Raw genomic sequence first — 54,001 nt, 5'->3', positions numbered from 1 at the left:
TATTTGCCTGCGAACGAAGATAAGCGCTGTGGTTATACTGCAGGGAGGCGGCCTGCATCGCCGCCAAACCCAGAAGTGAAGTTGAGAGGATCAGCACAGTAACCATCACTTCGATCAGGCCCGCGCCACGCTGTTGTTTGAGCAATGTCATATCGGCCTCCCCCTTAAGAGCAGTCGCCATGGGCGACGTTCAACAGCCCGGCGATTCCCACGGTAATATTACGCGCGGCGTTACCCGTGCAACCGGATACACTGGCATTGACAGTGACCTCCCCGCTATCGGCACGACCGAGGATGCCCAACCGATTGAACCGGACAAAGCCGGTCGCGCCGCCATTCTGCTGGACATTTATCGCGGCGTTCGCGCTCGGTGCCTCCCACCTGCGCAGGACCTCCCCCACAGTCACGGCGTTGGCAGTATCCGAAGTCGCGTTGTCAACCACAACGATCCAGCCGTCGCTCCAGGAATTGCTGCAGGTCGCGCCGTCAGCACTGGCACAGAGTGACACGCGGGTACCACGGCGCACCGCCTCTGACCGCGCAACATTCAGCGCACTGGTCAGCTCCTCACCCAGTGCCACAGAGCGGTTATTACTGATCTGGTTGTTGAAACTGGGGGCGGCCATAGCAGCCACTATCGCGATAATCGCCACAGTAATCATCAACTCAAGGAGCGTGAAGCCCCGTTGGTGCTGTCTCATACCTGATCCGGCCTCTCCGGTATTATTTTTTACCGACTTGCATCGTGTTGCCCTATCCCGCTCAATTTCCCCAGATCTCTTGACCAATGTGCCGGGGATACAGTCACATTACTGATGATGCAGCAGGGGAGTCTATTTTGCCCAAAGCGTACCAATGGGCAGAGGATCACGGGAAGATTCGCCCGATGAACGGTGAGGAATGGCCGATCGGCGGCAGGGATGCTGGACATCCAGCACAGTGACCCGAGGCGCCACGCCGGAGCTCAAAGTATTTCCAGGGAGGAATGCCAATGCAGCAGCAGGGAATGACGCTGATGGAACTGATACTGACCGTCGCCATTATGGCGCTACTGGCAGCGATCGCCATCCCCAATTTTGCCCGCCAGGTCGAGCAGCATCGCACCAGAAGTACCACGGAGGAAATCATGGCGGCGATCCAGCTGGCGCGCACCAGTGCGGTGACACAAAACCAGCGGGCAACATTGCGCAACCGGGGAAGCTGGCAAGCCGGCTGGCAGGCGTTCACCGACTCCAACAATAATGGCCAGCTCGACGCCGGCGAGCGCGAGCTGTTCAGCAGCGGCCCGGTGAGCGGTGTCCGGGTGAACGCCAACCAGCCATTGAGAAACTACATCTCATTTATCGGTACCGGCGAAGCCCGATATGCTGGCTCAGCAGGTGGTGCTTTTCAGGCCGGGACCATGGAGATCTGCAGCGAATCACTGGATAGCGGTTTCAGCCTGGTGCTGGCCCGTAGCGGCCGGGTAAGGATTTCCCGGCTGACTGCAGCCGAATGCAGCGATTGAGCCGATCGCAAACTGCCTGCTCCGTAACGGAAATCAGTCCTGGCCGCGCAATTCTCGCGGCAGGGAAAAACTGATGTTTTCCTCGCGCCCGCTCATCTCCTGCGGCAACTCGGCCCCGAGTTCCTGCAGGCGATCGACGACCCCCTGCACCAATACTTCCGGGGCAGAAGCTCCCGCGGTCAGGCCGATACGCTGCTTGCCCTCAAGCCAGGCCGGATCGATATCGCCGGCACCGTCGATCAGCTTGGCCGTCGCGCCACAGCGCTCGGCCAGCTCTCGCAGGCGATTCGAATTGGAGCTGTTGGGGCTACCCACTACCAGCACCAGGTCACTCTCCAGCGCCAGCTGCTTGACCGCGTCCTGGCGGTTCTGGGTGGCATAGCAGATATCGTCCTTGCGCGGGCCGCGGATATTCGGGAAGCGTGCACGCAGGGCATCGATAACCCTGGCGGTATCGTCCATGGACAGTGTGGTCTGGGTGACGAAGCTCAGGTTGTTCTCATCCTGCACCTGCAGGCGGGATACATCTTCCTCGTTTTCCACCAGGTAGATAGCACCACCGCCGCTGGTGTCGTACTGGCCCATGGTGCCTTCCACCTCCGGATGGCCGGCATGGCCGATCAGGATGCACTCGCTGCCGTCGTTACTGAACTTGCTCACCTCCATGTGGACCTTGGTGACCAGCGGGCAGGTGGCATCGAAGACACGCAGGCCGCGCTCTTCCGCCTCGCGCTGCACCGCGCGGGAAACACCGTGGGCGCTGAAGATAACGATCACATCGTCGGGCACCTCGGACAGCTCATCGACGAAGACTGCCCCGCGATCACGCAGGGTATCCACCACGAACTTGTTGTGCACCACTTCATGGCGCACGTAAATGGGCGCCCCGAATACATCCAGGGCGCGGTTGACGATATCGATTGCCCGGTCCACACCGGCACAGAAGCCGCGCGGGTTGGCAAGGCGTATTTCAGTCATCAGTTCACCGAAGCCACTTCAATGATTTTCACATGGAACATCAGGGTCTGGCCGGCAAGGGGGTGATTGAAATCCACCTCCACTTCATCGTCACCCACCTCGCGGATGACACCGGGCAGCTCACCACTACCGTTGTCGAAAGAGACTACCAGCCCCGGCTCCAGTTCCATATCCGGCGAAAAGTGATCGCGCCGCACTTTCTGGATGTTGGCCGGGTTGCGCTGGCCAAAGCCGGCCTCCGGGGCAATCTCGATCTCAGCCTCGTCGCCGGCCTCGAGGCCGAACAACGCCCGCTCGAAACCCGGCAGCAGGCTGCCATCACCGACGGAAAAAGAGGCGGGCTCCCCCTTGAAGGTGGAGTCTACCTCGGTGCCGTCATCCAGCTTCAGGCTGAAGTGCATCGTTACCCGGCTGTGCTCGCCGATCACGTGGTCAGTCATGCTTTCTCTACTTCTGAATCTTTTTTGCCCGAGGCGTCATCGCTCTCGGAGAAAAACAACAGCTCGATTACCAGCATTGCGGCACCGACGCTGATGGCCATATCGGCCACATTGAAAACCGGGAAGCTCCAGGTGTTGTAGTAAACGGAAATAAAATCCCGCACATAACCCAGCACCATGCGATCCCACAGGTTGCCCAGGGCCCCACCCAGGATCAGGCCCAGGGCGCACGGCTCCCAGCGCTTTGCCGCCGGCAGGCGCCACAGCCAGATGGAAACCATAATGCTGAAGCCGACCGCCACAACACCAAAGAACCAGCGCTGCCACCCCCCGGCATCAGCCAGGAAGCTGAACGCCGCACCGTAGTTCTCCGCATAGGTGAACTGGAGCAGCCCCGGAATGATCTGGAACGGCGGCCCACTGCGAAACTCGCCCACGGCCCACACCTTGGTGGCGATATCGATCGCGATTACCAGCAGCGCCAGCCAGTACCAGCGCCAGGGATGCCCGAACAATCCGGGCCCGCGCGACTCAGGCATAGTGACGCTCCTCACCGGCGCCTTCCACGTTCTCCACGCAGCGGCCACAGATTTCCGGGTGTGCCGCGTTTGCACCCACGTCCTCGCGGTAATGCCAGCAGCGCGCGCACTTGGGATGGTCCACCTTGCGCACTTCCACTTTCAGTCCGTCCAGCTCGGTGGCATGCGCACCGGCGGCATCGCTCAGGCGCTGTACCGAAGTGGAGGAGCAGATGAGAACGAAACGCAGCTCATCCTGCAGTTCGAGCAGTTTCTCCCGCAGGTCATCGTCAGCATAGAGTGTCACTACTGCCTGCAGGGAGCCGCCGATATTGCCAGCCGCGCGCTGCTCCTCGAGCACCTTGTTCACCGCGGTTTTAACCGCGGCGATCGCCGCCCAGTAATCCGCTCCTTTGTCTGCGTCCGCATCCAGCCTTGGCAGGGCGTACCACTCCGCAACAAAGACGCTTTCGCCCTTCTCGCCCGGGATCGACTGCCACAACTCATCAGCGGTAAAGCTGAGGATCGGCGCAACCCAACGGGTGAAGGCCTGCACGATATGGTAGAGCGCAGTCTGGGCCGAGCGGCGCGGGACGCTGTCGGCCTTGGTGGTGTACTGGCGATCCTTGATGATATCCAGGTAGAAGCCACCCATTTCGACCACGCAGAAATTGTGCAGCTTCTGGTAAATCTGGTGGAACTGGTAATTGTCATAGGCCGCGACAATCTCGTCTTGCAGCCGCGCCGCCTTGTCCAGCGCCCAGCGATCCAGTGCCAGCAGCTGGCCCTCCGGCAGCAGGTCAGTGGCCGGGTCAAATCCTGCCAGGTTTGACAGGAAGAAACGGGCGGTATTGCGCAGGCGCCGGTAGGAATCCGCGGTACGCTTGAGGATCTCGTCGGACACCGCCATTTCGCCACTGAAATCGGTGGCGGCAACCCACAGGCGCAGTACGTCCGCGCCCAGTTTGTTGATGACATCCTGGGGCGCCACGGTATTGCCGATCGACTTGGACATCTTGCGGCCCTCGGCGTCGACGGTAAACCCGTGGGTAAGCACCTGCCGGTAGGGAGCACAGTCGTTGATGGCAATAGAGGTCTTCAGCGACGACTGGAACCAGCCGCGGTGCTGGTCAGAGCCTTCCAGGTACAGGTCCGCCGGGAAGCGCAGGTCATCGCGGCGCTCCAGTACGGCAAAATGCGTCACGCCGGAATCGAACCAGACATCCAGGGTATCGGTCACTTTCTGGTAGTGCTCCGCATCGCTGCCCAGCAGCTCCGCCGGGTCCAGGTCGAACCAGACATCCATACCCTCCGCGTCCACGCGTTCCGCCACCTTCTCCATCAGCGCCGGGGTATCCGGATGGATTTCGTGTGTCTCCTTGTGCACGAACAGGGCAATGGGTACGCCCCAGGTGCGCTGGCGGGAGATACACCAGTCCGGGCTGGCGTCCAGCATGGCATCGATACGGGCCTTGCCCCAGCCGGGAATCCACTGCACCTGGTCGGCGGCCTTCTGTGCATGATCCAGCAGGTCGTTCTGCTGCATGCTGATGAACCACTGCGGCGTGGCGCGATAGATCAGCGGTGTCTTGGTGCGCCAGCAGTGCGGATAGCTGTGCATCAGTTTGTCCTGGTGCAGGAGCACGCCTTTCTCTTTCAGGAGGTCAACGATCTGTTCGTCCACCTTGTAGACATGCTCACCGGCAAACAGGGGCACACTGTCGCGGTAGACACCGTTATCGTCGACGTAATTGAGGGTCTCGATACCGTAACGCTTGCCCACCAGGAAATCGTCCGGGCCATGGTCGGGGGCGGTGTGGACACAGCCGGTACCCGCATCGGTGGTGACATGGTCACCCAGCACGATGGGAAGCTCCTTGTCGTAGAAGGGATGGTGGACCTTCAGGTGCTCCAGTGCGGCACCGCGGATATGGCCCACAACCTCGCCCTCGAGGCCCGCGCGCCCCAGCACTGCATCTTTCAGGTCCTCGGCTACCAGCAGGCGGCGTTCCCCCACCTGCACCACGACGTATTCCAGCTCAGCATTGACCGATACCGCCTGGGAAGACGGCAGCGTCCAGGGGGTGGTGGTCCAGATCACCACTGACAGAGGCCCGTCACCGGCGTGGCCGCCGGCGGCATCGGCGATCGCCAGAGCGGTCTCTTCGGTTACCGGGTAGCAGACGTCGATGGAGAAGGAGGTCTTGTCCTGGTACTCCACTTCCGCCTCGGCCAGGGCCGAGCCGCCTACCACACTCCAGTAGACTGGCTTGAAACCGCGCGCCAGGTGACCATTTTTTACAATGCGGCCAAGGGCACGGATGATGTCACCCTCAAACTGGTAATCCATGGTGCGATAGGGATTGTCCCATTCGCCGAACACCCCCAGGCGGATGAAATCTTTCTTCTGCCCCTCCACCTGCTTCGCGGCGTAGTCGCGGCACTTCTGGCGGAAAGTGCGATGATCCACCTTGGCCCCTGCCTTGCCGACTTTTTTCTCGACCCGGTGCTCAATAGGCAGGCCGTGGCAGTCCCAGCCGGGCACATAGGGGGCGTCAAATCCACTCAGGGTCTTCGACTTGACGATGATGTCCTTGAGGATCTTGTTGACCGAATGACCGATATGGATGTCGCCGTTGGCGTAGGGCGGGCCGTCGTGCAGGATAAACTGCTCGCGTCCGGCACGGGCCGCACGGATTTTTTCGTACAGCTTGCCGTCCTGCCATTTCTTCAGGGTCTTGGGCTCCCGCTGCGGCAGGTTGCCGCGCATCGGGAAGTCCGTGGCGGGCAGATTGAGTGTCGCTTTGTAATCGGTCATTGGGTGTCTGCTTAAATCTAGACGGTTAAGAAATCTGCAGGGGCAAACCTTGTCGCCCCTCTCAGGTTACGTTCTGGGCAGCTGTGTTACGCCCGGACAGGGCGAGCTTGCCCCTAGGGGTGCTGCCTGAACCAGGCCTTGGCGTCCTCAATATCCTGGGCGATCCGATCGCGGAGGATCTCCAGCGAGTCGAACTTCTCTTCGTCCCGCAGTTTATGGCAGAACTCCACTGCCAGTTCACGCCCGTAGAGGTCCCCGTCAAAATCGAACAGGTTGACTTCCAGCAGTGCCTGGGCGCCCTCGCCTTCCACTGTGGGACGAAAGCCCACATTGGCCACACCATTCAGCTGCCGGCCCCCCGGGGCCAGCTCACTGCCATCAGTGGCTGTCACCCGCACGGTATATACGCCCACCAGCGGCGAGCGGTAGCGGTGCAGGCGCACATTCGCCGTGGGCGCGCCCAGCTGGCGCCCCAGCGCCCGGCCCGGCGCCACCCGCCCGGTGATCCGGTAGGGCTTGCCGAGCAGGGTTTCCGCCAGGGCAAAATCACCATCCTGCAGGGCCGCCCGAATCCGGGTGCTGCTGACCCGCTCGCCCTCGATCTCCAGGGTCGCGGTGTCCTCCACGGTAAACCCGTGCGCCGCGCCCGCCTGCTGCAGGAAGCGATAGTCGCCGCTGCGGTCACAGCCGAAGCGGAAATCATCCCCCACTACCAGGTGGTCGATTCCCAGCCCGTCGAGCAGCACCCGCTGCACAAAGGCCTCGGCCCCCAGGCTGCGCAACCGCTCGTTGAACTGCAGGCACAGGACCCGGTCCACGCCGGCGTCGAACAGGGCCAGCACCTTCTCCTTGAAACGCATCAGTCGCGCCGGGGCCTTCTCGCCGGAGAAGAACTCATGCGGCTGCGGCTCGAAGACAATCGCCACCGAGGGCAGGTTTCGCTCGCGCGCGCGCTGGCGCAGCTGCGCGATGATCGCCTGGTGGCCCCGGTGTACCCCGTCGAATGAACCGATGGTGGCCACGCAGCCCCGGTGGCGGGGGCGCAGGTTATGCAACCCGCGAATCAGTTCGCGCTCGGCGGCCAATGCTGCTTTCTCCATGGTCACAAAATCGAACGCCGCAGTATACCGGATTCCCGTGACCCGGTCAGTGGGCCCGCCCCCCCTGGGCGGGCCCGGGTTCAGTCGCTGACGGCGCGGAAATGCCGCGGCCGCAGGCCGGCAAACAACAACACCAGGCCGTAGGTACCAGCCCCGGCGGACACCAGGGCCGCCATGCGCCAGCCCCGCTGCCACCAGCTCCAGTCACCCCAGTGGGGCCAGAGGAACAGCGCCGCCACCAGTAGCGCTGCCATGGCCAGGTTGGCCAGCAACAGGCGCACCAGGTAGCCACCCCAGCCGGGCTCGGGACGATAGATGTCATCGCGACGCAGGCCGCGGTAGAGCAGCCAGGCGTTGATCGCCGCTTGCGCCGCGGTAGCCAGCGCCAGGCCCATATGCCCGAGCTGGAAGTAGTGGTGCAGCGGAACCACAAACGCGAGGCTGAGCAGCATCTTGGCGGAGATGGCAATCAGCCCGAAGCGCACCGGGGTATAGGTATCCTGGCGGGCAAAGTAACCCGGCGCCAGCACCTTGATCAGCATGAACGACACCAGCCCCAGGGCGTAGGCACGCAGCGACCAGGCCGCCATTTCCATATCGCGCGGCTCCATCCGCCCGTACTGGAACAGGGTGGTCAGCAGTGGCTCCGCCAGGATCACCAGCGCCACGGCGGCGGGGAACGAGATAAGGGTAACGCTGCGCAGGGCCCAGTCGAGGGTGTGGCGAAAAAGTCGCGGATCGCCGCCGGCGTGATGCCGCGACAGGCTGGGCAGGATAACGGTGCCCACGGCCACCCCGAACACCCCCAGTGGCAGCTCGGTCAGGCGGTCGGAGAAATACAGCCAGGAAACACTGCCCGACGGCAGGAAGGACGCGAGCACCGTATCCAGCACCAGGCTGATCTGGGTCACCGACACGCCGAACAGGGCCGGCGCCATCAGGCGCAGGATCTTACGCACCCCGGGGTAACTCCAGTCCCAGCGGGGCCGCGGCAGCAGGCCCCGGTGCATCAGGAAGGGCAGCTGGAACAGCAACTGCACCACTCCCGCTGCCAGCACCCCCCAGGCCAGCGCCATGATCGGCGGGTCGAACCAGCCGCTGGCCACCGTGGCCGCGGCGATCAACATCACGTTCAACAGCACTGGCGTCAGCGCCGGCACCGCAAACCGGTCGAAACTGTTGAGGATCGAGCCCGCGAAGCCGGTCAGGGAAATCAGCATCAGGTAGGGGAAGGTGATCCGCAGCATATCCGCGGCCAGGGAGAACTTTTCCCGTTCACTGCCATCCCACCACCAGCCGAAGGCAAAAATGCCGGTGATCAGGGGGGCGCAGAGCACCCCGAACAGGGTCACCAGCAACAGCGCCCCGCCCAGCGCACCGGCCACCCGGTCATTCAGCTCCCGGGCGGCGGCCATGCCGCCATTCTGGCGGTACTCTGCCAGCACCGGCACGAATGCCTGGGCAAAAGCACCCTCGGCAAACAGGCGGCGAAAAAAGTTGGGTATCTTGAAAGCGACGAAAAACGCATCGGCGGCATCGCCGGCGCCGGCAAAACGTGCCAGCACCATGTCCCGCGCGAGCCCCATGACACGCGACAGCATAGTCGCGCCGCCCACCACACTGCTGCCCCGCAGCAGGCGGGCGGCACCGGACTTGGGAGGCTGGCTGTCGGCAGTCGGCTGGGACAAAACTGGGCTCCTGCTGGGCTGGGTGAAGTCGCTGGGGGTCGTGGCCGGCAAGTCTACCGCAATTCGCGCTGCGCAGATGCGCGCCGAATTGAGGATCTGTTCCTACCCGTCCCGTGACGGCAAACTATACTCGAAGTGAGATTGTGGCGCGCTGCAGGGGAGTGTCGGCGCGAGGAGGTGATGGATGACATTGAATGCCTTGATTATTGCTCTTGCGCTGGCAGTTTTGCTGTATGTCGCAGTAGTGCTGGGGCCCCGCCCTCCCCGTGTGCGTGTTCGCATAGAGGCGCCGCGGGACCGTCGCTACCGCCGCCTGCATCGCTGAACCCGGCACACTGCCATAATTCGCCACGATTGCGCCGGTAATGGCCACATGAGTGCCATGGCGGCGCCGCCTTGCGGTTGTTCAATAAGTCTCGACCGGGCCGGAAACAGTTCCAGGGCCCACCTAGAGACAAGACTGCAACCACCGCAAGGAGAAAGGACAATGAAAAAGGCAATCATGGCTGTAACCCTGGGCTCACTGATCGCGACCGGCACCCAGGCGCAGGACCACGGACAGCAGACCGAGGGATCCCGACTGACCCCGGCCAAACAGGCTACGGCCTTTACCGGCGCTGCCATCGCCGGTGCCGCGGTCGGCGGGCCGGTAGGCTTTATTGCCGGTGCGCTGGGTGGCGCCTGGCTGGGCGAGCAGATCAAACAAGCAGAAGAGGCGGATATGCTGGCAACACAACTGAACGCGAGCCGCGTCAAGCTGGGCGACCTGGCACAGGAACTGGACGCGGCGCGACTGTCGGCAAATGACGCCAACAAACTCGCGGCGGACTCACTGCAGTTCCAGCTGCTGTTCACCACCGGCGAGGACCGGCTGGAAGATGCCCAGCTGGCCCAGGTGGCGGCCCTCGCCGACTTCCTGCGTCGCCATCCCGATTTACAGGTGCGCCTGGAAGGCCGCGCCGACCCCCGCGGCACCGATGGCTACAACAATGTATTGTCCGACCAGCGCGCCCTGAGTGTACAGCGCGCTCTGGAAGGCCAGGGCATCGACCCCGCCCGCATCAGCCGCCGCGCTATGGGCTCCACCTATTCCCGGGCGCCCCGGGGCGATGCCGACGCCTACGCCATGGAGCGCCGCGTCGATATCTTCTTTGACCTGCCGGACTCAGTGGCCGGCAACTTCTGACCAGCCCCCGCAGGCGGCCCGGTTTAACTGCGTCGCCTGCGGAAAGCACACTCCGCACCGAAATCCATCACCTCTCCATACCTTCGCGGGCCCACGGCCCGCTTTTTTGGCATGGGCGCCGCTTTGCGGCATGATCAACGGCCACCGAGCGGAAACAGAACAGCTGGAAATCCCATGACCGCCACTATCGCCATTGTCGAAGACGAGCGCGCAATCGCCGAGAACTATCGCGATGCCCTGCGCCGCAGCGGCTATGCCGTCAACCTGTACGAGGCCCGTGCCGAGGCCCTGGAGGCATTCCGCCAGCGATTGCCCGACCTGGCCGTGATCGACGTCGGGCTGGGCGCAGAGGTGGAGGGTGGCTTCGAGCTGTGCCGGGAACTGCGGGCCATGGCCCCGACCCTGCCGATACTGTTCCTCACTGCCCGCGATTCGGAGCTGGATATCATCTCCGGCCTGCGCCTGGGTGCCGATGATTACCTGACCAAGGACATTTCCCTGCCCCATATGCAGGCCCGCATCAACGCGCTGCTGCGCCGGGTCAGTGTCCTGCGTGACCGCTCCGAGGATGGCGAGCGGCTCGAGCAGGGGAACCTGTCCCTCGACGTGTCGCGCCTGCAGTGCCAGTGGCAGGGGCAACCGGTCGAACTCACCGTGACCGAATTCTGGATCGTGCATGCCCTGGCCAAGCGCCCCGGGCACGTGAAATCCCGCGGGCAGCTGATGGAAGCGGCACGGGTGGTGCTCGACGACAACACCATCACATCGCACGTCAAGCGGATCCGGCGCAAGTTCCAGGCCCTGGATCCGGCCTTCGATGCCATTACCACCGCCTACGGCATGGGCTATCGCTGGCAGGCGTGAGCTGCGGCAGGCCCGATGAGTAGAGAACCAATGGAGCCGGGACAGTGAAACTGCGCCGCCAACTGCTGCTGGTCAGCCTGTTCGCCCTGGCCCTGCCCTGGGCCGGCTGCCAGTATCTGCGCCAGGTGGACAGCGCCCTGGCCCAGGGCCAGATGCAGGCCCTGGAAGCCACCGCCAGCGCCGTGGCGGCGCGCCTGGCCAGCGCACCGCAGCTGATCGCACCGGACCCCGAGCGCCCCGGGCGCCCGCCCGGGGCGCAGTTCTACCTGCACCCGCTGCCGCAGCCGCCGCTGCTGGACGGCTACGGTGACGAGTGGCGCTCCTGGCAGCTGCCGCCGCGCCAGCTGCACGCCGGCGACGGATCCCCCCTGGCCCGGGTGACCATGGGGCGTCACGATGCTTACATTTACCTGCTGCTCACAGTCGCCGACGACACGCCCGCCTACCAGGACCCGCGGACGGGCCTGCTCGCCAGCGGCGATGCGGTGGAGATATACACCGGCGGCCGGCACTACACCCTCCCGGTCGCCAGCCAGGGCAGCGCCACCGCCCTGTGGCGCAACCTGCGCCGCGGCACGCGTGAGCGCGAGCTGCGCCTGCGCGGCCGCTGGACCGCCTCTGCGGACGGCTACCAGCTGGAACTGGCCCTGCCCTATTCCCTCACCGACGGGGAATTTGCCCTGGCTATCAGTGACCGCGCTGCCAGCGACGGCGCCACCCCACAGAAGCGCGCCAGTACCCTGCCCGCAGACGGGCGGCCCGGCAGGCTGGTACAGCCACTGCCGGACCTGCAGGCCGAGCTCGAACACTTTGCCCGGCCACAGCTGCAGCTGGTGGTGGTGGACAGCGAGGGATACCGGCTCGCCGCGGTGGGCGAACGGGCCGGCGGCGGGGAACTCGAGCAGCAGCACTGGCTGCGCAACTGGCTCTACCGCCAGTTGCTGTCGCGCACCGCACTGCCGGCAATGCCGGGGGGAAGCCTCCCGGGGGAGCTGGCCCGCGGACGCGACAGGGCGGAACAGTGGTACCAGGGGCCCCGGGAAACCCGCATCGGCGCCGCCGGTGTGCCGGTGATCACCCGTGCCGACAATATCGTCGAGCGACCACTCCTGGGGCGAGTCATCGCCCTGCAGTCCGGCCACGCCCTGCAGTCCCTGACCCAGTCCGCCGCCTACCAGCTGTGGCTGGTGTCCTGCATCGCTGCCGGCAGCGCCCTGCTGTTACTACTCGGCTATGCCAGCTGGCTGTCCTGGCGCATCCGGCGCCTGCACCGGGCGGCCCGCAATGCCGTGGATGCCAGCGGCCGCCTGCGCGGCGACTTCCCGCGGGCGCGCATGAACGACGAGCTGGGCGCCCTGAACCGCGCCTTTGCCAGCCTGCTGCAGGAGCTCGACCAGTACCACCAGTACCTGCGCTCCCTGGCCAGCAAGCTCTCCCACGAGCTGCGCACACCGCTGGCGGTGGTGCGGGGCTCCCTGGACAACCTCAGCGCCGGCGAGCTGGACGAGGATAGCCGGCGCTACGCCGAGCGCGCGCTGGAAGGCAGCGGCCGGCTGTCGGGCATCCTCAACAGCCTGTCGGCGGCCAGCCACCTGGAGGCGAGCATCCGCCAGGCGGAGCGCGAACCCGCCGAGCGCAATCGGGAGGAGTTCGAGCTAGACGACCTGCTGCAGGTACTCACCGACAGCTATCGCGATGCCCATCCCGGGCACCGCTTCCGCCTCGCCTGCCCCGCGGGCGCCCAGCGCTGCTACGGCGCACCGGAGCTGCTGGCCCAGCTGCTCGACAAGCTGGTGGACAACGCCACCAGCTTTGCCCCGGAAGGCAGTGAAATCCTGCTGCAGCTGGAGCGGGATGCCGACGCCTACCGTATTTCGGTGAGTAACGACGGCCCCCTGCTGCCGCCGGGCTTCGCCCACAAGCTGTTCGATTCACTGGTCTCGGTCCGCGACGACGGCAGCCGCGCCGGGCACCTGGGGCTGGGGCTGCATATCGCGCGGCTGATTGCCGACTTTCACGGCGGACGGCTGGAGGCGGCTGACCGCGGGGACTGTAGCGGTGTCATCTTCACCCTGCACCTGCCCCGCCGGGATTCGTGAAGGCGGGAGTGCCATGGTGGTTGACAAACAACCAGCCGTGGCGATAATGTCGCGTCCCGATCGGGCCCCGGCCCGTTAGTTACAGATTTATTGAGATTTCCAACAGGAGCAACCGGTGGCCAATTCACCTCAAGCGAAGAAACGCGCGCGCCAGAACGACAAGCGCCGCAACCACAACGCCAGCCTGCGCTCCATGGTGCGCACCTACATCAAGAAGGTAGTTGCGGCCATCGATGCAGGTGATGCAGAAAAAGCCAAGACTGCTTACGCGGAAGCGGTGCCGGTCATCGACCGCATGGCGGACAAGGGCATTATTCACAAGAATAAGGCCGCCCGTCACAAGAGCCGCCTGAACGCCCAGATCAAGGCCCTGGCCGCCTGATCCCGCGTTTCGCGAGCATCAAAAAGCCCCGCCCTGGCGGGGCTTTTTTGTATCTACCCGTCGGCTCTCCGGCCGCACAAGGCCGCAAGCGCGCAGGCTAGAGCAGTATCAGGTTGTCCCGGTGAATCAGCTCGTCGTCGTCACGGTAACCGAGTAACTCTGCGAAGCGTTCCGATGGCTGGCCGACGATACGCGCCGCCTCGGCGCTGTCGTAATTCACCAGGCCGCGGGCAATCTCCTCACCCCCGGCATTGCGGCAGGCAACCAGTTCACCGCGATGGAAACGCCCCTCCACACCAGTCACCCCCACGGCCAGCAGGCTCTTGCCCTGCTCCCGCAGCGCCCGCGCAGCACCCTCGTCCAGGACCAGGCTGCCGCGCACCTGTAGCTGGCCGGCCAGCCAGCGCTTGCGGGCCGTCATCGGGTCCGCCTCGGGTAGCAGCAAGGTGCCCAGCTGCTCGCCGGCGCAGACCCGCCGGATCACATCCTCCATCGCCCCGCCGGCGATCACCGTGGCGGCACCGGAACGGGCCGCCAGCTGCGCCGCGCGCACCTTGGTGCTCATGCCGCCACGCCCCAGCCCACTGCGCGAGCCGCCGGCCATGGCCACCAGGGACGGGTCGGCCGCGGACGCCTCGCGGATCAGCTCCGCATCGGGATTGTCGCGTGGGTCCTGGGTAAACAGGCCATCGGCATCGGTGAGGATCAGCAGCGTATCGGCCTCCACCAGGTTCGCCACCAGCGCCGCCAGGGTGTCGTTGTCACCAAAGCGAATCTCGTCGGTAACCACCGTGTCGTTTTCATTGATGATAGGCACCGCCCCCAGGGACAGCAGGGTACGCAGGGTACTGCGCGCATTGAGGTAGCGGGTGCGGTTGGAGAGGTCGTCGTGGTCCAGCAGGATCTGTGCGGTGCGGCAGTCGAACTGGCCGAAGGCGTGTTCGTACACCTGCACCAGGTGGCTCTGTCCCACCGCGGCCGCGGCCTGCAACTGGTGGATCGATTCCGGGCGCCGACGCCAGCCGAGGCGATCCATCCCCGCGGCCACGGCCCCGGAGGATACCAGCAGCACCTCGATACCAGCGGCACGCAGGCCGGCGATCTGGGCGACCCAGTTGGCGATGGCGACACGATTGACCCCGCGACCGTTGTCGGTCAGCAGGGCACTGCCGATCTTGATTACCCAGCGCCGGCCGGCGGCGAGCTGTTGCCGAGCTTGCACGTAGATCCCTCCCCAGGAGCGGCCCCCTCGGGCCGGGACATGCCGGGCGAGCCAGGCTCCCGGCAGCATACATGGTGGCCGGTGCGACCGGCCCCTGTGGTTATTGGCGGTATTCTATCTCGACGTCGTGGTCATCGTCGTCCCAGTCGTCATCATCGTCGTCGTCCTTCTCGGCGTGGCGACCCGCACGCTGCGCCTCGCGCACTTCCTGGATACGCTCCCGCGCCTCGCGCTGCATCTGCCGCTGGGCTTCCAGCTCGGCCCCGGCCAGCTCCGGATCTGCCTCTTCCATGGCACGACGCTCATCCAGGTAGTCCATCAGGCGCCCCGCCAGGGCATCGGTACCCTCACCACGGATGGCCGCCACACGGAATACCGGACCCTGCCAGCCCAGCGCCTGCACGATATCGTCGCAGCGCTGGTCGAGCTCGTCGGCGGGCACCAGGTCGGTCTTGTTCAGGACCAGCCAGCGCTCCCGGGCAGCCAGGGTAGGGCTGAAGGATTCCAGCTCGCGCTCGATTGCCAGGGCATTTTCCACCGGGTCGCTGCCGTCGAACGGCGCCAGGTCCACCAGGTGCAGCAGGACCCGGCAACGGGTCAGATGCTTGAGGAAGCGGATACCCAGGCCGGCCCCTTCTGCCGCCCCCTCGATCAGGCCGGGGATATCGGCAATCACGAAGCTGCGATGCCTCTCCACCTTGACCACGCCCAGGTTGGGCACCAGGGTGGTAAACGGGTAGTTGGCCACCTTGGGCTTGGCGGCAGACACCGCGCGGATAAAGGTCGACTTGCCGGCATTGGGCAGGCCCAGCATGCCCACGTCCGCCAACACTTTCAGCTCCAGCTTGAGCTGGCGCTCCTCGCCAGGTGTCCCCTTGGTGGTCTGGCGCGGCGCCCGGTTGGTGCTGGACTTGAAACGGGTATTGCCCAGGCCGTGAAAACCGCCCTGGGCCACCAGCAGGCGCTCACCGGCTGCGGTCATGTCGCCGAGGGTCTCGCCGGTCTCGGTATCGATGATGGTTGTCCCTACCGGCACCTTGAGCACCAGGTCCTCGCCCTTGGCACCGGTACAGTTGCGGCCGCGCCCCTGCTCACCGCTGCCGGCGCTATAGCGTGGCTGGTAACGGTAATCCACCAGGGTATTGAGGGACTCGTCCGCCTCCAGGTAGACAGAGCCGCCGTCTCCACCGTCACCGCCGTCCGGACCGCCCTTCTCGACGAACTTCTCCCGGCGAAAGCTCAGGCAGCCGTTGCCACCGTTGCCTGCCTTGACGTAGATGGGCGCCTCATCGACAAATTTCATGATCTCTCCACCGCCGCAGCGGTTGCTGTTCTCTAACGCAGTTTAACCTGCGCAGTGGGGTCTCGCGGCCACGCCGCACAACGAAAAAGCCCCGCTCGGGGGCGGGGCTTTCGGATCGGGTCAGGCAACCGGATTAAGCAGTTTCGATGGAAACGTACTTGCGGTTGCTGGGGCCCTTCACCTCGAACTTCACAACGCCGTCCGCGGTCGCGAACAGGGTGTGGTCCTTGCCCATGCCAACGTTGACGCCAGCGTGGAACTTGGTGCCGCGCTGACGCACGATGATGTTGCCAGCCGCTACAGACTGACCGCCAAAGCGCTTCACGCCCAGGCGTTTACTTTCGGAATCGCGACCATTGCGCGTACTACCGCCAGCTTTCTTGTGTGCCATGAGTCGTTACTCCTCTGCTTATGCCTTGATGCCAGTGATTTTAACTTCGGTGTACCACTGACGGTGGCCCTGACGGGTCATGGAGTGCTTGCGACGGCGGAATTTGATGATCCGGACCTTCTCGCCACGGGCGTGGTTGATCACTTCAGCCGTTACTTTCGCGCCATTGACCAGCGGAGCGCCGATGTTCACGTTGTCACCGTCGACAACCATCAGCACCTTGTCAAAATCGATGGATTCGCCGGTGGCGACTTCCAGCTTCTCCAGGCGAAGGACTTCGCCCTCTTCTACGCGGTGCTGCTTACCACCGCTCTCAAAAACTGCGTACATATCTCTTTATGCTCCGAGATGGACGACACGAAGCAGCGGTCGGGATGCCGGAAACCGGACAGTCACAACGCCGCATTTCGGGAGCTTGCGCCGTATATTCAATACCGAATAAACCTTGGTCCCACTGCCGGCCACGGGAGCCAGCCAAAGCGGGGCGCAGATTCTAATCAATTCGCGACATTGATACAATAGCTGCCCTCTTGCCCGCTGGCGGCCTCCCGGCCTTACCGGCCGGCGCAACCATGTGCTGAACAGCCATTCCCATAAAGCAGTATAAGGAAGCCTTGCATGTTGCCTTTCCACCGGGTCGCCGCCGATGATTTCGCCGCCGTCAACCAGCGTATCCTCGACCAGCTGCACTCCGATGTCCCGCTGGTGGAGAATATCGGCCACTACCTGGTTGAAGCCGGGGGCAAGCGCCTGCGGCCGCTGCTGGTGCTGCTGTGTGCCCGGGCCGCGGGCTATCGCGACGACCGGCATATCGACCTGGCCACCATCATCGAGTTCATCCACACCGCCACCCTGTTGCACGACGACGTGGTGGACACCTCGGAGCGGCGCCGTGGCCGCCTGACCGCCAATGCCAGGTGGGGCAATGCGCCGGCGGTACTGGTAGGCGACTTCCTCTACTCCCGCGCCTTCCAGATGATGGTGGCCCTGGAAGACATGGACATCATGGCGATCCTGTCGGAGACCACCAACACCATCGCCGAGGGCGAGGTGCAGCAGCTGGTCAATGCCGGCGATCCCGCGGTCAGCGAGGAGAACTACCTGGCGGTGATCCACAAGAAAACCGGGGCCCTGTTCGAGGCCGCCTGCGAGACGGCGGCGGTGCTGGCCGGCTGCACCCCGGAGGAGCGAAAGGCCCTGAAACTGTACGGCCGCCACCTGGGCCTGGCCTTCCAGCTGGTGGACGACGCCCTGGATTACCGCGGCGATGCCGAAGAGCTGGGCAAGAATGTCGGTGACGACCTGGCCGAGGGCAAGCCGACCCTGCCCCTGATTTACACCATGGCCCGGGGCACCGAAGCCCAGGCGGCGCTGGTACGCGGGGCCATCGAACAACGCAGCGCGGACAAACTGGGAGAAATCGTCGCGGCCATCGAGGAGTGCGGCGCGCTGGATTACACCATGGAGCGTGCACGGGCGGCGGTGGATGACGCGCGGGACCAGCTGGCCATCCTTCCCGAAAGCGAGCAGAAAACCGCGCTGCAGCAGCTCGCGAGCTTTGCCGTGGAACGCACTGTCTGACACCTGGCCCGCTGGTGCGAACCCAGTGTTAGCCCGGCACCAGGCCGGTATCGGCGAGGGGCGGGCGGAGAAAGGCCCTTAATACACCCCAAACAGAAAGGGCGAACACAAGGTTCGCCCCTACCGCTACTGCCGGATGCCGATCAACCGCGGATCAGCTGCAGCAGCTCCGCGGTCTTTTCCTTCATCAATGCCTCGTCCCCACGGGATTCGACGTTCAGGCGCACCACCGGCTCGGTATTGGACATGCGCAGGTTGAAGCGCCAGTCGGCAAACGCCACGCTCAGGCCGTCCACGTGCTCCACACTCTCCGCGCCGGGCCCGTACTGCGCCTCGGCCTTTTCCAGCAGCGCCGCCGGGTCCTCGACCTTGGAGTTGATTTCACCGGAACAGGGGAAGGCCGCCATGCGCTCGCCCACCAGCTGTGACAGCGACTTGCCGCTGCGGCTCACCAGCTCGGCCACCAGCAGCCACGGGATCATGCCGCTGTCGCAGTAGGCGAAATCGCGGAAATAGTGGTGCGCGCTCATTTCGCCACCGTAGATGGCGTCCTCCTTGCGCATGCGCTCCTTGATAAACGCATGGCCGGTCTTGCTCTGCACCGGCTCGCCGCCGGCCGCAGCGACGATATCTTCGGTGTTCCAGGTCAGGCGCGGGTCATGCACGATCCTGGTCTTCTCGCCACCGGCAGCAGTCCGGCCGTCCTTGAGCAGGAAGGCCTCTGCCAGCAGGCCCACTACGTAATAACCCTCAATGAACTCACCGTTCTCATCGAAGAAGAAACAGCGGTCGAAATCGCCATCCCAGGCAATACCGAAATCAGCGCCACTCTCCTTCACCGCGCGGGAGGTGGACTCCCGGTTCTCGGGCAGGATCGGGTTGGGAATGCCATTGGGGAAAGTCCCATCGGGCTCGTGATGGACACGTACAAATTCAAGCGGCAGGTGCGGCGCCAGTGCATCCACTACAGCACCGGCACCGCCGTTGCCGGCATTGACCACCAGCTTGAGCGGCTTCAGCTCAGCGGTGTCGACATAGCCCAGCAGGTGATTGACGAAATCGGCACGGTGATCGTAAGGCTGCAGCTCGCCACGCTTGCCCACCGGCGGGAAGTCGTTCTCTTCCGCCAGGCGCTTGATATCCTTCAGGCCGGTATCGCCACTGATGGGACGGCTGCCCGAGCGCACAAACTTCATGCCGTTGTAATCCATCGGGTTGTGGCTGGCGGTGACACAGATACCGCCATCGAAATCCCCGTGGAAGGTCGCGAAATAGATTTCCTCAGTACCGCACTCACCAATATGGAAGACGTCCGCACCGGCATCGCGCAGCCCATTGGCGAGGGCGTCGGTCAGCTCGCCACTGGTCAGCCGGATATCGTGCCCGACCACCACGCGCCGGGCGTCAAGGAATTGCGCAAAGGCGCGGCCCACCCGGTAGGCAATATCCACATTCAGTTCGTCGGGCACGCGGCCCCGCAGGTCATAGGCCTTGAAACAGGTCAGTTCGGTCATGGGTAACAGTGTTTCCTGGTTACGCTGATTGGTTGTTTTGTTCTCAGTTCCCGCCCGCCTGGCCGGGCAGGTAGATATTCTGGTAGACGTGGTTGGTGGCCTCGACAAACCCGTCGACGGAGCCACAATCGAAACGGCGCCCCCTGAAGCGGTAGGCCAGCACACAACCGCGCTGGGCCTGGGCCAGTAGCGCGTCGGTAATCTGCACCTCGCCATTTTTACCCGGGGGTGTCTCGCGCAGGAGGTCGAAGATATCCGGGGTGAGGATATAGCGGCCAATAATGGCCATATTGCTTGGGGCATCCTCGGCGGCAGGTTTTTCCACCATATCGGTGACCTGGTACAGGCCGGGCTTGATCTCATTGCCGGCGATCACACCGAACTTGTGAATCTGGTCCTGCGGCACCTCTTCCACTGCCACGATGCTGCAGCGGAACTGCTGGTAGAGCTGCACCATCTGGCCCAGCACCCCCAGCTCCTCATTCAGGCACAGGTCATCGGCCAGCACCACACCGAAGGCGGCATCGCCGATCAGTCGCTCGCCCTGCAGGATAGCGTCGCCGAGGCCGCGCATCTCACCCTGGCGGGTGTAGGAGAAACTGGCCCGGTCAATGACGTTGCGCACCGAGTCCAGATAGCGCTCCTTGCCGGTACCGGCGATCTGGGACTCAAGCTCGAAATTGGTATCGAAGTGATCCTCTATGGCCCGCTTGCCCCTGCCGGTCACGAAACCGATCTCGGTCAGGCCCGCCTCAATCGCCTCCTCCACGCCGTATTGCACCAGCGGTTTATTGACCAGCGGCAGCATCTCCTTGGGCATTGCCTTGGTGGCGGGCAGGAAGCGGGTACCGTAACCGGCTACCGGAAAGAGACATTTCTTCAGCATCTGGACCCCAACATTTTCTGGCACTTCTTGTTCTCATGGCGGGCCCCGGGGCCCGCGCGGACTGGAAAGTTACCACAGAACTGTGAAGCAGATCACCCGCACACCGCCGCTGCCGCCAACTGGTACAGGTACGACTATTGAGCGGGGCATTTGCGGCGTTTGTACCCTGTGATTTAGTCAGCAAGGCCCGTGCCAGTCACAAAAAGGCCGCTGACTGACTGGACAACATTTCCCCAGACTTTAGAATGCCCGCTCTTGCAAAAACGCCCAGTCTTTGTGGCGTGAACACCCAATAAACGGGGACAAAATGAGTAATTTCGTTCAGAAAAGCAGCTATTCCCGTGAAGAATTGCTGGCCTGCTCGCGCGGTGAGATGTTTGGCCCGGGCAACGCCCAGCTGCCTGCACCCAACATGCTGATGCTTGACCGCATCACCCATATCTCCAAGGACGGCGGCGCCTACGGCAAGGGCGAGCTGATTGCCGAGCTCGACATCCACCCGGACCTGTGGTTTTTCGACTGCCACTTCCCCGGCGACCCGGTGATGCCAGGCTGCCTCGGCCTCGACGCCATGTGGCAGCTGCTCGGCTACTTCCTGGCCTGGAAAGGCAATCCCGGCCGCGGCCGTGCACTGGGCTGCGGCGAGGTGAAGTTCACCGGCCAGATCTTACCCACCGCCAAGAAGGTCACCTATCATATCCAGCTGAGCCGCCTGGTAGAGCGCAAGCTGGTAATGGGCATCGGTGACGGCTCGGTAGCGGTCGACGGCCGCGAGATCTACACCGCCAAAGACCTGCGTGTAGGCCTGTTCACCCGTACGGACAACTTTTAGTCCGGCCGGAACCAAACTCCGGGCACAATAACAACGTAAACTGCCGGAAAGCTTTACTGGAGACCACTTATGCGACGGGTAGCCATCACCGGACTCGGTATCACTTCCTGTATCGGCACGGACCTGGAGTCCGTGTCCGCCTCACTGAAAGCGGGCCGCAGCGGCATTCGTGCCAACGAGGAGTATCGCGAACTGGGGCTGCGCAGCCAGGTTGCGGGCCCGGTGGAGATCGATTTCAGGGACCATATCGACCGCAAGCACCTGCGCTTCATGGGCGACTCCGCGGCCTATGCCTATATCGCCATGCAGGAGGCCATCCGCACCTCGGGCCTGGAGGAGAGCGATATCTCCAACCCCCGCACCGGCCTGGTGATGGGCTCTGGCGGCACCTCCACCGCAGCCATTATCGATGCCGCGCAAACCCTGAAGGAGAAAGGCGTGCGCCGCGTCGGTGCCTTCCGGGTGCCGCAGGTAATGGGCAGCACCGTGTCGGCCTGCCTGGCCACGCCGTTCAAGATCAAGGGCGTGAATTACAGCATCTCGTCCGCCTGTGCCACCAGCGCACACTGTATCGGCAACGGTGCCGAGCTTATCCAGATGGGCAAGCAGGACATTGTCTTTGCCGGCGGCGGCGAGGAACTGGCCTGGAGCCTGACGCACCTGTTCGATGCCATGGGTGCCCTGTCGAGCAAGTACAACGACACCCCCGAGCGCGCCTCACGCCCCTATGACGCCGACCGCGACGGTTTTGTAATTGCCGGCGGCGGCGGTTGCCTGGTACTGGAGGAGATGGAGCACGCGAAGGCCCGCGGCGCCACCATTTATGCTGAGCTGACCGGCTATGGCGCCACCTCAGACGGTTACGACATGGTGGCCCCCAGCGGTGAAGGCGCAGTACGCTGCATGCAACAGGCCCTGGCCGGCATGGATGGCAATGGGCTGGAGGGCAGCGTGGATTACATCAACACCCACGGCACCTCGACCCCGGTGGGCGACGTGGCCGAGCTGCGCGCTATGCGCGAGGTGTTTGGCGAGCAGGCCCCGGCTTTCTCCTCCACCAAGTCCCTGACCGGTCACTCCCTGGGCGCTGCCGGTGTGCACGAGGCAATCTACTGCCTGCTGATGATGCAGGAAGGCTTTATCACCGCCTCCGCCAACGTGGAGAACCGTGATGAGCAGGCCGAGGGCATGGACCTGGTCACCGAGCTGCGCAAGACTGAACTGCGCCGCGTGCTGTCCAACAGCTTCGGTTTTGGTGGTACCAACGCCAGCCTGGTGTTCGACAAAGTGTGAGCGATGGGCGGGCGAGAGCCCGCCAGCGCAAATAAAAAGGGCGATCCGGATGGATCGCCCTTTTTTTGTGCCATGGATAACCGGCTACCCGCCGGCCCCCGCCGCGCCCCTTCATGATTTAAGCAAGGGGGTGGCCACGCCGTGTCTCAGCGACCGCTGCCGAGCCTTTCGAGCCACAGCTCTACCTGCCGGGTAAGTCCCTGCCTCCAGCTGCGCTGCTGGATACCAAATACGTCCCGCAGGCTGCTGCAGGCGAGCACCGCGCTGCGGTTACCCACCGGTTCCGCCAGGGGCTCCGGCTCGATCGCACTGCCCTCGTCGAGGAACGACTGGGCCCGCTCGACCGCCTCGCGGGCGAATTCCAGCGCCGTGCAACTGTCGGCAGCACCATAGTGGTAGACACCGGAGCGCGGCGCGCCGCTGGCCAGCTGCTGGGCGACCGCCACCACCACCCGCACCAGGTCCGCGATCGTCACCGGGCTGCCGCGACTCTCATCGTCCACGGCGATGGTGCGGTTCTCCAGCAGCGCTTGCAGCACACGCGCCAGCAGCGCATTTTCACTGCGATCGACCATCCAGCCGAAACGCAGCACCGTGAGGTTGTCGCTACCGGCCAGGGCCTGCTCGCAGGCCAGCCACTGGCGGCCGCTGGCGGACTCGGCATTGGGCTCATCGTCCTCGTCGTAGCGTTTGCGCGCACCCCCGGCGAAAACCCGGTAAGAGGAGATATGCACCAGGTGGCTGTAGTCATCGCGTCGGGCGAGTTCACGACAGACCTGCAGGGCCGTGTCCATGAACTCACTGCCGGCACAGCAGGCAGCGTTGATCACCAGGGCGCCGGGGCGCAACTGGTCGAGTTCACCCGGCCCCAGCATCTGCACGCGAAAGCCCACCCGCTGCAGGCGTTTCTGCAGCGGGGCATCGATGTAGTTGCCGGCACCGATAACGGCGACGGTATCCGGCTGGTAACCCGTGTGATAATCAGGCACGCAGAACCCGCGAATCAGAAGGGAATATCGTCATCGAAGCTGTTGTCGAAACCACCGGCCGGCGCCTGGTTCGGCTGCTGGGACGGCTGATTGGAAGGCGGCTGGTTCGAGGGTGCCATGGGCGAGGGAGCAGAGCGTCCCTGGTTACCCTGTGCATAGGGGTCGCCGCCCTGCTGGAAACCACCCTGGTTCTGCTGGCCGTAACCGCCCTGGTTACCCATGCCCTGGCCACCCATACCCTGGCCGTAGCCGCCCTGGTCACCGCCGCGGCTGTCGAGCATCTGCATTTCGCTGGCAACGATCTCGGTGGTGTAGCGGTCCTGGCCGCTGTTCTTGTCCTGCCACTTGCGCGTGCGCAGTGAGCCCTCAATGTAGACCTTGCTGCCCTTGCGCAGGTACTCGCCGGCGATCTCCGCCAGGCGATTGAAGAACACCACACGGTGCCACTCGGTGCGCTCCTGCTGCTGGCCGGTCTGTTTGTCCTTCCAGGTCTCGGAAGTCGCCAGGTTGACGTTGGTTACCGCACCGCCGCTCGGCATATAGCGGGTCTCCGGGTCTGCGCCCAGATTGCCGATCAGGATGACTTTGTTAATACCCTTGGCCATGGCCCTCTCCTCTTTCGCCCGCGGTACGCCCCGGGCGGCAATTATCAAATGGTCTGAATAGTCTCAGGCTGTCCCTATCACCCGCCGGCGCCAACGTGGCACCAGCGGCAGGTTGCCCCCTGCAACCAGTGTATTTTTATCCAGCAGCATACAACAGTCGCTGCCGGGGTGCCCAGCTCAGCCGGGCGCCAGCTGCCGGCGCCCCTCCAGGAACCACCACAGCAGCCCCCAGGCCAACAGCACCGCGCCACCCAGCGCGGCAACCGAGGGCGCCCCGCCGGCTCCGAACAGGTATCCGCCCAGGCTGCCGCCGGCAAATGCGCCCAGGAACTGGAAAGTCGCGTACAGGCCGCTGGCCGCGCCGCGGGACTCGGCCGGGGCGGTGCGGGTCAGCTGGGCCGGCAACAGTGCCTCCAGCAGGTTGAAGGCAATGAAGAACACCGCCAGCAGGGCCAGCAATCCCGCCGGGCCAACCGGCAGTACCAGGGCGGCGCTGCCGCCCCCAAGTCCCAGCAGGGCCAGCGCCATTGCCCGGGAGACACAGCCCCGGCGCTCCGCCAGGCGCATCAGGGGCAGCATCACCACGAAGGCGCCCAGCATCAGCGGCCCGTATATTTTCCAGTGCGCGGCGCCGGGCACACCCAGCTGTTCCACCAGTACCAGTGGCAGCGGCACAAACAGGGCGGTCAGCAGCAGATGGGAAAAGAACACCCCGCTGACCAGCTGCCAGGTATTGCCGCTGGCCAGCAGCTCCCGGAAGCCGGCACGGTTCACCGCCGGCCGCGCGGCGGCTGCCGGTGTCGGTACCAGGCGCCAGAGCATCAGCATGCCCAGCAGTGCCAGCACGGCGGTCACCCAGAAAATCGCCGCCAGCCCGCCGGCCCCCGCCAGTACCGGGCCCAGCATGACCGCGAGCATAAAGGAAATGCCAATCGCAGCGCCGATCGCCGCCATCGCCTTGCCGCGGTTCTCGTCCCGCGTCAGGTCTGCCATCAGCGCCATGGTGGCGGCGGCAATGGCACCGCAGCCCTGCAGCACCCGGCCGGCGATCAGGCCGTAAACAGAGTCGGTATTGGCTGCCACCACGCTACCCAGGGCAAACACCCCCAGCCCCAGGAAAATGACCGGCTTGCGACCCCAGCGATCCGACAGGATGCCCAGCGGTACCTGCAGCAGGGCCTGGCTGAGCCCGTAGGCCCCCAGGGCGATGCCCAGCAGGAACGGCGTGCTGTGGCTGTAGTCGGCACCGTACACGGACAGCACCGGCAGCACCATAAACAGGCCGAGCATGCGGAATATGTAAAGCGAGGCGAGCCCCATCAGGGCGCGTCGTTCAGTGGCATTCATGGGCAGAGGGATTCATCCGGGGGTCCGGGCGCACAGCTTCAATGGGCGCGCATTGTAACAGCGGCGCGGCCCCGGTTGGGAACCGGAACCGTGCCGTCGAGCCTGCCGTGTTGTCAGCTACGCCCGTATTTGTCTTCGAGGCGGACGATATCGTCTTCCCCCAGGTAGCTGCCGGACTGCACCTCGATAAGCTCCAGCGGGATGGAACCCGGGTTTTCCAGCCGGTGGGTCACGCCCAGGGGGATATAGGTGGATTCATTTTCTGTGACCAGCAGCTCTTCCTCCCCACGGGTGACACGGGCGGTGCCGCGTACCACGATCCAGTGCTCCGCACGGTGGTGGTGCATCTGCAGGGACAGCTGCCGCCCCGGCTTGACCACGATGCGCTTGACCTGGAACCGGGGACCGGCGTCGATGGAGTCGTAGTAACCCCAGGGCCGGTAGACCTTGCGGTGCGCGCGGGCCTCGCCACGGCCGGACTGCTCGAGCCGCCGCACCAGCTTCTTGACTTCCTGCACCCGGCCCTTGTCCGCGATCAACACCGCATCATCGGTGTCCACCACCACCAGGTCGCGCACCCCCAGCAGGCCCACCAGGCGGTTGTCCGCCCGCACCAGGCAGCCACTGGAGTCCTCTGCCAGTACGTCCCCGTGCAGCAGGTTATCGTCACCGTCCTTCTCGGCCAGCTCCCACAGTGCAGACCAGGAGCCCACATCACTCCAGCCGGCGTCCATGGGCACCACTGCCGCAGACTCGGTACGTTCCATCACTGCATAATCCACCGACTCGCTCTCGCAGGCGGCGAAAGCTGCCGCGTCGACCCGGGTGAAATCCAGGTCCCGCGCCGCACCGGCGAAAGCCGCGCGGCAGGCCTCGAGGATACCCGGCCGGTATTCGCGCAGCTCCTCCAGGTAGCGTGAGGCGCGGAACAGGAACATGCCGCTGTTCCAGCTGTAGTCGCCGCTGTCCAGGTAGCGCTCTGCGGTCGCGGCATCCGGTTTCTCGACAAACTCGGCCACCTTCCAGGCGCCCTCCCCCAGCTCCTCGCCGCGACGGATGTAACCGTAACCGGTCTCGGCACAGGTGGGCACGATGCCGAAAGTGACCAGGTGACCGCGCTCCGCCAGTTCCCGCGCTCCGGCGGCCGCGCGCTCGAAGGCGGGGATATCCGCCACTGCGTGATCGGCCGGCAGCACCAGCAACAGCGGGTCCTCGCCCTCCCCGGCATCCTCGAGTGCCGCCAGCGCCGCCAGAGCAATGGCCGGCGCGGTGTTGCGCGCGCAGGGCTCCAGCAGAATCGACTGCGCCGAGCGACCGACTTCCTGCAGCTGCTCGGCGGCGGCGAAGCGGTGCTCCTCATTGCAGACCAGGATTGGTGCGGCCACACCGGCCACACCGTCCAGGCGCATGGCGGTAGCCTGCAACATGGTGTCGCTGCCAGCCAGCGGCAGGAACTGTTTCGGGTAGGCTTCACGGGAGAGTGGCCACAGGCGCGAACCAGTGCCACCGCAGAGAATCACGGGAATCATGGATATCCGTTCCGGAGGTAAGGGTGATTAATTTGAGGCCAGATTTTGGCACAAGTGCCGGAGAGATTATACTTGCCTGTTTTCCGACCAAACCACAGGATGCTGCGTGGATACGATTTATGTCCGGGGTGCGCGCACCCACAACCTGAAGAATATCGACCTGGATATTCCCCGCGATAAACTTATCGTGATCACCGGACTGTCCGGTTCCGGCAAGTCATCACTGGCTTTCGACACCCTGTATGCCGAGGGCCAGCGCCGCTACGTGGAATCGCTGTCCACCTACGCACGCCAGTTCCTGTCGATGATGGAAAAACCGGACGTGGATACCGTGGAAGGCCTGTCACCGGCCATTTCCATTGAACAGAAGTCCACCTCCCACAACCCGCGCTCCACCGTGGGCACCATTACCGAGATTTACGATTACCTGCGCCTGCTGTTTGCACGGGTCGGCGAGCCGCGCTGCCCGGACCACGCAGAACCCCTGCAGGCCCAGACGGTGAGCCAGATGGTGGACCAGGTACTGGCGCTGCCAGAGGGCAGCAAGCTGATGCTGCTGGCACCGGTGGTGCGCGACCGCAAGGGTGAGCACCTGCATGTCTTCGAGCGGCTGCGCCGCGACGGTTTTGTGCGCGCACGGATCGACGGTGTGGTCTGCGACCTGGACGACACCCCCAAGCTCGACAAGCGTCGCAAGCACACCGTCGAGGTGGTGGTGGACCGGTTCAAGGTGCGCCCCGACCTGCAGCTGCGTTTGGCCGAATCCTTCGAGACCGCCCTCGCCCTGACCGAGGGCATCGCCTCCATCAGCTTTATGGACGGCGACCAGGAAGACCGCCTGTTTTCCGCCCGCCACGCCTGTCCGGTGTGTGATTACTCACTGAACGAGCTGGAACCTCGGCTGTTCTCGTTCAATAACCCGGCCGGCGCCTGCCCCAGCTGTGATGGCCTGGGTGTCAAGCAGTTCTTCGACGAGGACAAGGTGATCCTGGATGCGGAGAGCAGCATCTCCGAGGGCGCGATCCGCGGCTGGGACCGCCGCAATATCTACTACTATCACATGCTCGATTCTCTGGCCGAGCACTACGGCTTCGACCTGGACAAGCCGTGGAACAAACTCCGCAAGGCCCATCGCGAGGTGATCCTCCACGGCAGCGGCGACGAGGTGATCGACTTCAGCTACGTCAATGACCGTGGCGATGTCACCGTGCGCCGGCACACCTTCGAGGGCATCATCCCCAACTTCCAGCGCCGCTACCGCGACACCGAATCACAGTCGGTGCGCGACGAACTGGCAAAATACCTCAGCACCCAGAACTGCCCCGAGTGCGGCGGTACCCGCCTGCGCCGCGAGGCGCGCAACGTGTTCGTGGACAACCGTACCCTGGCGCAACTCACCGAGCTGCCCGTGGGCGATGCCTTTGACTACTTCGACCACCAGCTTACCTTCCAGGGCGCACAGAAAGAGATTGCCGACAAGATCCTCAAGGAGCTGCGGGATCGCTTCCGCTTTCTGGTGGATGTGGGCCTCAACTACCTGACCCTGAATCGCAGCGCCGAAACCCTGTCCGGCGGCGAGGCCCAGCGTATCCGCCTGGCCAGCCAGATCGGGGCAGGTCTTGTCGGCGTGATGTATATCCTCGACGAGCCCTCCATCGGCCTGCACCAGCGCGACAACGAACGCCTGCTGGCCACCCTCACCCACCTGCGCGACCTGGGCAACACGGTGATCGTGGTGGAGCACGATGAGGACGCCATCCGCAGCGCGGACTACATCGTCGATATCGGCCCCGGCGCCGGCGTGCACGGCGGCGAAGTGGTGGCCGCCGGACCGGCCGAGGCTATTACCGCCTGTGAGCGCTCACTTACCGGCCAGTACCTGTCCGGTGCCAAGGAAATTGCCGTCCCCGAGGAACGCTACCTGCCCGACCCGGAATACAAACTGCGTATCGAGGGCGCCAGCGGCAACAACCTCAAGGAGGTCGACCTGGAGATCCCGGTGGGCCTGCTCACCTGTGTCACCGGGGTATCCGGCTCCGGCAAGTCCACCCTGATCAATGCCACCCTCTACCCGCTGGCGGCGACGGCGCTGAACAAGGCCACCACCCTCAAGGCCGCGCCCCATGCCGCGGTGCACGGCCTGGAGCATTTCGACAAGTGCGTGGATATCGACCAGAGCCCGATCGGCCGCACGCCGCGCTCGAACCCCGCCACCTACACCGGGATCTTCACCCCGATCCGCGAGCTGTTCGCCGGCACCCAGGAGGCGCGCTCGCGCGGCTACAAGCCCGGCCGCTTCAGCTTCAACGTCAAGGGCGGCCGCTGTGAGGCCTGCCAGGGGGATGGGGTGATCAAGGTGGAGATGCACTTCCTGCCCGATATCTATGTGCCCTGCGACACCTGCAAGGGCAAGCGCTATAACCGCGAGACCCTCGAGGTGCACTACAAGGGCAAGAACATCAATGAAGTCCTCGAGATGACCGTGGAGGAGGCCCGGGAGTTCTTCGACCCGGTGCCGGCTATTGCCAAGAAATTGCAGACACTGATGGATGTGGGCCTGTCCTATATCAAGCTGGGCCAGGCGGCCACCACGCTTTCCGGCGGCGAGGCACAGCGGGTCAAGCTGTCCCGCGAGCTGTCCAAGCGGGACACCGGCCAGACCCTGTATATCCTCGACGAGCCCACCACCGGCCTGCACTTTGCCGATATCCAGTTGCTGCTGGACGTCCTGCACCGGCTGCGGGACCACGGCAATACCGTGGTAGTGATCGAGCACAACCTGGATGTCATCAAGACCGCCGACTGGATTGTCGACCTGGGCCCGGAGGGCGGCTCCGGCGGCGGCGAGATCATCGCCACCGGCAGCCCGGAGGAAGTGGCGGAGATGGAGGTATCCCACACCGGTCGCTTCCTGAAGCCGATGCTGCAATAACGGGGCTGTTGACGGTGATAGAAACGGCGCGACTGCGACTGCGAAAGTTCACGCTGGACGATGCACCCGGTTTCTATGCCCTCAGCGCAGACCCCGAGGTGGTCCGCTACACCGGCCAGGCCCCGTTCAGCTCTCTGGCCGAGGCCACCCGGGCCCTGGAAGACAAGCCATTGCGCGATTACCGCGAGCGGGGCTTCGGCCGGCTGGCCTGTATCGAGAAAAGCACGGGCAACCTGATCGGCTTCTGCGGCCTGAAGTTTGTACCGGAAATCGAAGAGGTGGATATAGGCTACCGCTTCCTACCCGCGTACTGGGGACGGGGGCTGGCTACCGAATCGGCGCAGGCTGTGATGGCCTGCGGTCGCGGGGAAATGGGCCTGCGACGGATTGTGGGGCTGGTGCAGCCGGCAAATACTGGCTCTGCCCGGGTGCTGCAAAAACTGGGCATGCGGTTCGAGCGGGAATTCGATTTGACCCCGGAGGAAACGGGACTGCACCTCTACGCCAGATAAATACAGAACATAAAAATAATGAAAATCACCAGGCACCTGAGTATCGGCCCCGCTACCATGGTAGCGGCCGCTTTCATCGGCCCCGGCACCGTGGTCACCGCCAGCCTCGCCGGCGCCAACTATGGCTACGCCCTGCTCTGGGCATTGCTGTTCGCGGTACTGGCCAGCATCGTGCTGCAGGAGATGGCGGCACGCCTGGGCGTGGTGACCGGCCGTGGCCTGGGGGAGAATATCCGTGAATCCTTTCGCCGGCCGCTGCCGCGCTTCGCCGCCATCGCCCTGGTGGCCAGCGCCATCCTGGTGGGCAATGCCGCCTACCAGGGCGGCAATATCGCCGGCGCCGGTATGGGCCTTCGCGCCCTCACCGGTGATGGGGACCCATCCCGCTGGGGCTTCAACCCCTGGGCAGTGTTGATCGCCCTGGTGGCGTTTGCGCTGCTGTGGAGCGGCAGCTACCGACTGGTGGAAAAAACCCTGGTCGCCCTGGTGGGCCTGATGAGCCTGGCCTTCCTTGCCACCTTCCTGATCAGCCGGCCCGATATCCCCGCGCTGTTCCAGGGACTGCTGGTACCGCGGATACCGGAGGGCGCAACCCTGACCGTCATCGCCCTGGTGGGGACCACGGTGGTGCCCTACAACCTGTTCCTGCACAGTGCCAGCGCCAGCCGCAGGTGGCGGCATCCACGCGACCTTCCCAGCGCGCGCAGCGACATCCTGTTTTCCATTCCCCTCGGTGGACTGATCTCCATGGCCATCGTCGCCACCGCTGCGGCCGCCTTCTTCAGGCACCAGCTGGCGTTGCAGGGCGCGGCCGATATCGCCACCTCAATGCGGCCGCTGTTCGGCGACCTGGCCACCGCAATGATGGGAGTCGGCCTGTTCGCCGCGGGCATATCCTCAGCGGTTACCGCCCCGCTGGCAGCGGCCTACGCCCTGGGCGGCGTCCTGGGCCTGCGCCCCGACCTCAGGTCCGCGGGCTTTCGCAGCCTGTGGATAGCGGTACTGGTTACCGGCGCGGGAGTGGCCACGCTGGAGCTGGAGCCGGTGCAGGTAATCTGGTTTGCCCAGGTCGCCAACGGCCTGTTGCTGCCGGTCGTTACCGGCTTCCTGCTGTGGGAGATGAATACCCCCAGGCTGGGCGAGTACCGCAACTCGCGCTGGCAGAACCTGGCCGGGCTGCTGGTATTGCTGGTAACGGTAATGCTCGGCGGCCGCAGCCTGATGTCGGCATTCGGGCTGCTCTGACAGCAACTCGTCCGCGGGCGCTCCCGCCCAGTCGGGGGAAGCGGCTTGCCTGTTTATCACTCCTGCCCCGGGCGATACCGACGTGTGACATGGGATTCCAGTGCCGCCCGCTCGAAGTGCACCGGTCGCAGCTTCTCCGCGGCAAACAGCGGCGCCTGGTCTGCGTAGTGCGGGGATGTATGGTCCAGGGTGGCTGAACCGAAGTTATGCACGGCGCGCGAGCGCACCCGCCCCTCATCGTCCCAGGCGACCACCATGATGTACCCGTCGCCGGCGCGATTCTCCAGCTCACCCGCGCCATTCAGTGGCCCACCGTAGACCGCGCGCAATGTGTCCGGCCCGCCGTTCAACGGCCAGCCCTGCCCACCGCGGACATGGCGATTGACCGCGCCATAGGGCACCTCGACATTGCCATGATGCTCGACCAGCTGATCCACCGCCCGGCGGAATGCCAGCCCGATCACAGTATCGGAAACCGCTTCGTTCCCGGCGTCCTGCACCGGCTGCAGCGTCAGCACGGCCAGGGCCGCCTGCCGGTTGTCGCGGGACGTGGAAAGGTCCCACCGGGCCAGCGCAGCCAGCGCCGAGTGATAGGGCTCACGCAATAAATCTGCGGGTTTTTCACTGGCCAGCCAGCGACGCAACGCTTTCACCTGGTAGGAGTCCGGGTGGTAGCGGTGGTCGAATTTGAGCCGCTCGAATTCTTCCGCGGAGATTTTCTGCTCGGCACCGTAAAGGGCCTCGATCTGCAGGGCCCGGTTGGTGACCCGGGTTTCGATGCCCATGCTGTCCGGATAGTCCTCGGCCCAGGCATCGTCGTCGCCGTCGGTGGCCTGGAACGGGGCATTGTTGGCGTTGTAGACCAGGCCGGAGACGGGATTAACCGTCCTGGGCACCGCGCTGAAATCCCGGTACCGCTGCCAGATAAGTTCGGAGCGATCGCCGGGCAGGATTTTCTGCCAGTCCCAGCCCCCGATGCGCTCGGGAAACATGGCGTTGTAGTAGTGGGCGATGTTGCCCGCCTTGTCGGCATAGATGTAATTGATGCTGGGCATGGCCTGCATCTGCAGGGCAGCCTCGAACTCCTCCCGGTCCTTAGCCCGGTTCAGGGCCAGCATAAAATCCAGTGTGCGGATTTCTCCCATGCCGGCCCAGCGCACCGCGTAAACTCCGTGTTCCGTTTCCAGCACCGGGCCGTGCTCGGCAATTTTTATCGGCCGCTGCACCGTCCAGTGGAAAGGCCCCCAGAGCCTGACGGTGATCTTCGCCGTGCGTTCCCTGTATTTGCGCCACTCACCATCCAGCCGGTACTCCGCGGGGTTATCGGGGTTGATGGTGAGGCGATAGATATCCACCAGGTCCGGCTTGTTGACGGTGTTGGACCAGCCGATATTTGCATTGTGCCCGTGAATAATCACCGGGGCCCCGGGAAAAGTCGCGCCGGCCATATTCCAGCCCTCGCCTGAATGCAGCCGGGCCTCGTACCAGGCCACCGGACCGGTCAGGGGCTGGTGGGAGTTCACCAGCAGCCGGGTGGCACCATCGGCAGAGCGGTGTGGTGCCACGGCAATGCCCTGGCTGCCGACAGGCAGGCGCTGCTGTGGCTGCCAGGTCAGGGAGGCCTCTCCGGTGCGCGCAACCTCGTGGGGTGCATCGGGGTCCAGCAGCATGCCCAGCGTCTCGTCGAAGCCGTAGAACATGGGGGTCTTGAAGGTAAAGCCGGCCACCAGGTCCTGCCCGGTCACCGGCAACAGATAACGGGAAACCCGCTCCGGGTTCCGGGCGGCATAGAGGTTGAGGCCTGCGGCATAGGCCTCGGCCACCGCACGTGTCTGCGCCGGCAAGGTGGCGTAACCGCGCTCGATGGCCGGCCAGATACCCATCCACTGGGCCAGGTAATCGGTCCTGGCGGCGGCCATGCCTTTCTCCGCCGCCAGAGTGCCGCGCGTGGCGAGGATCACATCCTGGATGGTGGCGAAGTCATCCTCGGCATGGGCATAAGCGAGCCCGAAGGCCACATCCGGGTCGGTGCTGCCGTAGATATGCGGCACTCCCCACTGGTCCCGCAGTATCTCCACATCATAACGCCCTGCAGCGGCAGTAAAGCCATGCCGTTCCAGCTGGGTTTCGATCCCCGGGGGCAGGCTCAGGAAAGCCACCAGAAGTGCCGCGGGAGCTGCCATCGCCACCAACCAGAGCAGGCGTTTTAACCGGACCATAGACTCACCAGGATTATTGTTATTGCTGCCAGTGTCCCCCACCCGTGACGCCGGGTAAAGCCTGCCGGAACTGGTGGCAATCAAACCCCGGCACTGTCTTGCTGTCTTTCTTTTCCACCTGAATTTGTGAAGCAGTTTTCAGCTTGCCGGGGAGACTGGTACGTCTATGGTGACCCGATAGTTCTGCCTGCAAATATTCTCGACCCTGGGCCGACAAGGCACTAGGCTCAGGGCGTTTTACCGAAGTAGCGAACCGGCTCAGCGCCCGTTTTACTCCGGTCGAGACGGACATTTCCCAGGCATTTTTGTCCCCGCAGTACGGCCCCGTACCAACTGGCGCAGCCAGAGAGAAAACGACTGATAATCACTGATCAATCAGGGGATAAAAATGATAAAAGTTCTCCGCAGTGCGGCGCTCGCCTGTGCCGCCATCAGCCTCACGCTCAGCGCCCAGGTGAGCGCAGAACCCGGGGATTACGGCTTCTGGGCCACCCTCGGCAACCTCATAGTGCCGCGCCAGGCCAATGGTCCGGTAACGCAGGAACAGACACAGGGAATGTACCCACTGTCCCGGGAAGTCGATGGCTTCGACGATGGGTTTGACCCGGCCGATTACGACAACTGGCAGAAAGTCGACGTGCCCGCAAGCACCGGGGCCATGTGCGGCAATGGCTCGCCCTACAAGTTTTTCGTGTACCGGGTGCCGGACACCAGCAATACCATTTTTTATTTTGAGGGCGGCGGCGCCTGCTGGGATTACGAGAGCTGCTCGGGCCAGGCGGGTATCCGCGGCGCGCGCAATCCCAATGGCATACCGGATGACTACGTCCAGAACATCAACCTGCTGGACTTCGAAAACTCATCCAACCTGGGCACCGCAGCCGCCTCGCCCCTGATCTATACCCATCATCCCTATGACCAGTTCAAGACCGGCGAGTGGAATATTGTCTACGTGCCTTACTGCACCGGGGATATTTATGTTGGGGACAAGACCCAGGTGTATGCGGATCCCAGCGGCCAGAACCCCGACCTGGTCTGGCATCACAACGGCTTGCGCAACGTGCAGGCGGTCACTTCCTGGGTCAAGAACAACCTGCAGAAACCCCGGCAGATGCTCGCCGCCGGCTGCAGCGCGGGCAGTATCGGTGCACTGCTGAATTACTCGAAATTGCGCGCGGATATGAGTGTGGATTACGGCTACCTGCTGGATGATTCCGGACCGCTATTCAATGCCCCGCGGGACAGCAATGATCCCGAGAGCTATCCGTCACTGCCCCTGCATCGGGAAGTGCTGGATTCCTGGACGACCTATTCGGATGATGGCGATGCGACCGCCGAAAACCCGATCAACCTGCTCACACAGATTACGCCCGGGTTCGATCCCAATGCCCTGGCAACCCTCTACGGCGGCCTCTCAAATAAGTTTCCCGGCGATCGACTGGGTATTACCCACTTCCTGGCGGACGGTAATTTTTCATCCTACTCCTATGAGCGTTTCTTCGGTGAGATTGGCAATGACCCAGATGCACAATCCAAACTGGCGAAGCTCCGTGCCAGGTGGCAGCAGGACACCTTCGACAACCTGATCCCGTTGCTCGACCAGACCGGTAACTGGGGCTATTACTTCCCCCGCTTCCGCAACTTCAATGAAAGCCACTGCACCACCGTGCTCGACCTACAGTATGGGGAAATCGCCGAGCTGGGACTGGATACCCGTGACTTCCTCAACAATATCGTCAACTACCAGGGCGGCAGTTATATCCGTGCGTATGAAACCGACGAGACCTCGGACTTCGAAAATAACAACAACTGGTTCTACGATCTGGTGGGTGGATTGCTCTGACCGGCACCACTCTTCCTGGTTGGCATAAAAAGGGCCGTCCCCCGGGGCGGCCCTTTTTCAATGCAGGTTCATGGCGGCCGGATTTACCAGGTACGAATTGATCGGTTTCGCAGCCCTGGCTATCGACGCTGGTTTCGCCTCAATTCCCGTAGGCCTTTTCCCGCGCCTGCTGTAACTCCCGGCGCAGGTACTGCTGCCGTGTAAGCCCATCCGGGAACACATCCATTTCCTGGACCCGCTGCAGGATCTGCGCTTCCATCGCCTTGTAGCGGGCAAACCCCGGCTCATCCCGGTAGGGATCGTATTCCTCACGGGCTTCTGCGCGCTGGCGGTACTGGGCCATCAACCCGGCGGCCGCCTGATCGAATTCCTCCTTACCGGTACTGTTGCGCTCCAGCCAGGCGAGCTTGAGGGTCAACGCCTCGAAAGCAATTACCCGGCCCTCTGACTCGATCCGCTCGATCAGCGCCCATGCCTCCTCATCACCCGGTGCAGTCGCAGAGCCCGCGAAATACGCCTTCAGCGCCCGCTTGTCCTCCTCACGCTCCAGGTAAGCCTCTACCCGGGGATGTGAAAGCAACTGGTCCCGCGTCGGCTCACCCTCGCCTGCCAATATCCTATCCCTGTCTCGGGCCACTGCGGCAGGTGCAGAGGGAATACCGCCGGGCCCCTCTACAACGGTACCGGACCCGCCCGTTCCCGAATACAACTGACTACCCGCCCACCAGAGCGCAACCGCCAACGCCGGCAGGGCCCAGAGCCACCTTTGTTGATGTTTCCCCATAGAGCCTGTCCTTGTCTGCATCCACGACCTACCCACCTCACTCAGCATAACGCCAGCCGGGGCGGGAACCGAGACCGCCCATGCATTCACGCGTTAAATCTGGCGACAGAAGAAAAGCACGGTGCGACACCGCCGAGACACCGGTACAAGGACAGGAAAGAAAGTGATCGGGGGAGATGGGGAAATTGCGGTACAACCCGGCTGGGCTACCCGGACTGTTCCTGGGGAAAGTCTGTCGCAGTATCAGCTGCCGGCAGCTTTCCCCGGCATCGGATCAGCGCCAGTTCAGGGGCTGGGCCTCGTCCTTGTCGCCACAGGGCGTTTTCTTCGGCGCCACATAGCCCACCTGGGACTCTCGTGGCAGGTTGCGCAGCTCCCAGGCTCGCACGGCTTCTGCACACAGCATCTTCTGCTCACTGGTCAGGGCCACCCCATTGGGCCATTTGCCCAGCTCGATGGCGCGCTTGAGGCTGCCGACGATCTGCGGGTTCAGGTTGTCCAGCAGTTGCTGCAAGTCCATGGGGAAACCTCCGGGTCATGGAAGGCGCACTGGGCACCGACCGGCCAATTATACGACAAACAGGCAAAAAAAAAGCCGGTCAGGGACCGGCTTTTTCGTTGACGACTGCGACTCAGGCCTCGGCGGCCTCAGCTGCGTCGTCGTCCGCCTGCGGGCGGTCAACCAGCTCGACGTAGGCCATGGGGGCCTTGTCGCCGGCGCGGAAGCCACACTTCAGGATACGGATATAGCCACCCGGGCGAGCGTCGTAACGCGGGCCCAGTTCGTCGAACAGCTTCTTGACGGCATCCTTGTCACGGATACGGGCAAATGCCAGGCGACGGTTGGCAACACTGTCCTTCTTGGCCAGGGTGATCAGCGGCTCGGCAACCCGGCGCAGCTCCTTGGCTTTCGGCAGTGTGGTTTTGATCAGTTCATGTTCTACCAGTGACGCAGTCATGTTCTTGAACATGGCCTTGCGATGGGAACTGGTACGGCTGAATTTACGGCCACTATAGCGATGACGCATAACTCAATTCCTTACGACAGTTGCTTTCTCAGCAGGTCGTTCTGGAGCGGTGCCGCACAGGGTCGTGTCACCGCTCGGGTTCTATCTATCGACGGCGCGACCGGAGCCGCGCTTACCAGATGCTTACAGGGGGCTCAGCTTGCTGTCACCCTTGAGGCTGGCCGGCGGCCAGTTCTCCAGGCGCATGCCCAGGGACAGACCACGGGAAGCCAGGACGTCCTTGATTTCAGTCAGGGACTTCTTGCCCAGGTTCGGAGTCTTCAGCAGTTCCACTTCGGTGCGCTGGATCAGGTCACCGATGTAGTAGATGTTCTCTGCTTTCAGACAGTTAGCCGAACGCACGGTCAGCTCCAGGTCATCCACCGGGCGCAGCAGTACCGGATCGACTTCCGGCTCGTCCTGCTTGGGCTGGGACTCATCCGGGCCTTCCAGGTCCACAAACACTGCCAGCTGCTGCTGGAGGATTGTGGCGGCGCGACGGATAGCCTCCTCCGGATCCAGGGTACCGTTGGTCTCCAGGTCCAGAACCAGCTTGTCCAGGTCAGTCCGTTGCTCTACACGCGCGGATTCCACTGCGTAGGAAACGCGGCGGACCGGGCTGTAGGAAGCGTCCAGCTGCAGACGGCCAATCGCACGGGTTTCCTCCTCGTCCTCGTGACGGGCGTCGGCGGGCTGGTAGCCACGACCGCGCGCCACCGTCAGACGGAGGCTGAGTTCCACGTCACCGGTAATATTGGCGATCACGTGCTCCGGGTTGACGATCTCGATGTCGTGATCCACCTGGATATCACCAGCGGTCACGGCACCCGGGCCCTTCTTGCTCAGGCTCAGCACTGCCTGGTCCTTGCCGTGCATGACCACGGCAACGTCCTTCAGGTTGAGCAGGATTTCAATTACGTCTTCCTGCACACCTTCAATGGCGCTGTACTCGTGCTCGACACCGTCGATCTCGACTTCGGTGACGGCGCAGCCTGGCATGGAGGACAGCAGGATGCGACGCAGGGCGTTACCCAGAGTGTGGCCGAAACCACGCTCCAGGGGCTCCAGAACCACTTTGGCGTGATTCTGGTTGTACTCAGTGACGTCAATACGACGCGGTGTCAAAAACTCGTTGACAGCAGTCTGCATAGCCATACCTGTTTACAGTTGTATCCCTTACTTGGAGTAGAGTTCCACGATAAGGTTTTCGTTGATCTCTGCCGGCAGGTCAACACGATCCGGAACACGCTTGAAAGTGCCTTCCAGTTTGGTCGCGTTGACATCTACCCACTCGACATCGCCACGCTGGGCGGCGAGGGAAACGGAATTCTGGATACGCATCTGCTTCTTGGCTTTCTCGCGAATAGAAACCACGTCACCAGCCTGTACCTGGTAAGACGGGATATTCACGGTGCTGCCGTTAACCAGAATCGCCTTGTGAGCTACCAGCTGGCGTGCTTCAGAACGGGTAGAACCGAAGCCCATGCGGTAAACCACATTGTCCAGGCGCTTCTCGAGCAGCTGCAGCAGGTTTTCACCGGTTGCACCCTTCAGGCGCGCCGCTTCCTTATAGTAGTTGCGGAACTGCTTTTCCAGTACGCCGTAGATGCGGCGAACCTTCTGCTTTTCACGCAGCTGTACGCCGTAGTCAGACAGGCGGCCGCGGCCGGCGCCGTGCTGGCCCGGCTTGGCCTCTGCACGACACTTGGAGTCGTGCGGGCGAACGCCGCTCTTCAGCTGCAGATCGGTACCTTCCCGACGGGAAAGTTTACATTTTGGTCCAATATAACGTGCCATTTTGTCAGCCCCCTCTTACACGCGACGCTTTTTGGGCGGACGACAACCATTATGCGGGATCGGCGTCACGTCGGTGATATTGGTGATCTTGAAGCCGCAGTTATTCAGGGCGCGAACAGCAGATTCGCGACCGGGGCCGGGGCCCTTAACTTCGACGTCGAGGTTTTTCAGGCCGTATTCCTGAGCGGCATTACCCGCGCGCTCAGCGGCCACCTGGGCTGCAAAAGGCGTGCTCTTGCGCGAGCCACGGAAACCGGAACCACCGGCAGTGGCCCAGCTGAGGGTATTACCCTGGCGATCAGTGATCGTCACGATCGTGTTGTTGAACGATGCGTGGACGTGGGCAACACCGTCGACAACGGTCTTTTTGACCTTTTTGCGAACAGTAGTTTTTGGCTTAGCCATACCTGTATCCTAAATCCTGTATCAACTCCCCGGCCAGCAAAGCGCCGCGGGGATTGTTAAACCGCGAGAGCCGCTTACTTGCGGATCGGCTTGCGCGGACCCTTGCGGGTACGGGCGTTGGTCTTGGTGCGCTGGCCACGCAGCGGCAGGCTGCGACGGTGGCGCAAACCGCGGAAGCAACCCAGGTCCATCAGACGTTTGATGTTCATGGATACTTCACGACGCAGGTCGCCTTCCACGGAAAGCTTTGCAACTTCGCCACGGATGGACTCGATCTGCTCTTCAGACAGTTCGCGGATTTTGGTGGATTCAGCGATACCAACCGCTGCCAAAATTGATTTAGCCGTGGTGCGACCGACCCCATAGATATGGGTCAGGGAGATCACGGCGTGCTTGTGGTCTGGTACATTGACACCAGCAATACGTGCCATAGAGGCATACTCCACGTATTGGGAGCCACGTGCTTTGTCTTCAAAGCGTGACTCAACTCTAGATTCGGCGCTGACAGCGACTAAAAAACCGGCGGCGCCACCAAAAAGGCGCGCAAGAATAGCTTCTCAGACACTAAATTGCAATAGTCCGCCTCTCCCCGGGTCTCCCGAGAAGAAACGGACGACAGTCAACGCCCCCTGTTGGCAGCAGCTGACCCGTGGGTCCCTGCTGCCCGGAACCGACCAGGAGGTCGAATCCGGCGCCGGTGACCGGGAGGGGAATCCCAGCCACCGGACTTGTCTCGATTAGCCCTGGCGCTGCTTGTGGCGCGGATCGGTGCTGCAGATTACCCGCAGAACGCCCTTGCGACGCACGATTTTGCAGTTACGGCAGATCTTTTTAACAGAAGCGCGTACTTTCATGACCTTACCTCAATTCAATCAAACTGCTGCCTGGTGTCGCGATCAGCGACGACCGTAGCCTTGCAGGTTGGACTTTTTCATCAGCCCCTCGTACTGGTGGGACAACAGGTGTGACTGCACCTGTGACATGAAGTCCATCACCACGACCACGACGATCAGCAGTGAAGTACCACCCAGATAAAAGGGTACGTTAAACCCGACCACCAGAAACTGCGGCAGCAGGGAGACCAATGCGATGTATACCGCACCCACCAGGGTCAGACGGGTCAGCACGCTGTCGATGTAGCGCGCGGTCTGCTCACCGGGACGGATGCCGGGCACATAGGCACCGGATTTCTTCAGGTTGTCTGCCACTTCGTTCGGGTTGAACATCAACGCCGTATAGAAGAAGCAGAAGAAGCCGATCAGCAGTGCGAACAGGATAATGTTCAGCGGCTGACCCGGCCCCAGTTGCAGCGCCATCCACTGCAGGATCTGGGCACCGAAGCCTTCACCACCCTCACCGAACCACTGCGCCAGAGTGGCGGGGAACAGCAGGATGCTGCTGGCAAAGATTACCGGGATCACACCGGCCATATTGACCTTCAGCGGCAGGTGGCTCGACTGCGCAGCCGGGGCTGCGGAGTAGCGACCGGCCTGGCGGCGCGCGTGGTTAATGGTAATGCGACGCTGGCCGCGCTCCATGAACACCACGAAGTACACTACGGCCACCGAGATAAAGCCCAGTAACAGCAGCAGCAGGAGATGCAACTCGCCCTGGCGCGCCTGCTCGAAAGCCTGGCCGACCGCACTGGGCAGGCCTGCCACAATACCGGCGAAGATCAGCATGGAAATACCGTTGCCGACACCGCGCTCGGTGATCTGCTCACCCAGCCACATCATGAACACCGCACCGGTTACCAGTGACACGACGGCCACGAAGTAGAAACCGAACGCGGGCTCAGCTGAGTAGGCCAGGTTCTGGCCAGCGAGACCAAAGGTCATGCCGATACCCTGGATCAGGGCCAGCACCACCGTCAGGTAACGGGTGTACTGGTTGATCTTGCGCCTGCCGGCGTCCCCCTCTTTCTTCAGAGCTTCCAGAGAGGGTGTCACCGCGGTCATCAACTGCATGATGATGGACGCGGAGATGTACGGCATGATGCCCAGCGCCAGAATACTCATGCGTTCCAGTGCGCCACCGGAGAACATGTTGAACAGGCCCAGGATTGTTCCCTGGTTCTGGTTAAACAGGTTCGCCAGCTTCTCCGGATCAATGCCGGGCACCGGAATATGGGTACCTAAGCGATACACCAGTATCGCGAGGAACAGAAAACGAAGGCGAGCCCAAAGCTCGCCCAATCCCTTGCTGTTGCCCAGGGAATTTACGCCGGATCCTGGTCGTGCCATTGGGGCCTCAATTAGTCTTCTACTTTACCGCCAGCAGCTTCGATGGCCGCTTTAGCGCCCTTGCTGACTGCCAGACCTTTGACGGTCACCGCCTTGGTCAGCTCGCCGGACAGGAACACTTTGGCGCGTTTTACGTGGCTGCCGATAATATCGGCATTCTTCAGCGCTGCCAAATCAATTACGTCCGCATCCACCTTGTTCAGCTCACCGACGCGCACTTCCGCTGCAAAGCGGGAGCTGTACGCGGTGAAACCGTACTTCGGCAGGCGCTTCTGCAGCGGCATCTGGCCGCCTTCGAAGCCCGGACGCACGGATCCGCCGGAACGGGATTTCTGGCCCTTGTGGCCGCGGCCACCGGTTTTACCCAGGCCGCTACCGATACCACGGCCGACGCGCTTGGCGTCGTGCTTGTGGCCTTCTGCGGGAGACAGGTCGTTCAAACGCATGTTATTCCCCCTCTACCTTAACCAGGTAGTTAACTTTGTTGATCATGCCGCGCACGGAGGGAGTGTCTTCCACTTCCACAGTGTGACCGATGCGGCGCAGGCCCAGACCCGCAACGCACGCCTGATGGTTTTTCAGGCGCTTGGCGATGCTTTTGATCTGGGTGACTTTAATGGTCTTCTTAGCCATGGTCTTAACCCACTAAATAACCTTGGTGTCCGAACCGCGATCAGTTCAGGATTTCTTCAACAGACTTGCCGCGCTTGGCCGCTACATCTTCCGGGCTGCTCATCTGAGCCAGCGCGTTGAAAGTAGCGCGTACCACGTTCACCGGATTGGTGGAGCCGTAGCACTTGGCCAGTACGTTGTGCACGCCAACCATATCCAGGACGGAGCGCATGGCACCGCCGGCAATAACACCGGTACCCTGGGAGGCGGGCTGCATGTACACCTTGGAACCGCCGTGGCGGCCGTTGGTGGCATACTGGATGGTGTCGCCATTCAGTTCAACCTGAATCATGTTGCGACGCGCAGCTTCCATAGCCTTCTGGATCGCTACCGGCACTTCGCGGGCCTTGCCGCGGCCGAAGCCGACACGGCCGTTACCATCGCCAACCACAGTCAGTGCTGTGAAGGCGAAAATACGACCACCTTTAACAGTCTTGGCAACACGATTGACCTGGACCAGCTTTTCCTGCAGGCCTTCGTCGTTGCTTTTGTCTTTCTCTCTAGCCATAACTCAACCCTTAGAATTTCAGACCGGCTTCGCGGGCAGCGTCAGCCAGAGCCTTTACGCGGCCGTGGTACTTGAAACCGCTGCGATCGAAGGCGACCTGCTCAACACCAGCGGCCTTGGCGCGCTCGGCGATCAGGGTGCCAACCGCAGTAGCGGCATCGACGTTCCCGGTTTTTCCTGAGCGCAGGTCTTTGTCCAGGGTAGAGGCAGAAGCCAGTACCTTGTCGCCATCGGCGGACAGGACCTGTGCGTAAATGTGGCGCGGCGTACGGTTCACGGTCAGGCGAACAGTGCCGAGCTCGCGGATCTTGGCGCGGGCACGGCGTGCACGACGCAAGCGAGATTGCTTCTTAACGTTCATTTCTATGCCCTACCTACTTCTTCTTGGCCTCTTTCCGGAACACACGCTCGTCGGCGTAGCGGACACCCTTACCTTTGTAGGGCTCCGGCGGACGGAATGCGCGGATCTCAGAAGCCACTTGGCCCAGCAGCTGCTTGTCGCTGCTCTTGAGTACGATTTCAGTCTGGGACGGAGTTTCGGCGGTAACGCCCTCCGGCAGCTGATAATCAATGGGGTGGGAGAAACCCAGAGTCAGGTTTACGGTCTTACCGGACGCCTTGGCGCGGTAACCTACACCGTTCAGCTGCAGCTTGCGCTCGAAGCCCTGGCTGACACCTACCACCATGTTATTGACCAGTGCGCGTGTAGTACCCGCGAGCGCCTTGGCCTTCTTGGAACCGTTACGGGCGACGAAAGTCAGCTGGCTATCAGCCTCAGCCACTTCCACATCACCGTGGATGACCATGTCCAGGTTGCCATTGCTGCCTTTGACAGCGATATCCTGGCCTTTCAGGTCAACAGTAACGCCTGCGGGGATTTTTACCGGATCATTTGCTACTCGAGACATATCAACCCCCGCTTAGAATACGGTGCAAAGCACTTCGCCACCGATACCAGCCTGGCGTGCAGCACGATCAGTCATAACACCCTTGGAGGTGGAGACGATCGCGATACCCAGGCCACCACGTACGGACGGCAGAGCTTTTTTGCCAAAGTAGGCGCGCAGGCCCGGACGGGACATGCGGTCCAGCTCGGCGATGACCGGCTTGCCCTGGAAGTATTTCAGGTCAATGGTCAGCTCCGGCTTGGTGCCTTCGCTTACGGCGTAATCGTTGATGTAACCCTCGTCCTTCAGGACTTTGGCCACATTAATTTTCAGTTTGGATGAAGGCATTGCGACCTCAGCCTTGCCACGCCCGAGGGCGTTGCGGATGCGGGTCAGCATATCTGCCAACGGATCTTGCATACTCATTTTATGAGACTCCTCAAATCTGCCGAATACCGGCTGGACTTCTTACCAGCTGGACTTGACCAGGCCGGGAACATCACCACGCATGGCCGCTTCGCGCAGTTTGTTACGGCACAGGCCGAACTTGCGGTAAACAGCGTGTGGGCGACCAGTAATACGGCAGCGACGTTGCTGACGTACCGGGCTTGCATCGCGCGGCAGTTGTTGCAGCTTGAGTTGAGCCTCCCACTTCTCCTCATCGGAAGCAGTGGTACTGGCGATGATCGCCTTCAGCTCTTGACGCTTTTCAGCGTACTTAGCTGCGGTTCGAGCGCGCTTATCTTCGCGCGCAATCATGGATTTCTTCGCCATGGAATCCTCTTAACCCTTGAACGGGAAGTTAAATGCTTTCAGCAGTGCACGACCTTGGTCGTCGTTGGCTGCTGTAGTAGTGATACAAATATCCAGACCGCGGAGCTTGTCTACCTTGTCGTAGTCAATTTCCGGGAAGATGATCTGCTCATTCACGCCCATAGAAAAGTTACCGCGGCCGTCAAACTGCTTCGGGCTGATGCCACGGAAGTCACGGATACGCGGAATCGCGATATCGACCAGGCGCTCCAGGAACTCATACATACGCTCACCGCGCAGAGTTACCTTACAGCCGATCGGCCAGCCATCACGAATCTTGAAGCCCGCAATTGACTTGCGCGCCTTGGTGATAATGGGCTTCTGACCGCTAATTGCAGTCATGTCCTCGACAGCGTGCTCGAGCACCTTCTTGTCACCAATAGCCTCACCAACACCCATGTTGATGGTGATTTTGGTGATGCGCGGCACTGCCATCACATTGTCGACACCCAGCTCTTCCTTCAGCTTGGGCGCGAGTTCTTTAACGTAGAGCTCTTTAAGCTTTGCCATGATAGTTACCCAACCTGCTTATGCGTCTACGGCTTCGCCGCTGGATTTGAAGACGCGAATCTTAGTGCCGTCTTCCAGTACTTTGAAGCCTACACGGTCAGCTTTTTGGGTAGACGGGTTGTAAATCGCCACGTTGGAACCCTGGATAGCGGCTTCCTTCTCAACGATCCCGCCAGCAACACCCAGCTGGGGGTTTGGCTTCTGGTGTTTCTTGATCATCTGTACACCGGACACGATCAGGCGACCGTCGTTCAGCACCTTGCGTACGGTGCCGCGCTTGCCTTTGTCGCGACCGGCGATAACGACCACTTCATCGTCACGCTTGATCTTGCGCATAACTCTTCTCCGCTCGAGGCTTAGATAACTTCGGGAGCCAGTGAGATGATCTTCATGAACTTCTCACCGCGCAGCTCGCGAGTTACCGGGCCAAAAATACGGGTGCCAACCGGTGCATTTTGCTGGTTCAGCAGTACCGCTGCGTTTTCGTCAAACTTAATCAGGGAGCCGTCGGGGCGACGCACACCTTTCTTGGTGCGCACTACCACTGCGTTCATTACCTGACCTTTCTTTACTTTACCGCGGGGAATGGCTTCCTTAACGGTCACCTTGATAATATCGCCCACGCCAGCATACCGACGATGGGAGCCGCCCAGCACCTTGATGCACATGACGCGGCGAGCCCCACTGTTGTCAGCTACTTCTAAGTAGGATTCCGCTTGAATCATCGTCTCTCTCCGAAACTCTTCAATGCGCTAGGGGTTAAACCTTCGCCGCACGCTCTACAATTTTCTGCAAAGCCCAGGATTTGCTCTTGGACAGCGGACGAGACTCCTCGATCACAACAACATCACCGATGTTGCAATCGTTGTTCTCGTCGTGAGCCTTGAGCTTGGTGGACTTGCTCACGTATTTACCGTAGATCGGGTGCTTAACACGGCGCTCGATCAAAACGGTGATGGTTTTGTCCATCTTGTCGCTTACGACTTTACCAGTCGCAGTACGCTTCAGTTTTGCTTCAGCCATGATTAGTTACCTGCCTTCTCGGTCAACACAGTCTTAATGCGAGCAATGTCGCGACGAGTCTGCTTCAGCAGATGAGTCTGAGTCAGCTGACCGGTGGACTGTTGCATGCGAAGCTTGAACTGGGCTTCAAGTTGATTCAGCAGCTCCTGGTTCAACTCCTCAACTGACTTTTCGCGTAGATCTGCAGTCTTCATTACATCACCGAACGCTTAACGAAAGTTGTCTTCACAGGCAGCTTGGCTGCGGCGAGCTCGAACGCTTCGCGAGCCAGATCCTCGGAAACACCCTCCATCTCATAGAGGACCTTACCCGGCTGGATCTGAGCTACCCAGTATTCTACGTTACCCTTACCTTTACCCATACGAACTTCGAGGGGCTTACTGGAAATGGGCTTGTCCGGAAACACACGAATCCAGATCTTACCGCCACGTTTTACGTGACGGGTCATTGCGCGACGAGCAGCTTCGATCTGGCGCGCAGTGATGCGACCACGACCGATGGCCTTAAGGCCGAACTCGCCAAAGCTCACTTTAGAGCCGCGCTGTGAAAGACCGCGGTTGCGACCCTTCTGTACCTTGCGGAATTTTGTACGCTTCGGTTGTAGCATCTGCGCACCCCTTACTTAGCAGCTTTCTTGCGGGTCTTCTTCGGCTGCTCATCGGGCATTTCGTCGCCGATAACCTCACCTTTGAAGATCCATACCTTGATACCGATGATGCCGTAAGTGGTCATCGCTTCAGCAGTGCCGTAGTCGATGTTGGCGCGCAGGGTGTGCAGGGGCACACGACCTTCGCGGTACCACTCGGTACGGGCGATTTCAGCACCGCCCAGACGGCCACCGACCTGAATCCGGATGCCTTCCGCACCCTGGCGCATTGCGTTCTGAACCGCACGCTTCATGGCGCGACGGAACATCACACGACGCTCCAGCTGCTGGGCAACGTTCTGGGCCACCAGGGTGGCGTCCAGGTCAGGCTTGCGCACTTCTTCGATGTCGATGTGCACGGGCACACCCATCTTCGCGCTTACCTCGTTGCGCAGACGCTCAACGTCTTCACCTTTTTTACCGATCACGATGCCCGGGCGAGCGGTGTGAATAGTCACACGCGCAGTGTTTGCCGGACGCTCAATCTCAATGCGGCTCACGGAGGCGTGGGCCAGCTTCTTGCGAATGAAATCGCGAACACTCAGATCCGTGTACAGCTTGTCTGCGTACTCGTCGCTGCCTGCATACCACACAGAGGTATGCTTTTTAACGATACCCAGACGAATGCCGGTAGGATTTACTTTTTGTCCCATGGTTTTCTCGCCTGCTCTCTTATTTCTCGGCCACTTTCACAGTGATGTGACAAGTACGCTTAAGAATACGATCGGCACGACCCTTGGCGCGCGGCTTAATGCGCTTCATGGTCATCCCTTCGTCCACGAAAATTGTGGACACCTTCAGCTCGTCAACGTCGGCACCGTCGTTGTGCTCGGCGTTGGCAATGGCCGATTCCAGAACTTTCTTGACGATCGCCGCGCCCTTCTTCTGGCTGAACGCCAGGATGTCCAGGGCTTCCTCGACACCTTTGCCGCGAATCTGATCAGCTACCAGACGCGCCTTTTGCGCCGACAGACGAGCGCCGCGTAGTTTTGCTGCTACTTCCATCGTTTTAACCTCGGCTTAGCGCTTCTTCGCTTTCTTGTCCGCAGCGTGACCGCGGTAAGTGCGGGTAGCGGCGAACTCGCCCAGCTTGTGGCCAACCATTTCTTCGTTGACCAGCACGGGCACGTGTTGACGACCGTTGTGCACGGCAATCGTCAGTCCAACCATTTCCGGCATAACCATGGAACGGCGGGACCAGGTTTTAATCGGTCGACGATCATTGGCTGCGATCGCCGCCTCCACCTTCTTGATCAAATGCAGATCAATAAAGGGACCTTTCTTTAATGAGCGTGGCACTGTCGATTCCTCTCTAGCTGCTCAGACGACGCGCGGCTTACTTGCCGCGACGACGTACAATCATTTTATCGGTGCGCTTGTTCTTGCGCGTTTTCTTACCCTTGGTAGGTACGCCCCACGGAGTTACCGGGTGACGGCCACCAGAGGTACGGCCTTCACCACCACCGTGCGGGTGATCTACCGGGTTCATCGCCACACCGCGAACGGTCGGGCGAACACCGCGCCAGCGCTTGGCACCAGCTTTACCCAGCTTGCGCAGGCTGTGCTCGGAGTTGCTCACTTCACCCAGGGTGGCGCGACACTCGGAAAGCACACGACGCATCTCACCGGAACGCAGGCGAATGGTCGCGTATTGACCTTCGCGAGCAACCAGCTGTACAGAGGCACCGGCAGAGCGAGCCAGCTGGGCGCCCTTGCCCGGCTTCAGCTCGATACCGTGGATCACGGCACCAACCGGGATGTTGCGCAGCGGTAGGGTGTTACCCACGCTGATCGGGGCCGCATCACCGGACTGTACGGTTGCACCGGCCTTGAGGCCTTTCGGTGCGATGATGTAGCGACGCTCGCCGTCTGCGTAGCAGACCAGGGCGATGTGTGCGCTGCGGTTCGGATCGTACTCCAGACGCTCAACCTTGGCCGGGATACCGTCCTTGTTGCGCTTGAAGTCGACGATACGGTAGCTCTGCTTGTGACCACCACCGACGTGACGGGTGGTGATACGGCCAGCGTTGTTACGGCCACCGCTCTTGCTCTTGCTCTCTACCAGAGGCGCGTAAGGCGCACCCTTGTGCAGGTCGGGGTTAACAACCTTGACCAGGTGGCGACGGCCGGCAGAGGTCGGTTTACTCTTTACAATCGGCATTGTAACTGTCCCCTTTACTCAGCAGCTTCAAAGTTGATGTCGCTGCCTTCGGCCAGACGTACATAGGCTTTTTTCCAATCGTTGCGCTGGCCCATGCCGAAACGCGTACGCTTGGTTTTACCTTTTACGTTCACGGTGCGAACCTGCTCAACAGAAACGTTGAACAGCTTTTCGACCGCAGCCTTGATCTCAGCTTTGGAGGCGTCGGTGGTAACCTTGAAAACAACCTGGTTGGCGGCGTCCGCCAGCACAGCAGCCTTTTCGGAAATTACCGGGCCCAGCAGTACTTTGTAGAGTCGCTCTTGGTTCATCCCAGCACCTCTTCAATTTTCTTGAGCGCAGATACGGTAACCACGACCTTGTCAAAGCGGATCAGGCTAACCGGATCGATGCCCTGCACGTCGCGTACATCGATCTTGTGCAGGTTGCGCGCAGCCAGGTAGAGGTTCTCGCTCACTTCTTCAGTGATGATCAGCGCGTCGGCCAGGTCGAACTGGGCCAGCTTGCTGACCAGCTGCTTGGTTTTCGGCGCTTCCACTTCGAAGGACTCAACCACCACCAGGCGCTCCTGGCGAGCCAGCTCGGACAGGATGCAACGCAGGGCAGCGCGGTACATTTTCTTGTTCAGCTTGACGCTGTGATCGCGCGGCTCAGCGGCAAAAGTAACACCACCGGAGCGCCACAGCGGGCTGCGGATGGTACCGGCACGCGCGCGGCCAGTACCTTTCTGACGCCAGGGCTTCTTACCACCACCGGAAACGTCAGCACGATTTTTCTGGGCCTTGGTTCCCTGACGGGCGCTGGCCATGTAGGCCACTACCGCCTGGTGCACCAGGTCCTGATTGAATTCACGTCCGAAAGTCACTTCAGAGACAGCTACAGTGCCTTTAGCGCCTTCGGGAGTAGCGATATTCAGTTCCATATCTATTTCCCCTCAGACTTAGGCTTTTACTGCCGGACGAACAATCACATCACCGCCGGGCGCGCCAGGTACGGCACCCTTAACCAGCAGCAGGTTACGTTCGGCGTCTACACGAACCACTTCCAGGTTCTGCACGGTTACGCGCTCGGCACCCATGTGGCCGGCCATCTTCTTGCCTTTCCACACACGACCAGGAGTCTGGCACTGACCGATAGAACCGGGTGCGCGGTGAGACAGGGAGTTACCGTGAGTTGCGTCCTGGGTGCGGAAGTTCCAGCGCTTAACGCCACCCTGGAAACCTTTACCCTTGGAAGTGCCGGTGACATCAATCATCTGGCCAGCCTCAAAGCCGGACACAGTGATCTCAGAACCGATTTCGAATGTTTCGTCAGAACCGTCAGTGCGCAGTTCGAACAGACGGGAGCCAGCCTCAGTGTTGGCTTTGGCGAAGTGGCCCGCTTGGGGCTTGGAGACACGGGAAGCCTTACGGTTGCCCACAGTTACCTGAACTGCAGCATAGCCGTCAGAATCCACGGTTTTCACCTGGGTGACGCGATTCGGGGCTACCTCAATTACGGTAACCGGGATGGACGCGCCATCTTCAGTGAAGATGCGAGTCATGCCGCTCTTGCGGCCGACAATACCTATAGTCATCGTTTTAACCTCTCAGTGCACGGGGCTTTAACCCACTGCGGCCGCCCAGTTTCAGAGCGTTACACTACCCAGACCGTTTTCGCCTGGGATTCGGTAGTTGATTTAAAAAGTGTTAGCCGAGACTGATCTGAACCTCAACACCGGCTGCCAGATCGAGCTTCATCAGCGCGTCGACAGTCTTCTCGGTGGGCTCAACAATGTCCAGCAAACGCTTGTGAGTACGAATCTCGTACTGGTCGCGCGCGTCCTTGTTGACGTGCGGGGAGATCAGCACGGTGTACTTCTCCTTGCGAGTCGGCAGCGGAATGGGACCGCGAACCTGCGCACCAGTGCGCTTGGCCGTCTCGACGATCTCCTGGGTAGACGTATCGATCAGCTTGTGATCGAACGCCTTCAGGCGAATTCGAATGCGTTGACCCTGCATGGAATCAAACTCCAACTTAAAAACCTAAAGAGCGTCCTTTTACGCAGCCCCGAGGGCGGGCGAAAAGGAGCGCGAATTCTACGGGCGCTGGGACTGGGTGTCAAGCACTCAACCTGTCTGGTTTTTCGACGCCGCCCTGGCGCGAAACTACACTTGGCTTACCGGGCCGAACAGGAGGGCTTTACCATGACCATGGCCTCTACAGTCAGTCAATATCTGGATGACCACTCGGTATCCTACCGCGTGATCACTCACTCACACAGCGCCACCAGCCGCGAGACCGCCCACACCGCCAATGTGCGCGAGGACCGGGTTGCCAAGGCGATCCTGCTCCGTGACTCACAGGGCCCCGTGATGGTGGTGATACCCGCCAGCAGTAGCGTGGACATGCGGGCAGTCCATGATGAGACCGGCCGCAACCAGCTGGAGATGGTGCCCGAGGAAGACCTGGCAGGCACCTTCCCCGACTGCGAACTGGGCGCACTGCCCCCACTTGGACCTGCCTACGGCATCACCACCCTGGTGGACAGCAGCCTGGGGCGCTGCGACACGGTCTACTTTGAGTCCGGCGACCACGAGGAGCTTGTGGCGATGGACGGACGCGATTTCGACCAGCTGTTCTCCGGCTGCCGCCACTGCGACCTGAGCAAGGACTGGCCGTAACCTCAGCGCGGTAGACCTGAGGGCTCCTGTCAGGGCGACAGGGGCCCTCCCCAACCGAGACCGGCTTCGCACCCGGCCCGACTCATGAGCCCGGCAGGCGCGCTTTAAGAGCGCCTGAACGCGCAGCGCTGCAACACCCCGGCCACCAAAACTTCACCCAAGCTTGCCCCGCCTGTCATTGACCACCCCTAATCTGGACGCGCATTCAATTGCGGGCGGACGGTGCCGGCGACAGCAGCATCCCACCCTCCCGCCATCCCTGTGTCCACGGTGACCGGAACCGGAAAACAGCAAGCAGTATCGCCTCCCGACCCGGTGTTCATAGCCATTGAAGCAGCCGCGGGCAGCCAATTCGCGCAACCAAGACCTCTGGAGGAATCATGGACAACAATAAAGACGCAGCCAACCTGGATCGGCGGCAGTTCTGCAAATCCGGCCTGGCGGCCGGGGCCGCGGGACTGGCCTTCTCTTCACTGGCCGCTCGCGCCGCAGCCGGGAGCGGTGCCGGATATGGACGGGGGCGCGACGCCTACTCGCCCGATTACGGCCCCCTGCAGCCCACCCGCGACCTGGCTACCGGCCTGCCCCTACTTGCGCTCCCCAGGGGCTTCGAGTACCTGTCGTTTGGCTGGACCGGCCAACTGATGGACGATGGCCGGGCCACACCGACCGATCACGACGGCATGGCGGTCTGCGCCCGCCGCGGCCACACCATCGCCCTGGTGCGCAATCACGAGCTCTCAGCAGGCGAGAGCACCCAGTGTCACGTCCCGGGAGGCATGTACAACCCGGCCGAATTTGGGGGCACCACCAACCTGGAGTTCGACCTGGCTCGCGGGCGCTTCGTGCGCTCCTACACCAGCCTCGGCGGCACTATCCGCAACTGCGCCGGCGGCCCAACCCCCTGGGGATCCTGGCTTTCCTGTGAAGAGACCTTCCACCCCTGGAACAGTCGCAATGATGGCTACAACCATGGCTATATCTTCGACGTGCCGGGGTTCGGCACCAGCAATGGTGGCCAGCCGGTCCGCGCCGCCGGACGCTTCAGCCACGAAGCGGTTGCTGTCGACCCGAATACCGGAGTTGTGTACGAGACCGAGGACGCCAACCCGTGCGGATTCTACAAATATGTGCAGCCAGGCGCCGGCCACCGCAACTGGCGCGGCGGTCGCGATCGCAGCGAAGCACTGCGGGACGGCGGCAAGCTGTATGCCCTGGTGGTGAAGGGCCAGCCATCCATGGACCTGCGGGGTGGCTTCCAGCCCGGCGATACCTTCGAGGTCGCCTGGGAAGCGGTGACCGACCCCGAGGGGATGCAGGGCCGCCCGTTCGATTCCGCCCCGAGTGCCGCCATCTTCTCCCGCGGCGAGGGCTGCTGGGAAGACCGCGGCCTGATCTACTTCGTCTCCACCGATGGGGGCACCGCCGAGCTGGGCCAGGTGTGGGTCTACGACCCGCGGGCGGAAACCCTGACCATGCTCTACGAATCCAGTGACGCCTCGGACGTGGACGGCCCGGACAATATCGCCATCAGCCCGCGCGGCGGCATCATCCTGTGCGAGGACGGCAGCTCGAACCCCAAGCGCATGGTGGGCCTGACCCACGAGGGCATTACCTTCCCGTTTGCGGAGAACCGCATTGTGCTGGGAGCCGGCGATATCGACCGCATCGACGCGGTGTACCCGGGAACCAGGGCAAACTTCTGGGATAGCACCGAGGGCGATTTCCGCGGCCGGGAATGGGCGGGGGCCACCTTTTACGGTGACTGGCTGTTCGCCAACGTTCAGTCACCGGGCGTCACTTTCGCCATCCGGGGTCCATGGAAAAAGGGAACGCTCTGACCCGGCCCCGACTGCAGCCGGACCACAGGCATAAAAAAAGCCGCAGCGTTTCCGCTGCGGCTTTTTATTCCAGATCAGGAGTAGTGATTACTCGATGATCTTGGATACCACGCCGGCACCCACGGTACGGCCACCTTCACGAATCGCGAAGCGCAGGCCTTCTTCCATGGCGATCGGTGCGATCAGCGTAACAGTCATCTGTACGTTGTCGCCCGGCA

At 62.3% G+C, this 54,001-nt stretch carries 64 protein-coding genes and 1 pseudogene (1 of these 65 cut by a window edge); 15 read left to right on the top strand and 50 right to left on the bottom strand.

Annotation, left to right across the window (positions count from 1 at the left end; translation table 11 throughout):
• Both pilV and ACH6CX_RS17455 read right to left on the bottom strand, forming a co-directional pair.
• Positions 1-151 carry the beginning of a type IV pilus modification protein PilV gene (gene pilV, locus ACH6CX_RS17460; RefSeq protein WP_232940941.1) on the bottom strand. It extends 287 nt beyond the left edge of the window, so only the first 151 of its 438 coding nucleotides appear in the window; the start codon lies at positions 149-151; the stop codon falls past the left edge of the window.
• Between the two features lie 13 nt (positions 152-164).
• Complete coding sequence (locus ACH6CX_RS17455; RefSeq protein WP_396676069.1) at positions 165-701, bottom strand: GspH/FimT family pseudopilin; 537 nt, start codon at positions 699-701, stop codon at positions 165-167.
• A gap of 290 nt (positions 702-991) precedes the next feature.
• Between ACH6CX_RS17455 and ACH6CX_RS17450 the strand changes: the two genes are divergently transcribed.
• Positions 992-1,507, top strand: a complete 516-nt coding sequence (locus tag ACH6CX_RS17450; RefSeq protein ID WP_396676067.1) for a GspH/FimT family pseudopilin — start codon at positions 992-994, stop codon at positions 1,505-1,507.
• Positions 1,508-1,540: 33 nt separating this feature from the next.
• Here the strand turns inward: ACH6CX_RS17450 and ispH are convergent, their stop codons facing one another.
• The 6 genes from ispH to murJ all read right to left on the bottom strand — a co-directional run bounded on the left by ispH (position 1,541) and on the right by murJ (position 9,049).
• Positions 1,541-2,485, bottom strand: a complete 945-nt coding sequence (gene ispH / locus ACH6CX_RS17445; RefSeq protein ID WP_237064395.1) for a 4-hydroxy-3-methylbut-2-enyl diphosphate reductase — start codon at positions 2,483-2,485, stop codon at positions 1,541-1,543.
• Entirely contained in the window at positions 2,485-2,925 is a 441-nt protein-coding gene (locus ACH6CX_RS17440; protein ID WP_232940937.1) for a peptidylprolyl isomerase, read from the bottom strand. The genes ispH and ACH6CX_RS17440 overlap by 1 nt, the downstream gene beginning before the upstream one ends.
• The gene (gene lspA / locus ACH6CX_RS17435) at positions 2,922-3,464 is read right to left on the bottom strand and encodes a signal peptidase II (protein ID WP_232940936.1); all 543 of its coding nucleotides are present in this window, start codon (positions 3,462-3,464) and stop codon (positions 2,922-2,924) included. The genes ACH6CX_RS17440 and lspA overlap by 4 nt, the downstream gene beginning before the upstream one ends.
• Positions 3,457-6,261, bottom strand: coding sequence for an isoleucine--tRNA ligase (ileS, locus tag ACH6CX_RS17430; protein ID WP_396676064.1), 2,805 nt, complete (start codon positions 6,259-6,261; stop codon positions 3,457-3,459). The genes lspA and ileS overlap by 8 nt, the downstream gene beginning before the upstream one ends.
• A gap of 113 nt (positions 6,262-6,374) precedes the next feature.
• The gene (ribF, locus tag ACH6CX_RS17425; protein ID WP_233006723.1) at positions 6,375-7,361 is read right to left on the bottom strand and encodes a bifunctional riboflavin kinase/FAD synthetase; all 987 of its coding nucleotides are present in this window, start codon (positions 7,359-7,361) and stop codon (positions 6,375-6,377) included.
• Between the two features lie 80 nt (positions 7,362-7,441).
• Positions 7,442-9,049, bottom strand: coding sequence for a murein biosynthesis integral membrane protein MurJ (gene murJ, locus ACH6CX_RS17420; protein ID WP_255701139.1), 1,608 nt, complete (start codon positions 9,047-9,049; stop codon positions 7,442-7,444).
• Between the two features lie 184 nt (positions 9,050-9,233).
• On the opposite strand from murJ, the gene ACH6CX_RS17415 reads away from it, so the two are divergent.
• The 5 genes from ACH6CX_RS17415 (at position 9,234) to rpsT (ending at position 13,580) form a co-directional block, all read left to right on the top strand.
• Positions 9,234-9,374, top strand: a complete 141-nt coding sequence (locus ACH6CX_RS17415; protein ID WP_396676062.1) for a hypothetical protein — start codon at positions 9,234-9,236, stop codon at positions 9,372-9,374.
• Between the two features lie 162 nt (positions 9,375-9,536).
• The gene (locus tag ACH6CX_RS17410) at positions 9,537-10,235 is read left to right on the top strand and encodes an OmpA family protein (RefSeq protein ID WP_232940934.1); all 699 of its coding nucleotides are present in this window, start codon (positions 9,537-9,539) and stop codon (positions 10,233-10,235) included.
• Positions 10,236-10,409: 174 nt separating this feature from the next.
• Positions 10,410-11,099: a proteobacterial dedicated sortase system response regulator gene (gene pdsR / locus ACH6CX_RS17405; protein ID WP_232940933.1), complete on the top strand. Its 690-nt coding sequence runs from the start codon at positions 10,410-10,412 to the stop codon at positions 11,097-11,099.
• Positions 11,100-11,143: 44 nt separating this feature from the next.
• Positions 11,144-13,198, top strand: coding sequence for an ATP-binding protein (locus tag ACH6CX_RS17400; protein ID WP_237064397.1), 2,055 nt, complete (start codon positions 11,144-11,146; stop codon positions 13,196-13,198).
• A gap of 115 nt (positions 13,199-13,313) precedes the next feature.
• Positions 13,314-13,580, top strand: coding sequence for a 30S ribosomal protein S20 (gene rpsT, locus ACH6CX_RS17395; RefSeq protein ID WP_091517007.1), 267 nt, complete (start codon positions 13,314-13,316; stop codon positions 13,578-13,580).
• Between the two features lie 97 nt (positions 13,581-13,677).
• On the opposite strand, the gene proB is transcribed toward rpsT, so the two are convergent.
• The 4 genes from proB to rplU all read right to left on the bottom strand — a co-directional run bounded on the left by proB (position 13,678) and on the right by rplU (position 16,826).
• The gene (gene proB / locus ACH6CX_RS17390; RefSeq protein ID WP_237064398.1) at positions 13,678-14,802 is read right to left on the bottom strand and encodes a glutamate 5-kinase; all 1,125 of its coding nucleotides are present in this window, start codon (positions 14,800-14,802) and stop codon (positions 13,678-13,680) included.
• A 100-nt stretch (positions 14,803-14,902) separates the two neighbouring features.
• Positions 14,903-16,105: an Obg family GTPase CgtA gene (gene cgtA / locus ACH6CX_RS17385; RefSeq protein WP_396676059.1), complete on the bottom strand. Its 1,203-nt coding sequence runs from the start codon at positions 16,103-16,105 to the stop codon at positions 14,903-14,905.
• Between the two features lie 133 nt (positions 16,106-16,238).
• A complete protein-coding gene (gene rpmA, locus ACH6CX_RS17380; protein WP_232940929.1) occupies positions 16,239-16,496 on the bottom strand; it encodes a 50S ribosomal protein L27 in 258 nt (85 codons plus the stop codon).
• A gap of 18 nt (positions 16,497-16,514) precedes the next feature.
• Complete coding sequence (rplU, locus tag ACH6CX_RS17375) at positions 16,515-16,826, bottom strand: 50S ribosomal protein L21 (protein WP_232940928.1); 312 nt, start codon at positions 16,824-16,826, stop codon at positions 16,515-16,517.
• 288 nt (positions 16,827-17,114) lie between these two features.
• Between rplU and ispB the strand changes: the two genes are divergently transcribed.
• Positions 17,115-18,077, top strand: a complete 963-nt coding sequence (gene ispB, locus ACH6CX_RS17370) for an octaprenyl diphosphate synthase (RefSeq protein ID WP_396676056.1) — start codon at positions 17,115-17,117, stop codon at positions 18,075-18,077.
• A 143-nt stretch (positions 18,078-18,220) separates the two neighbouring features.
• Here the strand turns inward: ispB and ACH6CX_RS17365 are convergent, their stop codons facing one another.
• Together ACH6CX_RS17365 and galU are read right to left on the bottom strand one after the other, a co-directional pair.
• A complete protein-coding gene (locus ACH6CX_RS17365) occupies positions 18,221-19,591 on the bottom strand; it encodes a phosphomannomutase (protein WP_232940926.1) in 1,371 nt (456 codons plus the stop codon).
• Between the two features lie 43 nt (positions 19,592-19,634).
• Positions 19,635-20,477 carry a UTP--glucose-1-phosphate uridylyltransferase GalU gene (gene galU, locus ACH6CX_RS17360; protein ID WP_232940925.1) on the bottom strand — a complete coding sequence of 281 codons (843 nt, stop codon included), beginning with the start codon at positions 20,475-20,477 and terminating at the stop codon, positions 19,635-19,637.
• Positions 20,478-20,784: 307 nt separating this feature from the next.
• On the opposite strand from galU, the gene fabA reads away from it, so the two are divergent.
• Both fabA and fabB read left to right on the top strand, forming a co-directional pair.
• Positions 20,785-21,309 (top strand): 3-hydroxyacyl-[acyl-carrier-protein] dehydratase FabA, encoded by a 525-nt coding sequence (gene fabA, locus ACH6CX_RS17355; protein ID WP_232940924.1) that lies wholly within the window; start codon positions 20,785-20,787, stop codon positions 21,307-21,309.
• A 69-nt stretch (positions 21,310-21,378) separates the two neighbouring features.
• A complete protein-coding gene (gene fabB / locus ACH6CX_RS17350; protein WP_232940923.1) occupies positions 21,379-22,602 on the top strand; it encodes a beta-ketoacyl-ACP synthase I in 1,224 nt (407 codons plus the stop codon).
• A gap of 146 nt (positions 22,603-22,748) precedes the next feature.
• Here the strand turns inward: fabB and ACH6CX_RS17345 are convergent, their stop codons facing one another.
• The 4 genes from ACH6CX_RS17345 to ACH6CX_RS17330 form a co-directional block, all read right to left on the bottom strand.
• The gene (locus ACH6CX_RS17345) at positions 22,749-23,591 is read right to left on the bottom strand and encodes a sugar nucleotide-binding protein (RefSeq protein ID WP_232940922.1); all 843 of its coding nucleotides are present in this window, start codon (positions 23,589-23,591) and stop codon (positions 22,749-22,751) included.
• A gap of 14 nt (positions 23,592-23,605) precedes the next feature.
• Complete coding sequence (ssb, locus tag ACH6CX_RS17340) at positions 23,606-24,196, bottom strand: single-stranded DNA-binding protein (protein ID WP_232940921.1); 591 nt, start codon at positions 24,194-24,196, stop codon at positions 23,606-23,608.
• A gap of 177 nt (positions 24,197-24,373) precedes the next feature.
• Positions 24,374-25,543: an MFS transporter gene (locus ACH6CX_RS17335; RefSeq protein WP_232940920.1), complete on the bottom strand. Its 1,170-nt coding sequence runs from the start codon at positions 25,541-25,543 to the stop codon at positions 24,374-24,376.
• Between the two features lie 113 nt (positions 25,544-25,656).
• The gene (locus ACH6CX_RS17330; protein ID WP_232940919.1) at positions 25,657-27,072 is read right to left on the bottom strand and encodes a mannose-1-phosphate guanylyltransferase/mannose-6-phosphate isomerase; all 1,416 of its coding nucleotides are present in this window, start codon (positions 27,070-27,072) and stop codon (positions 25,657-25,659) included.
• A gap of 106 nt (positions 27,073-27,178) precedes the next feature.
• Here ACH6CX_RS17330 and uvrA point away from each other — a divergent pair, with 106 nt between their 5' ends.
• From uvrA to ACH6CX_RS17315, 3 genes are read left to right on the top strand one after another with little or no spacing between them, the layout of a single operon-like run.
• Positions 27,179-30,004, top strand: a complete 2,826-nt coding sequence (gene uvrA, locus ACH6CX_RS17325) for an excinuclease ABC subunit UvrA (RefSeq protein ID WP_396676051.1) — start codon at positions 27,179-27,181, stop codon at positions 30,002-30,004.
• A gap of 14 nt (positions 30,005-30,018) precedes the next feature.
• Positions 30,019-30,516 carry a GNAT family N-acetyltransferase gene (locus tag ACH6CX_RS17320; RefSeq protein ID WP_233006721.1) on the top strand — a complete coding sequence of 166 codons (498 nt, stop codon included), beginning with the start codon at positions 30,019-30,021 and terminating at the stop codon, positions 30,514-30,516.
• An 18-nt stretch (positions 30,517-30,534) separates the two neighbouring features.
• Positions 30,535-31,761, top strand: coding sequence for an Nramp family divalent metal transporter (locus ACH6CX_RS17315; protein ID WP_232940917.1), 1,227 nt, complete (start codon positions 30,535-30,537; stop codon positions 31,759-31,761).
• Positions 31,762-31,817: 56 nt separating this feature from the next.
• Here the strand turns inward: ACH6CX_RS17315 and ACH6CX_RS17310 are convergent, their stop codons facing one another.
• Positions 31,818-33,980 carry a penicillin acylase family protein gene (locus ACH6CX_RS17310; RefSeq protein ID WP_232940916.1) on the bottom strand — a complete coding sequence of 721 codons (2,163 nt, stop codon included), beginning with the start codon at positions 33,978-33,980 and terminating at the stop codon, positions 31,818-31,820.
• A gap of 388 nt (positions 33,981-34,368) precedes the next feature.
• Here ACH6CX_RS17310 and ACH6CX_RS17305 point away from each other — a divergent pair, with 388 nt between their 5' ends.
• The gene (locus ACH6CX_RS17305; protein ID WP_237064403.1) at positions 34,369-35,823 is read left to right on the top strand and encodes a pectinacetylesterase family protein; all 1,455 of its coding nucleotides are present in this window, start codon (positions 34,369-34,371) and stop codon (positions 35,821-35,823) included.
• 139 nt (positions 35,824-35,962) lie between these two features.
• Here ACH6CX_RS17305 and ACH6CX_RS17300 read toward each other — a convergent pair whose 3' ends face one another.
• The 30 genes from ACH6CX_RS17300 to rpsJ form a co-directional block, all read right to left on the bottom strand.
• Positions 35,963-36,436, bottom strand: a complete 474-nt coding sequence (locus tag ACH6CX_RS17300; RefSeq protein WP_232940914.1) for a hypothetical protein — start codon at positions 36,434-36,436, stop codon at positions 35,963-35,965.
• A 445-nt stretch (positions 36,437-36,881) separates the two neighbouring features.
• Positions 36,882-37,127, bottom strand: coding sequence for a YeaC family protein (locus tag ACH6CX_RS17295; RefSeq protein WP_232940913.1), 246 nt, complete (start codon positions 37,125-37,127; stop codon positions 36,882-36,884).
• A gap of 112 nt (positions 37,128-37,239) precedes the next feature.
• Entirely contained in the window at positions 37,240-37,635 is a 396-nt protein-coding gene (rplQ, locus tag ACH6CX_RS17290; RefSeq protein ID WP_232940912.1) for a 50S ribosomal protein L17, read from the bottom strand.
• A gap of 123 nt (positions 37,636-37,758) precedes the next feature.
• Positions 37,759-38,763, bottom strand: a complete 1,005-nt coding sequence (locus tag ACH6CX_RS17285) for a DNA-directed RNA polymerase subunit alpha (RefSeq protein WP_232940911.1) — start codon at positions 38,761-38,763, stop codon at positions 37,759-37,761.
• Between the two features lie 27 nt (positions 38,764-38,790).
• A complete protein-coding gene (gene rpsD / locus ACH6CX_RS17280; RefSeq protein ID WP_232940910.1) occupies positions 38,791-39,411 on the bottom strand; it encodes a 30S ribosomal protein S4 in 621 nt (206 codons plus the stop codon).
• A gap of 15 nt (positions 39,412-39,426) precedes the next feature.
• The gene (rpsK, locus tag ACH6CX_RS17275; protein WP_091516932.1) at positions 39,427-39,816 is read right to left on the bottom strand and encodes a 30S ribosomal protein S11; all 390 of its coding nucleotides are present in this window, start codon (positions 39,814-39,816) and stop codon (positions 39,427-39,429) included.
• 74 nt (positions 39,817-39,890) lie between these two features.
• The gene (gene rpsM, locus ACH6CX_RS17270; RefSeq protein ID WP_232940909.1) at positions 39,891-40,247 is read right to left on the bottom strand and encodes a 30S ribosomal protein S13; all 357 of its coding nucleotides are present in this window, start codon (positions 40,245-40,247) and stop codon (positions 39,891-39,893) included.
• A gap of 306 nt (positions 40,248-40,553) precedes the next feature.
• A complete protein-coding gene (gene rpmJ, locus ACH6CX_RS17265) occupies positions 40,554-40,670 on the bottom strand; it encodes a 50S ribosomal protein L36 (protein WP_091516926.1) in 117 nt (38 codons plus the stop codon).
• 42 nt (positions 40,671-40,712) lie between these two features.
• A complete protein-coding gene (secY, locus tag ACH6CX_RS17260; protein ID WP_232940908.1) occupies positions 40,713-42,059 on the bottom strand; it encodes a preprotein translocase subunit SecY in 1,347 nt (448 codons plus the stop codon).
• 11 nt (positions 42,060-42,070) lie between these two features.
• A complete protein-coding gene (rplO, locus tag ACH6CX_RS17255; RefSeq protein ID WP_232940907.1) occupies positions 42,071-42,505 on the bottom strand; it encodes a 50S ribosomal protein L15 in 435 nt (144 codons plus the stop codon).
• A 1-nt stretch (position 42,506) separates the two neighbouring features.
• The gene (rpmD, locus tag ACH6CX_RS17250; RefSeq protein WP_232940906.1) at positions 42,507-42,692 is read right to left on the bottom strand and encodes a 50S ribosomal protein L30; all 186 of its coding nucleotides are present in this window, start codon (positions 42,690-42,692) and stop codon (positions 42,507-42,509) included.
• A 40-nt stretch (positions 42,693-42,732) separates the two neighbouring features.
• Positions 42,733-43,239, bottom strand: a complete 507-nt coding sequence (gene rpsE / locus ACH6CX_RS17245; protein WP_232940905.1) for a 30S ribosomal protein S5 — start codon at positions 43,237-43,239, stop codon at positions 42,733-42,735.
• 10 nt (positions 43,240-43,249) lie between these two features.
• The gene (rplR, locus tag ACH6CX_RS17240; RefSeq protein WP_232940904.1) at positions 43,250-43,600 is read right to left on the bottom strand and encodes a 50S ribosomal protein L18; all 351 of its coding nucleotides are present in this window, start codon (positions 43,598-43,600) and stop codon (positions 43,250-43,252) included.
• A gap of 13 nt (positions 43,601-43,613) precedes the next feature.
• On the bottom strand, positions 43,614-44,147 hold the full coding sequence (rplF, locus tag ACH6CX_RS17235) for a 50S ribosomal protein L6 (protein ID WP_232940903.1): 534 nt from the start codon (positions 44,145-44,147) through the stop codon (positions 43,614-43,616).
• Positions 44,148-44,159: 12 nt separating this feature from the next.
• Positions 44,160-44,552 (bottom strand): 30S ribosomal protein S8, encoded by a 393-nt coding sequence (gene rpsH / locus ACH6CX_RS17230; protein WP_232940902.1) that lies wholly within the window; start codon positions 44,550-44,552, stop codon positions 44,160-44,162.
• A 42-nt stretch (positions 44,553-44,594) separates the two neighbouring features.
• A complete protein-coding gene (rpsN, locus tag ACH6CX_RS17225) occupies positions 44,595-44,900 on the bottom strand; it encodes a 30S ribosomal protein S14 (protein ID WP_232940901.1) in 306 nt (101 codons plus the stop codon).
• 9 nt (positions 44,901-44,909) lie between these two features.
• Positions 44,910-45,449, bottom strand: a complete 540-nt coding sequence (gene rplE, locus ACH6CX_RS17220) for a 50S ribosomal protein L5 (RefSeq protein WP_232940900.1) — start codon at positions 45,447-45,449, stop codon at positions 44,910-44,912.
• Between the two features lie 18 nt (positions 45,450-45,467).
• A complete protein-coding gene (rplX, locus tag ACH6CX_RS17215; protein ID WP_232940899.1) occupies positions 45,468-45,785 on the bottom strand; it encodes a 50S ribosomal protein L24 in 318 nt (105 codons plus the stop codon).
• 20 nt (positions 45,786-45,805) lie between these two features.
• Positions 45,806-46,174 carry a 50S ribosomal protein L14 gene (gene rplN / locus ACH6CX_RS17210; RefSeq protein ID WP_091516889.1) on the bottom strand — a complete coding sequence of 123 codons (369 nt, stop codon included), beginning with the start codon at positions 46,172-46,174 and terminating at the stop codon, positions 45,806-45,808.
• A 34-nt stretch (positions 46,175-46,208) separates the two neighbouring features.
• Positions 46,209-46,472, bottom strand: a complete 264-nt coding sequence (gene rpsQ, locus ACH6CX_RS17205) for a 30S ribosomal protein S17 (protein ID WP_232940898.1) — start codon at positions 46,470-46,472, stop codon at positions 46,209-46,211.
• Between the two features lie 2 nt (positions 46,473-46,474).
• Entirely contained in the window at positions 46,475-46,666 is a 192-nt protein-coding gene (gene rpmC, locus ACH6CX_RS17200) for a 50S ribosomal protein L29 (RefSeq protein WP_067087030.1), read from the bottom strand.
• A complete protein-coding gene (rplP, locus tag ACH6CX_RS17195) occupies positions 46,666-47,079 on the bottom strand; it encodes a 50S ribosomal protein L16 (RefSeq protein WP_067087034.1) in 414 nt (137 codons plus the stop codon). Before rplP ends, rpmC begins: the two co-directional genes overlap by 1 nt.
• 11 nt (positions 47,080-47,090) lie before the next feature.
• The gene (gene rpsC, locus ACH6CX_RS17190; RefSeq protein WP_232940897.1) at positions 47,091-47,771 is read right to left on the bottom strand and encodes a 30S ribosomal protein S3; all 681 of its coding nucleotides are present in this window, start codon (positions 47,769-47,771) and stop codon (positions 47,091-47,093) included.
• A 19-nt stretch (positions 47,772-47,790) separates the two neighbouring features.
• Entirely contained in the window at positions 47,791-48,123 is a 333-nt protein-coding gene (gene rplV / locus ACH6CX_RS17185) for a 50S ribosomal protein L22 (RefSeq protein WP_067087040.1), read from the bottom strand.
• Positions 48,124-48,138: 15 nt separating this feature from the next.
• On the bottom strand, positions 48,139-48,417 hold the full coding sequence (rpsS, locus tag ACH6CX_RS17180) for a 30S ribosomal protein S19 (RefSeq protein WP_067087044.1): 279 nt from the start codon (positions 48,415-48,417) through the stop codon (positions 48,139-48,141).
• 37 nt (positions 48,418-48,454) lie between these two features.
• A complete protein-coding gene (gene rplB / locus ACH6CX_RS17175; protein ID WP_232940896.1) occupies positions 48,455-49,279 on the bottom strand; it encodes a 50S ribosomal protein L2 in 825 nt (274 codons plus the stop codon).
• 14 nt (positions 49,280-49,293) lie between these two features.
• Positions 49,294-49,590 carry a 50S ribosomal protein L23 gene (rplW, locus tag ACH6CX_RS17170; RefSeq protein ID WP_232940895.1) on the bottom strand — a complete coding sequence of 99 codons (297 nt, stop codon included), beginning with the start codon at positions 49,588-49,590 and terminating at the stop codon, positions 49,294-49,296.
• Entirely contained in the window at positions 49,587-50,201 is a 615-nt protein-coding gene (gene rplD / locus ACH6CX_RS17165) for a 50S ribosomal protein L4 (protein WP_232940894.1), read from the bottom strand. Before rplD ends, rplW begins: the two co-directional genes overlap by 4 nt.
• 18 nt (positions 50,202-50,219) lie before the next feature.
• A complete protein-coding gene (rplC, locus tag ACH6CX_RS17160) occupies positions 50,220-50,855 on the bottom strand; it encodes a 50S ribosomal protein L3 (protein WP_232940893.1) in 636 nt (211 codons plus the stop codon).
• Between the two features lie 112 nt (positions 50,856-50,967).
• A complete protein-coding gene (gene rpsJ, locus ACH6CX_RS17155; protein WP_066967210.1) occupies positions 50,968-51,279 on the bottom strand; it encodes a 30S ribosomal protein S10 in 312 nt (103 codons plus the stop codon).
• A gap of 153 nt (positions 51,280-51,432) precedes the next feature.
• Here rpsJ and ACH6CX_RS17150 point away from each other — a divergent pair, with 153 nt between their 5' ends.
• Together ACH6CX_RS17150 and ACH6CX_RS17145 are read left to right on the top strand one after the other, a co-directional pair.
• Positions 51,433-51,942, top strand: coding sequence for an aminoacyl-tRNA deacylase (locus ACH6CX_RS17150; protein WP_232940892.1), 510 nt, complete (start codon positions 51,433-51,435; stop codon positions 51,940-51,942).
• Between the two features lie 380 nt (positions 51,943-52,322).
• The gene (locus tag ACH6CX_RS17145; RefSeq protein ID WP_237064405.1) at positions 52,323-53,783 is read left to right on the top strand and encodes an alkaline phosphatase PhoX; all 1,461 of its coding nucleotides are present in this window, start codon (positions 52,323-52,325) and stop codon (positions 53,781-53,783) included.
• Between the two features lie 87 nt (positions 53,784-53,870).
• Here the strand turns inward: ACH6CX_RS17145 and tuf are convergent.
• Positions 53,871-54,001, bottom strand: a pseudogene (gene tuf / locus ACH6CX_RS17140) (elongation factor Tu); the annotation flags it as partial.

The sequence above is a fragment of the Microbulbifer sp. JSM ZJ756 genome (genome assembly GCF_044383805.1).
In the GTDB taxonomy this organism is placed as follows: Bacteria; Pseudomonadota; Gammaproteobacteria; order Pseudomonadales; family Cellvibrionaceae; genus Microbulbifer; species Microbulbifer zhoushanensis.
This window is presented reverse-complemented; position numbering and strand designations above follow the sequence as displayed.

Excerpts from the sequence above, each read along its gene's own strand:
- ACH6CX_RS17455 (WP_396676069.1), bottom strand. The coding sequence starts at position 701 with ATGAGACAGCACCAACGGGGCTTCACGCTCCTTGAGTTGATGATTACT.
- ACH6CX_RS17450 (WP_396676067.1), top strand. The coding sequence starts at position 992 with ATGCAGCAGCAGGGAATGACGCTGATGGAACTGATACTGACCGTCGCC.
- ispH (WP_237064395.1), bottom strand. The coding sequence starts at position 2,485 with ATGACTGAAATACGCCTTGCCAACCCGCGCGGCTTCTGTGCCGGTGTG.
- ACH6CX_RS17440 (WP_232940937.1), bottom strand. The coding sequence starts at position 2,925 with ATGACTGACCACGTGATCGGCGAGCACAGCCGGGTAACGATGCACTTC.
- lspA (WP_232940936.1), bottom strand. The coding sequence starts at position 3,464 with ATGCCTGAGTCGCGCGGGCCCGGATTGTTCGGGCATCCCTGGCGCTGG.
- ileS (WP_396676064.1), bottom strand. The coding sequence starts at position 6,261 with ATGACCGATTACAAAGCGACACTCAATCTGCCCGCCACGGACTTCCCG.
- ribF (WP_233006723.1), bottom strand. The coding sequence starts at position 7,361 with ATGGAGAAAGCAGCATTGGCCGCCGAGCGCGAACTGATTCGCGGGTTG.
- ACH6CX_RS17415 (WP_396676062.1), top strand. The coding sequence starts at position 9,234 with ATGACATTGAATGCCTTGATTATTGCTCTTGCGCTGGCAGTTTTGCTG.
- ACH6CX_RS17410 (WP_232940934.1), top strand. The coding sequence starts at position 9,537 with ATGAAAAAGGCAATCATGGCTGTAACCCTGGGCTCACTGATCGCGACC.
- pdsR (WP_232940933.1), top strand. The coding sequence starts at position 10,410 with ATGACCGCCACTATCGCCATTGTCGAAGACGAGCGCGCAATCGCCGAG.
- cgtA (WP_396676059.1), bottom strand. The coding sequence starts at position 16,105 with ATGAAATTTGTCGATGAGGCGCCCATCTACGTCAAGGCAGGCAACGGT.
- rpmA (WP_232940929.1), bottom strand. The coding sequence starts at position 16,496 with ATGGCACACAAGAAAGCTGGCGGTAGTACGCGCAATGGTCGCGATTCC.
- rplU (WP_232940928.1), bottom strand. The coding sequence starts at position 16,826 with ATGTACGCAGTTTTTGAGAGCGGTGGTAAGCAGCACCGCGTAGAAGAG.
- ispB (WP_396676056.1), top strand. The coding sequence starts at position 17,115 with ATGTTGCCTTTCCACCGGGTCGCCGCCGATGATTTCGCCGCCGTCAAC.
- ACH6CX_RS17365 (WP_232940926.1), bottom strand. The coding sequence starts at position 19,591 with ATGACCGAACTGACCTGTTTCAAGGCCTATGACCTGCGGGGCCGCGTG.
- galU (WP_232940925.1), bottom strand. The coding sequence starts at position 20,477 with ATGCTGAAGAAATGTCTCTTTCCGGTAGCCGGTTACGGTACCCGCTTC.
- fabA (WP_232940924.1), top strand. The coding sequence starts at position 20,785 with ATGAGTAATTTCGTTCAGAAAAGCAGCTATTCCCGTGAAGAATTGCTG.
- fabB (WP_232940923.1), top strand. The coding sequence starts at position 21,379 with ATGCGACGGGTAGCCATCACCGGACTCGGTATCACTTCCTGTATCGGC.
- ssb (WP_232940921.1), bottom strand. The coding sequence starts at position 24,196 with ATGGCCAAGGGTATTAACAAAGTCATCCTGATCGGCAATCTGGGCGCA.
- ACH6CX_RS17335 (WP_232940920.1), bottom strand. The coding sequence starts at position 25,543 with ATGAATGCCACTGAACGACGCGCCCTGATGGGGCTCGCCTCGCTTTAC.
- ACH6CX_RS17330 (WP_232940919.1), bottom strand. The coding sequence starts at position 27,072 with ATGATTCCCGTGATTCTCTGCGGTGGCACTGGTTCGCGCCTGTGGCCA.
- ACH6CX_RS17315 (WP_232940917.1), top strand. The coding sequence starts at position 30,535 with ATGAAAATCACCAGGCACCTGAGTATCGGCCCCGCTACCATGGTAGCG.
- ACH6CX_RS17310 (WP_232940916.1), bottom strand. The coding sequence starts at position 33,980 with ATGGTCCGGTTAAAACGCCTGCTCTGGTTGGTGGCGATGGCAGCTCCC.
- ACH6CX_RS17305 (WP_237064403.1), top strand. The coding sequence starts at position 34,369 with ATGATAAAAGTTCTCCGCAGTGCGGCGCTCGCCTGTGCCGCCATCAGC.
- ACH6CX_RS17295 (WP_232940913.1), bottom strand. The coding sequence starts at position 37,127 with ATGGACTTGCAGCAACTGCTGGACAACCTGAACCCGCAGATCGTCGGC.
- rplQ (WP_232940912.1), bottom strand. The coding sequence starts at position 37,635 with ATGCGTCATCGCTATAGTGGCCGTAAATTCAGCCGTACCAGTTCCCAT.
- ACH6CX_RS17285 (WP_232940911.1), bottom strand. The coding sequence starts at position 38,763 with ATGCAGACTGCTGTCAACGAGTTTTTGACACCGCGTCGTATTGACGTC.
- rpsD (WP_232940910.1), bottom strand. The coding sequence starts at position 39,411 with ATGGCACGTTATATTGGACCAAAATGTAAACTTTCCCGTCGGGAAGGT.
- rpsK (WP_091516932.1), bottom strand. The coding sequence starts at position 39,816 with ATGGCTAAGCCAAAAACTACTGTTCGCAAAAAGGTCAAAAAGACCGTT.
- rpsM (WP_232940909.1), bottom strand. The coding sequence starts at position 40,247 with ATGGCACGTATTGCTGGTGTCAATGTACCAGACCACAAGCACGCCGTG.
- rpmJ (WP_091516926.1), bottom strand. The coding sequence starts at position 40,670 with ATGAAAGTACGCGCTTCTGTTAAAAAGATCTGCCGTAACTGCAAAATC.
- secY (WP_232940908.1), bottom strand. The coding sequence starts at position 42,059 with ATGGCACGACCAGGATCCGGCGTAAATTCCCTGGGCAACAGCAAGGGA.
- rplO (WP_232940907.1), bottom strand. The coding sequence starts at position 42,505 with ATGCGTTTGAACGACCTGTCTCCCGCAGAAGGCCACAAGCACGACGCC.
- rpmD (WP_232940906.1), bottom strand. The coding sequence starts at position 42,692 with ATGGCTAAGAAGACCATTAAAGTCACCCAGATCAAAAGCATCGCCAAG.
- rpsE (WP_232940905.1), bottom strand. The coding sequence starts at position 43,239 with ATGGCTAGAGAGAAAGACAAAAGCAACGACGAAGGCCTGCAGGAAAAG.
- rplR (WP_232940904.1), bottom strand. The coding sequence starts at position 43,600 with ATGAACGTTAAGAAGCAATCTCGCTTGCGTCGTGCACGCCGTGCCCGC.
- rplF (WP_232940903.1), bottom strand. The coding sequence starts at position 44,147 with ATGTCTCGAGTAGCAAATGATCCGGTAAAAATCCCCGCAGGCGTTACT.
- rpsH (WP_232940902.1), bottom strand. The coding sequence starts at position 44,552 with ATGAGTATGCAAGATCCGTTGGCAGATATGCTGACCCGCATCCGCAAC.
- rpsN (WP_232940901.1), bottom strand. The coding sequence starts at position 44,900 with ATGGCGAAGAAATCCATGATTGCGCGCGAAGATAAGCGCGCTCGAACC.
- rplE (WP_232940900.1), bottom strand. The coding sequence starts at position 45,449 with ATGGCAAAGCTTAAAGAGCTCTACGTTAAAGAACTCGCGCCCAAGCTG.
- rplX (WP_232940899.1), bottom strand. The coding sequence starts at position 45,785 with ATGCGCAAGATCAAGCGTGACGATGAAGTGGTCGTTATCGCCGGTCGC.
- rplN (WP_091516889.1), bottom strand. The coding sequence starts at position 46,174 with ATGATTCAAGCGGAATCCTACTTAGAAGTAGCTGACAACAGTGGGGCT.
- rpsQ (WP_232940898.1), bottom strand. The coding sequence starts at position 46,472 with ATGGCTGAAGCAAAACTGAAGCGTACTGCGACTGGTAAAGTCGTAAGC.
- rpmC (WP_067087030.1), bottom strand. The coding sequence starts at position 46,666 with ATGAAGACTGCAGATCTACGCGAAAAGTCAGTTGAGGAGTTGAACCAG.
- rplP (WP_067087034.1), bottom strand. The coding sequence starts at position 47,079 with ATGCTACAACCGAAGCGTACAAAATTCCGCAAGGTACAGAAGGGTCGC.
- rpsC (WP_232940897.1), bottom strand. The coding sequence starts at position 47,771 with ATGGGACAAAAAGTAAATCCTACCGGCATTCGTCTGGGTATCGTTAAA.
- rplV (WP_067087040.1), bottom strand. The coding sequence starts at position 48,123 with ATGGAAGTAGCAGCAAAACTACGCGGCGCTCGTCTGTCGGCGCAAAAG.
- rplB (WP_232940896.1), bottom strand. The coding sequence starts at position 49,279 with ATGCCGATTGTAAAGAGTAAACCGACCTCTGCCGGCCGTCGCCACCTG.
- rplW (WP_232940895.1), bottom strand. The coding sequence starts at position 49,590 with ATGAACCAAGAGCGACTCTACAAAGTACTGCTGGGCCCGGTAATTTCC.
- rplD (WP_232940894.1), bottom strand. The coding sequence starts at position 50,201 with ATGGAACTGAATATCGCTACTCCCGAAGGCGCTAAAGGCACTGTAGCT.
- rplC (WP_232940893.1), bottom strand. The coding sequence starts at position 50,855 with ATGACTATAGGTATTGTCGGCCGCAAGAGCGGCATGACTCGCATCTTC.
- rpsJ (WP_066967210.1), bottom strand. The coding sequence starts at position 51,279 with ATGCAGGGTCAACGCATTCGAATTCGCCTGAAGGCGTTCGATCACAAG.
- ACH6CX_RS17145 (WP_237064405.1), top strand. The coding sequence starts at position 52,323 with ATGGACAACAATAAAGACGCAGCCAACCTGGATCGGCGGCAGTTCTGC.